This is a genomic window from Lysobacter sp. Soil_C_59 (assembly GCF_057656415.1).
In genome coordinates, this window is sequence record NZ_JBDGKK010000001.1 from 113,730 (window position 1) to 170,656 (window position 56,927).

General features: G+C 67.2%; 50 protein-coding genes (2 of these 50 cut by a window edge). 22 read left to right on the plus strand and 28 right to left on the minus strand.

Annotated features, from left to right (window positions below):
• Nucleotides 1-1,544: the 3' portion of a SulP family inorganic anion transporter gene (locus AC3A3Q_RS00505; RefSeq protein WP_487584403.1), read on the plus strand. It extends 169 nt beyond the left edge of the window; only the last 1,544 of its 1,713 coding nucleotides appear in the window; its start codon lies off the left edge, out of view; it ends in the stop codon at nucleotides 1,542-1,544.
• Between the two features lie 2 nt (nucleotides 1,545-1,546).
• Here AC3A3Q_RS00505 and AC3A3Q_RS00510 read toward each other — a convergent pair whose 3' ends face one another.
• Complete coding sequence (locus tag AC3A3Q_RS00510; protein WP_487584404.1) at nucleotides 1,547-2,656, minus strand: DNA topoisomerase IB; 1,110 nt, start codon at nucleotides 2,654-2,656, stop codon at nucleotides 1,547-1,549.
• Nucleotides 2,657-2,770: 114 nt separating this feature from the next.
• Between AC3A3Q_RS00510 and AC3A3Q_RS00515 the strand changes: the two genes are divergently transcribed.
• The gene (locus tag AC3A3Q_RS00515) at nucleotides 2,771-3,397 is read left to right on the plus strand and encodes a GIY-YIG nuclease family protein (protein WP_487584405.1); all 627 of its coding nucleotides are present in this window, start codon (nucleotides 2,771-2,773) and stop codon (nucleotides 3,395-3,397) included.
• Between the two features lie 64 nt (nucleotides 3,398-3,461).
• Here the strand turns inward: AC3A3Q_RS00515 and AC3A3Q_RS00520 are convergent, their stop codons facing one another.
• Nucleotides 3,462-3,734, minus strand: a complete 273-nt coding sequence (locus AC3A3Q_RS00520) for a GlsB/YeaQ/YmgE family stress response membrane protein (protein WP_158730828.1) — start codon at nucleotides 3,732-3,734, stop codon at nucleotides 3,462-3,464.
• A 117-nt stretch (nucleotides 3,735-3,851) separates the two neighbouring features.
• Here AC3A3Q_RS00520 and AC3A3Q_RS00525 point away from each other — a divergent pair, with 117 nt between their 5' ends.
• Complete coding sequence (locus tag AC3A3Q_RS00525; RefSeq protein ID WP_487584406.1) at nucleotides 3,852-4,322, plus strand: MgtC/SapB family protein; 471 nt, start codon at nucleotides 3,852-3,854, stop codon at nucleotides 4,320-4,322.
• Nucleotides 4,323-4,406: 84 nt separating this feature from the next.
• Here AC3A3Q_RS00525 and AC3A3Q_RS00530 read toward each other — a convergent pair whose 3' ends face one another.
• The 16 genes from AC3A3Q_RS00530 to AC3A3Q_RS00605 all read right to left on the minus strand — a co-directional run bounded on the left by AC3A3Q_RS00530 (nucleotide 4,407) and on the right by AC3A3Q_RS00605 (nucleotide 22,086).
• Entirely contained in the window at nucleotides 4,407-7,484 is a 3,078-nt protein-coding gene (locus tag AC3A3Q_RS00530; RefSeq protein ID WP_487584407.1) for an error-prone DNA polymerase, read from the minus strand.
• Nucleotides 7,481-8,893: a Y-family DNA polymerase gene (locus tag AC3A3Q_RS00535; protein ID WP_487584408.1), complete on the minus strand. Its 1,413-nt coding sequence runs from the start codon at nucleotides 8,891-8,893 to the stop codon at nucleotides 7,481-7,483. The genes AC3A3Q_RS00530 and AC3A3Q_RS00535 overlap by 4 nt, the downstream gene beginning before the upstream one ends.
• Before the next feature lie 12 nt (nucleotides 8,894-8,905).
• Nucleotides 8,906-9,523: a translesion DNA synthesis-associated protein ImuA gene (gene imuA, locus AC3A3Q_RS00540; RefSeq protein WP_487584409.1), complete on the minus strand. Its 618-nt coding sequence runs from the start codon at nucleotides 9,521-9,523 to the stop codon at nucleotides 8,906-8,908.
• Between the two features lie 9 nt (nucleotides 9,524-9,532).
• Entirely contained in the window at nucleotides 9,533-10,141 is a 609-nt protein-coding gene (lexA, locus tag AC3A3Q_RS00545; protein ID WP_487584410.1) for a transcriptional repressor LexA, read from the minus strand.
• 489 nt (nucleotides 10,142-10,630) lie between these two features.
• Nucleotides 10,631-11,371 carry a YiaD family glycine zipper/OmpA-like lipoprotein gene (locus AC3A3Q_RS00550; protein WP_487584411.1) on the minus strand — a complete coding sequence of 247 codons (741 nt, stop codon included), beginning with the start codon at nucleotides 11,369-11,371 and terminating at the stop codon, nucleotides 10,631-10,633.
• A gap of 89 nt (nucleotides 11,372-11,460) precedes the next feature.
• Complete coding sequence (locus tag AC3A3Q_RS00555) at nucleotides 11,461-12,930, minus strand: WS/DGAT/MGAT family O-acyltransferase (RefSeq protein ID WP_487584412.1); 1,470 nt, start codon at nucleotides 12,928-12,930, stop codon at nucleotides 11,461-11,463.
• Nucleotides 12,931-13,058: 128 nt separating this feature from the next.
• Nucleotides 13,059-14,504 carry a cryptochrome/photolyase family protein gene (locus tag AC3A3Q_RS00560; RefSeq protein WP_487584413.1) on the minus strand — a complete coding sequence of 482 codons (1,446 nt, stop codon included), beginning with the start codon at nucleotides 14,502-14,504 and terminating at the stop codon, nucleotides 13,059-13,061.
• 37 nt (nucleotides 14,505-14,541) lie between these two features.
• On the minus strand, nucleotides 14,542-15,684 hold the full coding sequence (gene alr, locus AC3A3Q_RS00565) for an alanine racemase (protein ID WP_487584414.1): 1,143 nt from the start codon (nucleotides 15,682-15,684) through the stop codon (nucleotides 14,542-14,544).
• 71 nt (nucleotides 15,685-15,755) lie between these two features.
• Nucleotides 15,756-16,079: a glycine zipper 2TM domain-containing protein gene (locus AC3A3Q_RS00570; protein WP_487584415.1), complete on the minus strand. Its 324-nt coding sequence runs from the start codon at nucleotides 16,077-16,079 to the stop codon at nucleotides 15,756-15,758.
• An 86-nt stretch (nucleotides 16,080-16,165) separates the two neighbouring features.
• Nucleotides 16,166-17,581: a replicative DNA helicase gene (locus AC3A3Q_RS00575; protein WP_487584416.1), complete on the minus strand. Its 1,416-nt coding sequence runs from the start codon at nucleotides 17,579-17,581 to the stop codon at nucleotides 16,166-16,168.
• A gap of 238 nt (nucleotides 17,582-17,819) precedes the next feature.
• Entirely contained in the window at nucleotides 17,820-18,215 is a 396-nt protein-coding gene (locus AC3A3Q_RS00580; protein WP_487584417.1) for a hypothetical protein, read from the minus strand.
• A gap of 178 nt (nucleotides 18,216-18,393) precedes the next feature.
• Nucleotides 18,394-18,846 (minus strand): 50S ribosomal protein L9, encoded by a 453-nt coding sequence (gene rplI, locus AC3A3Q_RS00585; RefSeq protein ID WP_200605074.1) that lies wholly within the window; start codon nucleotides 18,844-18,846, stop codon nucleotides 18,394-18,396.
• A 126-nt stretch (nucleotides 18,847-18,972) separates the two neighbouring features.
• On the minus strand, nucleotides 18,973-19,203 hold the full coding sequence (gene rpsR, locus AC3A3Q_RS00590) for a 30S ribosomal protein S18 (RefSeq protein WP_055899483.1): 231 nt from the start codon (nucleotides 19,201-19,203) through the stop codon (nucleotides 18,973-18,975).
• A gap of 12 nt (nucleotides 19,204-19,215) precedes the next feature.
• Complete coding sequence (rpsF, locus tag AC3A3Q_RS00595) at nucleotides 19,216-19,641, minus strand: 30S ribosomal protein S6 (protein ID WP_200605073.1); 426 nt, start codon at nucleotides 19,639-19,641, stop codon at nucleotides 19,216-19,218.
• 231 nt (nucleotides 19,642-19,872) lie between these two features.
• Nucleotides 19,873-21,675 carry a DUF885 domain-containing protein gene (locus AC3A3Q_RS00600; protein WP_487584418.1) on the minus strand — a complete coding sequence of 601 codons (1,803 nt, stop codon included), beginning with the start codon at nucleotides 21,673-21,675 and terminating at the stop codon, nucleotides 19,873-19,875.
• Between the two features lie 72 nt (nucleotides 21,676-21,747).
• Nucleotides 21,748-22,086 (minus strand): HesB/IscA family protein, encoded by a 339-nt coding sequence (locus tag AC3A3Q_RS00605; protein WP_200605071.1) that lies wholly within the window; start codon nucleotides 22,084-22,086, stop codon nucleotides 21,748-21,750.
• Nucleotides 22,087-22,246: 160 nt separating this feature from the next.
• On the opposite strand from AC3A3Q_RS00605, the gene asnS reads away from it, so the two are divergent.
• The 9 genes from asnS (at nucleotide 22,247) to AC3A3Q_RS00650 (ending at nucleotide 28,936) form a co-directional block, all read left to right on the plus strand.
• Complete coding sequence (gene asnS, locus AC3A3Q_RS00610; RefSeq protein WP_487584419.1) at nucleotides 22,247-23,647, plus strand: asparagine--tRNA ligase; 1,401 nt, start codon at nucleotides 22,247-22,249, stop codon at nucleotides 23,645-23,647.
• A 103-nt stretch (nucleotides 23,648-23,750) separates the two neighbouring features.
• Nucleotides 23,751-24,056, plus strand: coding sequence for a hypothetical protein (locus tag AC3A3Q_RS00615; RefSeq protein ID WP_200605068.1), 306 nt, complete (start codon nucleotides 23,751-23,753; stop codon nucleotides 24,054-24,056).
• Entirely contained in the window at nucleotides 24,053-24,355 is a 303-nt protein-coding gene (locus AC3A3Q_RS00620; protein WP_487584420.1) for a hypothetical protein, read from the plus strand. Before AC3A3Q_RS00615 ends, AC3A3Q_RS00620 begins: the two co-directional genes overlap by 4 nt.
• Nucleotides 24,356-24,359: 4 nt before the next feature.
• A complete protein-coding gene (locus AC3A3Q_RS00625) occupies nucleotides 24,360-24,992 on the plus strand; it encodes an FMN-binding negative transcriptional regulator (protein WP_487584421.1) in 633 nt (210 codons plus the stop codon).
• Nucleotides 24,993-24,995: 3 nt separating this feature from the next.
• Complete coding sequence (locus AC3A3Q_RS00630; RefSeq protein WP_487584422.1) at nucleotides 24,996-25,781, plus strand: SDR family oxidoreductase; 786 nt, start codon at nucleotides 24,996-24,998, stop codon at nucleotides 25,779-25,781.
• Between the two features lie 62 nt (nucleotides 25,782-25,843).
• On the plus strand, nucleotides 25,844-27,277 hold the full coding sequence (locus AC3A3Q_RS00635; protein ID WP_487584423.1) for an aldehyde dehydrogenase: 1,434 nt from the start codon (nucleotides 25,844-25,846) through the stop codon (nucleotides 27,275-27,277).
• Nucleotides 27,274-27,945, plus strand: a complete 672-nt coding sequence (gene can, locus AC3A3Q_RS00640; protein WP_487584424.1) for a carbonate dehydratase — start codon at nucleotides 27,274-27,276, stop codon at nucleotides 27,943-27,945. Before AC3A3Q_RS00635 ends, can begins: the two co-directional genes overlap by 4 nt.
• On the plus strand, nucleotides 27,942-28,382 hold the full coding sequence (locus AC3A3Q_RS00645) for a RidA family protein (RefSeq protein ID WP_487584425.1): 441 nt from the start codon (nucleotides 27,942-27,944) through the stop codon (nucleotides 28,380-28,382). The genes can and AC3A3Q_RS00645 overlap by 4 nt, the downstream gene beginning before the upstream one ends.
• Nucleotides 28,383-28,390: 8 nt before the next feature.
• Complete coding sequence (locus tag AC3A3Q_RS00650) at nucleotides 28,391-28,936, plus strand: 3-hydroxyanthranilate 3,4-dioxygenase (RefSeq protein WP_487584426.1); 546 nt, start codon at nucleotides 28,391-28,393, stop codon at nucleotides 28,934-28,936.
• Nucleotides 28,937-29,018: 82 nt separating this feature from the next.
• Here the strand turns inward: AC3A3Q_RS00650 and AC3A3Q_RS00655 are convergent, their stop codons facing one another.
• Entirely contained in the window at nucleotides 29,019-30,830 is a 1,812-nt protein-coding gene (locus tag AC3A3Q_RS00655) for a S8 family peptidase (protein WP_487584427.1), read from the minus strand.
• Between the two features lie 52 nt (nucleotides 30,831-30,882).
• A complete protein-coding gene (locus AC3A3Q_RS00660) occupies nucleotides 30,883-33,174 on the minus strand; it encodes a YadA family autotransporter adhesin (RefSeq protein ID WP_487584428.1) in 2,292 nt (763 codons plus the stop codon).
• Nucleotides 33,175-33,595: 421 nt separating this feature from the next.
• Here AC3A3Q_RS00660 and AC3A3Q_RS00665 point away from each other — a divergent pair, with 421 nt between their 5' ends.
• The 6 genes from AC3A3Q_RS00665 (at nucleotide 33,596) to AC3A3Q_RS00690 (ending at nucleotide 40,941) form a co-directional block, all read left to right on the plus strand.
• Entirely contained in the window at nucleotides 33,596-34,606 is a 1,011-nt protein-coding gene (locus AC3A3Q_RS00665; protein ID WP_200605060.1) for an amidohydrolase family protein, read from the plus strand.
• A 136-nt stretch (nucleotides 34,607-34,742) separates the two neighbouring features.
• The gene (gene kynU, locus AC3A3Q_RS00670; protein ID WP_487584429.1) at nucleotides 34,743-36,026 is read left to right on the plus strand and encodes a kynureninase; all 1,284 of its coding nucleotides are present in this window, start codon (nucleotides 34,743-34,745) and stop codon (nucleotides 36,024-36,026) included.
• A gap of 68 nt (nucleotides 36,027-36,094) precedes the next feature.
• Nucleotides 36,095-37,456, plus strand: a complete 1,362-nt coding sequence (locus tag AC3A3Q_RS00675) for an FAD-dependent oxidoreductase (protein WP_487584430.1) — start codon at nucleotides 36,095-36,097, stop codon at nucleotides 37,454-37,456.
• A 2-nt stretch (nucleotides 37,457-37,458) separates the two neighbouring features.
• Nucleotides 37,459-38,937 (plus strand): exodeoxyribonuclease I, encoded by a 1,479-nt coding sequence (gene sbcB / locus AC3A3Q_RS00680; protein ID WP_487584431.1) that lies wholly within the window; start codon nucleotides 37,459-37,461, stop codon nucleotides 38,935-38,937.
• On the plus strand, nucleotides 38,934-39,620 hold the full coding sequence (locus tag AC3A3Q_RS00685; protein WP_487584432.1) for a DUF2461 domain-containing protein: 687 nt from the start codon (nucleotides 38,934-38,936) through the stop codon (nucleotides 39,618-39,620). Before sbcB ends, AC3A3Q_RS00685 begins: the two co-directional genes overlap by 4 nt.
• Before the next feature lie 160 nt (nucleotides 39,621-39,780).
• Nucleotides 39,781-40,941, plus strand: a complete 1,161-nt coding sequence (locus AC3A3Q_RS00690) for an MFS transporter (RefSeq protein ID WP_487584433.1) — start codon at nucleotides 39,781-39,783, stop codon at nucleotides 40,939-40,941.
• 31 nt (nucleotides 40,942-40,972) lie between these two features.
• On the opposite strand, the gene AC3A3Q_RS00695 is transcribed toward AC3A3Q_RS00690, so the two are convergent.
• The 4 genes from AC3A3Q_RS00695 to AC3A3Q_RS00710 all read right to left on the minus strand — a co-directional run bounded on the left by AC3A3Q_RS00695 (nucleotide 40,973) and on the right by AC3A3Q_RS00710 (nucleotide 44,866).
• Complete coding sequence (locus tag AC3A3Q_RS00695; RefSeq protein ID WP_487584434.1) at nucleotides 40,973-41,650, minus strand: VIT1/CCC1 transporter family protein; 678 nt, start codon at nucleotides 41,648-41,650, stop codon at nucleotides 40,973-40,975.
• Between the two features lie 119 nt (nucleotides 41,651-41,769).
• Entirely contained in the window at nucleotides 41,770-43,164 is a 1,395-nt protein-coding gene (locus tag AC3A3Q_RS00700; protein ID WP_487584435.1) for an efflux transporter outer membrane subunit, read from the minus strand.
• Nucleotides 43,165-43,222: 58 nt separating this feature from the next.
• On the minus strand, nucleotides 43,223-44,365 hold the full coding sequence (locus AC3A3Q_RS00705) for an HlyD family secretion protein (protein ID WP_487584436.1): 1,143 nt from the start codon (nucleotides 44,363-44,365) through the stop codon (nucleotides 43,223-43,225).
• Nucleotides 44,366-44,440: 75 nt separating this feature from the next.
• Nucleotides 44,441-44,866 (minus strand): DUF3302 domain-containing protein, encoded by a 426-nt coding sequence (locus AC3A3Q_RS00710; protein ID WP_487584437.1) that lies wholly within the window; start codon nucleotides 44,864-44,866, stop codon nucleotides 44,441-44,443.
• Between the two features lie 320 nt (nucleotides 44,867-45,186).
• On the opposite strand from AC3A3Q_RS00710, the gene AC3A3Q_RS00715 reads away from it, so the two are divergent.
• Complete coding sequence (locus AC3A3Q_RS00715; RefSeq protein ID WP_487584438.1) at nucleotides 45,187-45,888, plus strand: DUF2939 domain-containing protein; 702 nt, start codon at nucleotides 45,187-45,189, stop codon at nucleotides 45,886-45,888.
• A gap of 104 nt (nucleotides 45,889-45,992) precedes the next feature.
• A complete protein-coding gene (locus AC3A3Q_RS00720; RefSeq protein ID WP_487584439.1) occupies nucleotides 45,993-46,514 on the plus strand; it encodes a CHRD domain-containing protein in 522 nt (173 codons plus the stop codon).
• A 34-nt stretch (nucleotides 46,515-46,548) separates the two neighbouring features.
• Here the strand turns inward: AC3A3Q_RS00720 and AC3A3Q_RS00725 are convergent, their stop codons facing one another.
• From AC3A3Q_RS00725 to AC3A3Q_RS00740, 4 genes are all read right to left on the minus strand, one after another.
• Nucleotides 46,549-47,454, minus strand: a complete 906-nt coding sequence (locus AC3A3Q_RS00725) for a 5'-nucleotidase (RefSeq protein WP_487584440.1) — start codon at nucleotides 47,452-47,454, stop codon at nucleotides 46,549-46,551.
• A 79-nt stretch (nucleotides 47,455-47,533) separates the two neighbouring features.
• Nucleotides 47,534-48,307 (minus strand): NAD kinase, encoded by a 774-nt coding sequence (locus tag AC3A3Q_RS00730; RefSeq protein WP_487584441.1) that lies wholly within the window; start codon nucleotides 48,305-48,307, stop codon nucleotides 47,534-47,536.
• Nucleotides 48,308-48,419: 112 nt separating this feature from the next.
• On the minus strand, nucleotides 48,420-53,468 hold the full coding sequence (locus AC3A3Q_RS00735; RefSeq protein WP_487584442.1) for an NAD-glutamate dehydrogenase: 5,049 nt from the start codon (nucleotides 53,466-53,468) through the stop codon (nucleotides 48,420-48,422).
• 321 nt (nucleotides 53,469-53,789) lie between these two features.
• A complete protein-coding gene (locus tag AC3A3Q_RS00740) occupies nucleotides 53,790-54,950 on the minus strand; it encodes an acyl-CoA dehydrogenase family protein (RefSeq protein ID WP_487584443.1) in 1,161 nt (386 codons plus the stop codon).
• A 314-nt stretch (nucleotides 54,951-55,264) separates the two neighbouring features.
• Between AC3A3Q_RS00740 and AC3A3Q_RS00745 the strand changes: the two genes are divergently transcribed.
• Nucleotides 55,265-56,251, plus strand: coding sequence for an ArsR/SmtB family transcription factor (locus AC3A3Q_RS00745; RefSeq protein ID WP_487584444.1), 987 nt, complete (start codon nucleotides 55,265-55,267; stop codon nucleotides 56,249-56,251).
• Nucleotide 56,252: 1 nt separating this feature from the next.
• A protein-coding gene (locus AC3A3Q_RS00750; protein WP_487584445.1) for a homocysteine S-methyltransferase family protein crosses the window boundary here: on the plus strand, nucleotides 56,253-56,927 show its 5' portion. Its footprint extends 453 nt past the window's final position; the window shows 675 of its 1,128 coding nt (coding positions 1-675); its start codon is at nucleotides 56,253-56,255; the stop codon falls past the right edge of the window.

A 56,927-nucleotide genomic window follows, 5' to 3' on the forward strand; every position in this document is an offset into this window, starting at 1 on the left:
CCACCATCGTTCCCCTGCTCGCCTACGCCCTGTTCGGCCCGAGCCGCATCCTTGTGCTGGGTCCGGATTCCTCGCTGGCTGCGGTGATCCTGGCGGTCGTGCTGCCGCTGTCGGCAGGCGACCCGGCGCGCGCCGTGGTCGTGGCCAGCCTGATGGCCGTGGTGTCGGGGCTGGTGTGCATCCTGATCGGCGTGCTTCGCCTCGGATTCGTCACCGAACTGCTGTCCAAGCCGATCCGCTACGGTTACATGAACGGCATTGCGTTCACGGTGCTGGTCAGCCAGTTGCCGAAGCTGTTCGGGTTCTCGATCGACAGCGCCGGGCCTTTGCGCGATCTGTCCAGCACGACGCAGGCGATCCTCGGCGGCCAGGCCAACTGGACCGCGTTCGCCGTCGGCGCCGGCACCCTGGTGCTGATCCTGCTGCTCAAGCCGTACAAGCAGATCCCCGGGCTGCTGATCGCAGTGGTCGCCGCGACATTCGTCGTTGGTGCGCTGGCCCTGGATGAAACCGCCGGGGTCAAGGTGCTCGGCCAGCTCCCGCAGGGCCTGCCGTCGTTCGCCCTGCCGTGGATCGAACCGGCCCACCTCAGCCAGGTGGTGATCGGCGGTTGCGCGGTGGCGATGGTCGCGTTCGCCGACACCAGCGTGTTGTCGCGCACCTATGCGGCCAAGACCGGCACTCACGTCGATCCGAACCAGGAGATGGTCGGCCTGGGCGCGGCCAACCTGGCCGCCGGCCTGTTCCAGGGATTCCCGATCAGCAGCAGTTCCTCGCGCACGCCGGTCGCCGAGGCCGCTGGCGCGAAGACGCAGCTCACTGGCGTGGTCGGGGCAATTGCTGTGGCCCTGCTGCTGGTCTTTGCACCCAATCTGCTCGAGCACCTGCCCAGCAGCGCGCTGGCGGCGGTGGTCATTGCCGCGGCGATCGGCCTGTTCGAGTTCGCAGACCTGCGCCGCATCTACCGCATCCAGCAGTGGGAGTTCTGGCTGTCGGTCGCCTGCTTCGTAGGCGTCGCCGTGCTGGGCGTGATCCACGGCATTGGCATCGCCATCATCATCGCCGTGATCGAGTTCCTGTGGGACGGCTGGCGTCCGCACCACGCCGTCATGGGCCGGGTCGAAGGCATCCGCGGCTTCCACGACATCCGGCGTTATCCGCAGGCGGGGCTGGTGCCTGGCCTGGTGCTGTTCCGTTGGGATGCGCCTCTGTTCTTCGCCAATGCCGAGCTGTTCCACCAGCGCGTGCTCGAAGCTGTCGCGCAATCGCCCACGCCGGCACGGCGGATCATCGTCGCCGCCGAACCGGTCACCAGCATCGACGTGACCTCGGCCGACATGCTCGCCGGACTGGAACGGTCGCTGCGCGAGTCCGGCGTCGAGTTCCGGTTTGCCGAACTGAAGGATCCGGTCAAGGACAAGCTCAGGCGCTTCGAGATCCTCGAGCGCTTCGGAACGATGTATCCGACCATCGGTGCCGCGGTCGACGCATACCTCGAGGAGCATGCGGTGGACTGGCACTGGGAAGACGAAGACAGCGACTGAGTTCAACCGCCGTTGCGGTGCGCGCGCTTCAACAATCGCAGCGCGGCCTGCTCCCATTGCCGTGCGCCGCGCGCATTGGCGGTGGCGCGCTGCAGGCGGCCATCCTCCCAGCACGCGAACACGACCGGGTCGATGTAGGACTTACGGCAGATCGCCGGCGTGTTGCCGAGCAACTGCGCGACCTCCTTGATCACCGCGTTGCGGGTCGCGACGATGCCCTGGGCATCGGGTTGCCCGTCGTCCTTGTGCGGAACTTCGCTGCCGGCGAGGAGGCGGACGGCCGTCAGCGTCCCGCCCCAGGTGCGGAAGTCCTTGGCAGTGAAGTCGCCGCCGGTGGCGTCGCGCAGGTAATCGTTGACCAGGCCCGAGTCGACCGGCTGCACGTTGTCGTCGTCGTCGCGGTACTGGAACAGCATCTGCCCGGGCAACTGCTGGCATCGGTGCATCAGCCGCGACAGGCGGGCGTCGTCCACGACCACGTCGTGCTCGAGGCCGCTCTTGCCACGGAAGCGCAACTTGGCCCGGCCACCGCGCAGGAACTCGACGTGGCGATTGCGCAGGGTGGTCAGTCCGTAGGAACGGTTGCCGCGCGCGTACTCGTCGTTGCCGATGCGCAGCAGCGTGTCGGCCAGGACAGCGACGACTATGGCCGATACCTTCTCGCGCCCCAGGCCACTGCGCGCGAGATCGCTGCGCAGGCGGCGACGCAGGCGCGGCAGCGCCGCGCCGAACGCAACGATGCGATCGAACTTGTTGCTGTCGCGGACCTGGCTCCAGTCCGGGTGATAGCGGTATTGCTTGCGACCGCGGGCATCGCGACCGGTGGCCTGCAGGTGGCCATTGGCGCGGGCGCAGATCCAGACGTCGCGATAAGCAGGTGGAATTGCCAGGGCGCGGATCCGCGCGAGCGTCGTGGCGTCACGAACGGGTCGGCCGTTGGCGTCGATGTATGAGAACCCCTTGCCCGCGCGGTGGCGACGCAGGCCGGGGGCGTCGTCGCTGACGTAGACCAGGCCTCCCGCGGCAGCCGACAGCTCGGCTTCGGCAGCTTTGCTGGAGACCATCTTGCTGGAAGCTGGGGATCGCTCGCGTGCGGCCATGCCGGGCAGCATCCCGGCGCGCGCATCAAGAGGATGTCACTGCCGCATGCATCCGTTCAGCCTGCTGGCCGCATGTCGTGCCGATCAATGCGCGCCCTTGCCTGCTCCGGCGCGATCATTGGATCCATGGCTTTCATCCGCACCGCCGACCCCGACAGCACCCGCGCCAGCAGCGAGGGGGCGAGTTACGTCTACGTCCTGCCTTGCGCCGGCGAGGACCTTCTCAAGCTCGGCTTCTCGCGCCATCCGCTGCAACGCATGCAGGCGCTTCAGACCCGTTACTTCGAGTTCTTCGATCTCGACAGCGCCTTCCTGGTCGAGACCGAAACCGTGCGCGATGCGCGCGACTTGGAGCTGTCACTGGGGCATGCGATTGCCGTGCATGCCGCGCCGGTCCCCCTGGTGGTGCGCGAGGAAGCCGGCGGCCACAGCGAGTGGTATCGCGGCGCCCACGCGTCCCTGGCGGCCGAAATCACCGCCCTCGCCGCGCGCGGATACACCGTCCATCATCCGCTTCGGCCATGGCTGCGCCGCGAACTGCTGCGCAGTCGCGACGACCTGTTTACCTGGGCGAGCACCCTGCTCGATGGCTTGCAGGGCGACGCCGAATGGCTCGACCGGGCGCAGATGGCGCAGCTGCGCCGGCATGCACTCGACACGCTCGACGCGTATGCCGCAGTCGACGTTCCCGTAACCGACGTACTTCCGGACCTGCTCGCCCACTGGTACCGCAGGACTACGGGAAATCGATAAGGCGCGCCCGGTCTCACGCCTTGTCGGCAGTGAGACCGGACGCGTGCATCACTTCAAAACGTGCTCAGCGCGCACGTCCGCGCGTGAACAGATTGACGATGGCCAGCAGGACGATCGCGCCCAGCAGCGACAGCAGCAGGCCGCCAATGCTGAAGTTGCCGTCGTTGATGTCACCGCCGCCGATTCCCAGCACGCCGCCCAGCCAGCCGCCGATGAAGGCACCGATGATGCCGACGATGATGTTGAGCAGGATTCCCTGCTGACCATCGCGACGCATGACCAGACTCGCAAGCCAGCCAATGACACCGCCGACGATCAACCAGATGATGATACCCATGGCATACCCTCCGTTTAGGTGCGACCGATCCTAGGAAGCCATGCGTGACGCGCATGTTATTGGCCGGGCAGCCCGTCGTGACGCCGTCTATACATCGCCTGACCTTAGGGTGGCCGGATGGACTGGACCCTGCAGTTGATCGTGCTCGGCGACGCCGCCATCGCCATGGTGCTGGGCGGTGCGATCGGCTTCGAGCGCGAGCTCAAGAACCGGCCGGCGGGTTTCCGGACCCATATGCTGGTGGCCGGCGCCGCCGCCCTGCTCGTTGGCCTGGGCCAACTGGTGATCACTGACCATCGCCTCGATGGCGAAGGCCTCACGCTCGATCCGTTGCGACTGGTCGAAGCGGTGATCGCCGGCGTGTCGTTCATTGGCGCCGGCACCATCTTCGGCCACCGCGGCTCACAGGTCGTTGCCGGCATCACTACGGCGGCTTCGATCCTGATGGTGGCGGTGATCGGCGTGATGGCCGGGTTCCGCTACCACCTGCTCGCGCTGGCGGCGACGGTGCTGACGCTGCTGGTGCTGGCCGCCGTCGGGACGATCGAGCGGCGGATGATGGCGAAGGTGAAGGACAACGGTAAGTGACCCCGTAGGAGCGAGCTTGCTCGCGATCCTGCGCGTCCGCCGCGGCCACGATCGCGAGCAAGCTCGCTCCTACACACAGGTTTCTCAGCGGAAGTCGCGCGAACTCGTATCCAGCTCGCCGAGCAGCTCAGCGTAATTCTCCAGCCGCTGCGCGATCACGTGCTGCACGCCATCGACGCGTTCCAGGCGCCCTTCCACCGCCAGCAGCTGCGACTCCAGCAGCACCCGCCGCTGGCGTTCGGCCAGGTGCTTCCAGACCACCACATTGATCGTTCCCGATTCGTCTTCCAGCGTCACGAAGATCACGCCGCTGGCGGTCTGCGGTTGCTGGCGGCCGCGCACGAGCCCGGCGGTGCGCACGTTGCGGCCGTGGGCGACCTGGTCGAGTTCGGTCGAGCCCTTGCAGCGGCGCGCGGCCAGCGCCTTGCGCAGGTACGACAACGGGTGGCGTCCGAGCGTGGTGCCGGTCAAGGCGTAGTCGGCGCGCAGGTCCTCGTCGGCGGTCGGCATCGGCAGGCGGATCTGCGATTCCTTGCCGGACACGGTCGCGCCCAGCAATGGCAGCTGGCGTTCGACGCCGGTGATCGCCCAGCGCGCGCGATGGCGATGACCGGCCAGTGACTTCAGCGCACCGGCATCGGCCAGCAGGCCCTGCTGGCGGCGATCGAGCGCGGCGCGTTCGCACAGATCGGCCACGTCGTCGAACGCGCGCCGTGCCCGTGCCGCCTCGATGCGCTCGGCGGCGACGCTGTCGAAGCCCTGGATCATGCGCAGGCCGAGCCGGATCGAAGGCTCCGCCTGCTCACGCAAGCGTTCCAGGCTGCAGTCCCAGTCGCTGAAGCGCACATCCACCGGCAACACGCGCACGCCATGGCGACGCACGTCCTGCAGGATCTGGTCGGGTGTGTAGAAGCCCATCGGCCAGCTGTTGATCAGGCTGCAGGCGAAGGCCGCCGGCTCGTGCCGCTTGAGCCAGCAGGTGACATAGGTGATCAGGGCGAAGCTGGCCGCGTGCGACTCGGGGAAACCGTAACTGCCGAAGCCCTTGATCTGCTCGAAGATGCGCTCGGCGAATTCGAGCGGGTAGCCGTTGTCGAGCATGCGCGTGGTCAGCCGTTCGCGATGGTGCTCCAGCCCGCCATGGCGCTTCCATGCCGCCATCGAGCGACGCAGCTCGTCGGCTTCGCCGGGCGTGTAGTCGGCGGCCTGGATCGCCAGCTGCATCACCTGTTCCTGGAACAGCGGCACGCCCAGGGTGCGTTCGAACACCTCGCGCAGGCGCGGCGGGTACTCGACCGGCTCCTGGCCGTTGCGACGGCGCAGGTAGGGATGGACCATGTCGCCCTGGATCGGCCCCGGCCGCACGATCGCCACCTCGATCACCAGGTCGTAGAAGTTCTTCGGCCGCAGCCGCGGCAGCATCGCCATCTGCGCGCGCGATTCGATCTGGAACACGCCGACGGTATCGGCGCGGCCGATCATTTCGTAAGTGTCGGGGTCGTCGGCCGGGATGTCGGCCATGGTCATGTCGCGACGCCCGTGCCGGCGCAGCTGGTCGAGCGTCTTGCGCACCGCGGTCAGCATGCCCAGCGCGAGGCAGTCGACCTTGGACACCTGCATCACGTCGAGGTCGTCCTTGTCCCACTGGATCACCGTGCGGCCGTCCATCGCCGCGTTCTCCACCGGCACCAGGTTGTGCAGCGGCTGCTCGCTGATGACGAAGCCGCCCGGGTGCTGCGACAGGTGGCGCGGGAAGCCGATCAGCTCGCCGGTGAGCTGCAGCACCCGGCGCAGGATCGGCGCCTCCGGGTCGAAGCCGCGCTCGCGCAGGTACTCGGGCATCGGCAGTTCGCCGCTCCAGCGTTCCATGGTCGCGGCCAGTTCGTTGACCTGGTCCGGTGGCAACCCCAGTGCCTTGGCGACGTCGCGGATCGCGCTCTTGCCGCGATAGCTGATCGCCACCGTCACCAGCGCCGCGCGTTCGCGGCCGTAGCGTTCGAACACGTACTGCAGCACCTCCTCGCGGCGCTCGTGCTCGAAGTCGATGTCGATGTCCGGCGGCTCGTTGCGCTCGCGCGAGAGGAAGCGCTCGAACAGCATGTTCATCGCCCCGGGGTCGAGCTCGGTCACGCCCAGCGCGTAGCACACCGCCGAATTGGCGGCCGAGCCGCGGCCCTGGCACAGGATCGCGCGGCTGCGGGCGAAGCGGACGATGTCGTGCACGGTCAGGAAGTACGACTCGTAGCGCAGCTCGGAGATCAGCGCCAGCTCATGCTCGATCTGGTCGCGGGCCTTGTCGGGCGCACCCTTCGGCCAGCGCCAGCGCGCGCCCTCCTCGGTCAGTTGCCGCAACCAGCTCGCGGCTGTGTGGCCTTGCGGCACCAGTTCGCGCGGGTATTCATATTTCAGCTGTTCGAGGGTGAAGCGGCAGCGCTGCGCGACGCGCACGGTCTCGGCCAGCAGGTCGGCCGGGTAGATCGCCGACAACGCGCGGCGCGTGCGCAGGTGGCGCTCGCCATTGGGAAACAGCAACGCCCCGGCCTCGACCACCGTGGTGCGGTGGCGGATCGCGGTCAGCGTGTCCTGCAGCACGCGGCGCGAACGCACGTGCATGTGCGCATCGCCAGCGGCGACCAGCGGCAGGCCATGGCGATCGCCGAGCTCGCGCAGGGCCTGCAGGCGGTCGTCATCGTCCGGGCCGCGGTGGAGTTCGACGGCGATCCACAGGCGCTCGGGGAATATCGACTTCAGCCAGTCGACTTCGCCATCGCCGTCGTCGACCGGCAGCCACAGCGCCAGCAGGCCGTCGGGAAGTCCGTCGAAGTCCTCGCGCAGCAGGCGGTAGCGGCCCTTCTCGGCGCGACGCCGGGCCACGGTGATCATCCGGCACAGCGCGGCGTAACCGTCCAGGTCCGCCACCAGCAGCACCACGGCCGGGCCGCCTTCGATCCGCATTTCGCTGCCGACGATCAGTGGCAGGCCGCTTTTCCGCGACGCCTCCAGCGCGCGCACGATGCCGGCCAGCGAGCATTCGTCGGTGATCGCCAGGGCCTGGTAGCCCTGCTCTTTGGCGCGGTCGAACAGTTCCTGCGCGACCGAAGCGCCGCGCTGGAAGCTGAAGGCCGACAGGCAGTGCAGCTCGACATAGTCGGGCAGGCTCATGCGAACCACCCATGCAGCATGTACGGCCCGCGCTCGCCGGCGACGCAATAGGCCCAGGCGCGCTGACCGCTGGAGGTCTCGACCAGGTAGTAATCGCGGCGCACCTCGAAGCCGTCCCACCAGCCCGATTCGATGCGCTCGGGCCCGGCCAGCACGGTCAATGCGTGATCGCGCAGCGGGATCGGCTGATGCAGCAGCCAGCCCGGGCGCGGCAACGACGGCGGTGCAGTCTCGCGTTGTACAGGTGCTTCCACGCCCCAAGCGCGCTCGGGCCGATGGTCGCCACGGATGGCCAAGCCATGCACGGCATCGTCGCCCAGACGCGCGCGCAACCGTTCGCGCAACTGCGGCCACGGCATCGCCTGCTGCGAACGGGCATCGAACAGGTCGCGGCTGGCCGGCACGAACGGTGGGAGTTCGCTCGCGATCAGGCGCAGGCCGCGCACCGGCGCCGGCACCCTCGCCTGCTCGAGGCGGCCGCGGGTGAGTTCGAACAAGGTCGCCGCCGCGCGCTCGGGCGCGAGCAGGCCAACCGTGACTTCGCTGTCCTCGCAGCGCTCGTGCTCGAGCACCAGCACGAAGCGCTGCACGCCGCCGTCGCGGCCGGCGAGGAAGGTGGCCAGGTCGGCAGTGAGACGGCGCAGCGGGAACAACAACGCCTGGCTGGATTCGATCTCGTGGTCGAACTCCATGCGCTGGTCGAACACGTCCGGCGGCCGGTACAGGGTCAGCGGCTGCGTCATCTCACCGCGCAGGGCATCGAGGTACGGCAGCACCGTCTTCGGAAAGCGCCGGGTGATGCTGTCGCGCGGCAACTCGAAGACCTGGCTCAGGCGACGCAGGCCCATGCGCGACAGCGACACCGCGGTCTCGCGATCGAGCCCCGCCCGCTCCACCGGGATCTGCCCCAGGCCGGTGAGCAGGCTTTCGTCGGTCAGCCCGATGCCATCGTGGACATTGGCCAGCACCCGCGCGGCATGCGGATTGGGCGCGGCGACCAGGCGATGGCGGAAGCCCATCTCGCGCAGTTCCTCGCGCATCTGCGCTTCCAGCCGCGGCCACGGCCCGAACAGCTTCAGGCTGCGGCCGATCTCCAGCACGATCGCATGCGAGAACTGCGTGCTGACCTGTGAACTGAAACGGTAGGCCCAGGCCGCGACCAGGTCACGCCAGTGCGCCGCATCCTTCGCGTCATAGGCGACGCTGGTGAAACCGGCATGGATCGCCTGTGCCGCCGCCAGCGATTGCCCCGCCCGCAGCCCGAGCGCGCGCGCGGCCGGATTGACCGAATGCAGCACGCGCCGCTGCACCGGCCCATCGATCAATGCCAATGGCTGATCGGGCATCGGCTGGCGACGCAGGACACCGTCCAACGCCAGTTGCGGCAACAGCAGGCAGACCCAGCGCATGACGGTCCTGCCTCACTGCCAGTCGAAGGCAATGGGCCGCGTCGGCGCCAGCCCGCCACGGCACTTGAGCACGCGCAGCTGCTGCGGATCGGTGTCGATGGCGATGCGCAGTGCCGCCGGCGAAGGATTGCGCGCGGCCCTGGCCGGACGGATCGCGAAGCCCAGGCAACGCCCGCTCTCGGCCGCCACCTGCAACCGCCGCAGCGCGCGATCGTCGGCGTGCAGCGGCCAGCACAGCACCGCTGCGCACGCACCCGAACGCAGGCACTGCTCGGCCGCCCACAGCGCATCGCGCGGTGGCGTATCGATGACCTGCAATTGCGATAGGCGTACACCGGCGCGCTGCCACGCCGGCGCGAACGGCACGTACGGCGGCGCGACCAGGACAATCGTTCCTTCCTGCTGCGACAGCCGCGCCAGCGCCGGCCACAGCAGGCGCAACTCACCGACGCCGTCGGCCGGGATCAGCAGCTCGGTCAATGCACCATCGGGCCAGCCGCCCGACGGCAGCGCCGCATCGAGCAGGGCGTGCCCGCTCGGCTGCGGACTGGCGGGCAGCACATGGCGCTGCTGGCCTTTCCAGAGCCGGCGCTGGTCCAGCAGGCTGTCGATGGCGACGACCGCGCCCATGCCCTGCCCTCAGCCCTGCCGGATCAGACCGCAGAAAATGCCTTCAATGGCGAAGTCCTGGCCCGGTTCGACCACGATGGGCGAATGCGCCGGATTGCGCGGCAACAGGCGGATGCCATCGCCCTCGTGCTCCAGCCGCTTGATGGTGATCTCGCCATCGACCCGCGCCACGACCACCTGGCCATCGCGCGCCGCGTTGCTGCGATGCACCCCGACCAGATCGCCGTCGAGGATGCCGTCATCGATCATCGAATCGCCCTGCACCCGGAGCAGGTAATCGGGCGCACGCGAGAACAGGCGGCGATCCAGGCGCAGGCGCGGAGCGTCCTCGACGATGTCGGCGCCAATGGGCACACCCGCCGCGACCCGCCCCAATACCGGCAGGCTGACCAGCTCACCCGGCGCATCGCGACCGAGCAGTCGGATGCCACGACGCTGGTTCGGCACCAGCTCGATCTGCCCCGCATCGGCCAGCGCCATCACATGCTTTTTGGCCGCGGTAACCGAAGCGAAACCGAAGGCCAGCGCGATCTCCGCCAGACTCGGCGGCTGCCCCTCCTCGATCCGTTCGCGGATGAAGGCCAGGACGGCGGTGCGTTTCGGGGAAGGGCTGGCCATGGTGCATATATTTACACCTTGACGCTCCGGTTGAACAGATCTGTCTGTCGTATTTGCAGAAGCTGTGATTCGTATCGCGCGGCTTTACCCAAGCCATGACATCAATCAGTTCAATCGTTTACAGATTATTGTTGAAGTAGGTACGAGCACAGGCAACGGCAAATCAAAATGGATCCCGGCGTTCGCCGGGATGACGAACTCTCATTACCCGTCATCCCGGCGAAAGCCGGGATCCACTGACCGGCCGAAGACCACGCAATGACGTGCCGGAGCGACGGCCGCCGGCCCGGGGATTGCGGAGCAGTGGGCCATGGATGGCCCACGCCCCGCCTCCGGACAGGATGTCCGGCGAAGGGGCGGAGCAATCCCCGGGTCGGCGGACGGCGCCCTCCCGAAGACAGCAACGCCCCGACGACGACACAACACGAAAGACACAAAAGAAAAGAGCCACCCGAAGGCGGCTCTTTCCAAATCACAAAACGCTGAAGATCAGGACTCGATCGGCACGAGCGTGATCTCGACACGACGGTTCTGCGCACGACCGGATTCCGAATCGTTGCTCGCCACCGGATGCGTCTCACCCGCGCCCACGACGATGAAACGATCGCGATTGAGGCCACGGCTGGTCAGATAACCCGACACCGCATTGGCCCGCTGCTCCGACAGCCTCTGGTTGTAGGCATCGCTACCGACGCTGTCGGTATGACCGGCCACCTCGACGATGGTCTGGTTGTACTCCTGCAGCGTGCGCGCGACGTTGTCGAGCACCGGGTAGAACTCCGGCTTCAGATTGGACTTGTCGAAATCGAAGGTGATGCCGCTGGGCATGTTGAGCGTGATGTTGTTGCCATCGCGCACCACGTCCACACCGGTGCCGGCCATCTGGTCGCGCAGCGCACGCTCCTGGCGGTCTTGGTAGTTGCCGATCGCGGCACCGGCGAGGCCGCCGACACCGGCACCGACCAGCGCACGCTGGCGACGCTCGGTGGCATCGTCACCGCTGAGCAGGCCCGCGGCGACACCGGCCAGCGCACCGATCAGCGCGCCCTTGCCGGTCTTGCTCATGCCCTGCTGCTGCGCCGGCGGCTGCCCCTGCTGCGGCTGGCCCTGGGGATACTGCTGCCCCTGCTGCGGGTACTGCTGGCCGTAATACGGCTGGCTCGTGGCGCAACCGGCGAGCACGGCGGTCATCGCCAGCGCGGCGAATGCGATCTTGATCTGGGTCTTCATCGGGGCGGTCCTTCTGGGAAGATCGGTTGAACAGTGGCGCAAGCTAATCACGTCCGCGTGCAGCGGATGCGACCAGCGGTCACACCTATTCAGTTTCCGGCAGGGAACATGGCTTCAGCCGCAACGGCATCCAGCGTGTGCTCCCAGCTTCCCATCAAGGACAGATACAGCAGCTTCTCGAACTCGGCACCGAAGCGGCTGATCACCGCGTCCGGATCCGGAATCAGCCGGCCATCGGCGATCAGGCCGAAATGCACGCGGCCGTTGTAGCTCAGGATCGAAATGCCGATGCCGATCGACCCGGTCTGCGGCACCCAGAACATCATTTCCCGCAGCATGCAGCCGGCCAGGTACAGCGGCTGCTGCGGCCCCGGCACATTGGTCGCCACCGCGGTCGCCTTGCGGCTGAAGAGCTCCAGCGCCAGCCCCTGCATGGCCGCCGGCGCCATGCCAAGCGCGGCCAACAGGCCATACGCAACAATGGCTTGCCTTGAATTCTTGAGGTTTCGCATGCACTCGGCCACGCGCTCCAGCCGCCGGATCGGATTGCCCTCGCCGACCGGCAGGTCGAGGAAGACCAGGCCGAAGTGGTTGCCCAGCTTGCGCGCGTGTTCGAGCGGACGCAGGTTGACCGGTACGGTCGCACGCAGCGTCATGCCATCCACGCGCTCGCCGCGCTCGATCATGTAGCTGCGCAGCGCGCCGGCAGCGGTTGCCATGAGCACGTCGTTGACGGTGCAGTCGCAGGCGCGGCCGACCGCCTTTACCTCTTCCAGGTCCAGCGGCTCGGCCCAGGCCACGCGCTTGCTCACGCCCAGGCGTCCACGCAGCAGCGACGGCGGATCGTCGGACAAGGCCAGCGCATGCAACAGCTCGCGGGCGATCTCGCCACCCTCCTTCGCCAGCACCGCGGCCAGGCCCGGGTCGCGATAGAAATCCATGCCCTTCTCGACGACCTTGCTGCCCAGCTGCATGTAGCGGTCGACGGCACCGACGCGACGGGCGACGTCGGCATGGTCCTGCTTGAGCCAGGTGCGCGGCAGCTCGCTGTCGTTGCCGGCGTCGGGCTGGGTATCGGTCAGCGACAGCAGCACCTGCACCAGCGCGATGCCATCGGCGTAGCTGTGGTGGATGCGCGCGATCAGCGCCGAGCCACCGTTGTAGTTCTCGACCAGGTGGAACTGCCACAGCGGCCGGTCATGGCTCAATGGCGATGACGCCAGCTGGCTGACGAAACGCTCCAGCGCGCGCTTGTCGGCACGGCCCGGCAGCGCCGCGGGCTGCACGTGCCAGTCGAGATTGAAATTTGGGTCGGTCCGCCAGGACGCACCGGCGGGCGTGTCCACGGCCTTCTGGCGGAAACGGCGATAGGCGAGGAAACGCTGCTTGACCACGCGCTTGAGCCGTTCCAGCGACATCGTCTCGGCGAACATCAGCACGCCGGTGATCATCATCGGATTGGTCGGCCGCTCCATGCGCAACCAGGCCGTGTCCACGCGCGACATCGCCTCACGGCGCGCGCGCTTGCGCGAAGTTGCCCGCTCTCCTGTCGTCGCCATGCGCCCTCCCAAGCCTTGCCGCGAGTGAATCACGCGGCCAAGAGCAGCGTCAACGCAGCATCCCGCCGGTAGGAGCGAGCTTGCTCGCGATCGGGCGGCCGAAAGGGCGATCGCGAGCAAGCTCGCTCCTACCCGACGCGCAGTTGGCGGTAGGCCTTCAAGGCGCTGTCACGTCCCGCATACAGATCCACCAGCGGCTGTAGCGGATAGTCCGGCGCCAGCCGTTGCGAAGTCGCCGGATCCTGCCAGGGCGCGAACCGCAACGGCAGCGGCAGCGCTGCCAGTTCGGGAAGCCAGCGGGCGATGTAGCGCCCTTCGGGGTCGAACTTCTGCGCCTGCGTGACCGGGTTGAAAATGCGGAAGTACGGCGCGGCATCGGCGCCGGTGCCGGCCACCCACTGCCAGCCGAGCGTGTTGCTGGCCAGGTCGGCATCGACCAGCGTGTCCCAGAACCAGCGCGCCCCGTGCCGCCAGTGGTAGCGCAAATGCTTGGTCAGGTAGCTGGCCACGACCATGCGCACGCGGTTGTGCATCCAGCCGGTGCTCCACAGCTCGCGCATGCCGGCGTCGACGATGGGCACGCCGGTGCGTCCGTGTTGCCAGGCCTGCAGGTGCGACGGCGATACCTGTGCCCACTCGAATGCATTGAACTTCGGGTCGAAGTTCAGATCCGGCGTTTGCGGGAAGTGGTGCAGCAGGTGATAGCCGAACTCGCGCCAGCCCAGCTCGCGCCGGGCCGCGTCGAGGTCGGCATCGGCGGCCGAGCCGCGCAGGCGATCAAGCGTCGCGACCACGCGCCAAGGCGCGATCTCGCCGAAGTGCAGGTGCGGCGACAGCCGCGAGGTGCCAATGCGGTCGGGGCGGTCACGCTGCTGGGCGTAGCCACGCAGCGCGCCATCGGTGAATGCTTCCAAGGCCTGCAATGCGCCCTCTTCGCCGGGCGTCCAACTCTCCCAGAAGGCGCTGTCCCAGCCGCGCGCCGGCGCCAGCCGCAACGCCTGCAACGGCACGCCTTCCGGCCCCTCGCCGCTGTCGGGCAATCGCGCCGGAGCATCGACGCATGGTTCCAGGCGCCAGTTCGCCAATGCAGAACGCCAGAACGGCGTGAACACACGGAACGGCTTGCCCTGCTGGGTCTTCAGCGTCCACGGTTCGAACAGCAGCGCGCTGTTGAAACTCTCGGCATGTACACCCTGCCCGCGCAGCACCTGCTTGATGCGCGCATCGCGCTGCTCGAAGGCAGGTTCGTAGCGGCGATTCCAGAACACCGCCTCGGCACCGGTGGTGGCGACCAGCGACTGCAGCGTCGCCAGGCTGGGGCCGAAGAAGCGGCGCAGGTGCGAACCGCGCTGGCGCAGGCTGCTGTCGAGCGCATCGAGCGAGCGATGCCGCCAGGCATCGGACGCCGCACCCGGCCGCCAGTCGCCGGCTTCGTCCGGGGCATGGATGTAGACCGGGATCGGGGTGTAACCGCCATCGAGCGCGGCCCGCAACGCAGGGTTGTCGGCCAGCCGCAGATCGTTGCGGAACCAGACCAGCGCATGTGGCCCCTGACTCGAAACGGTTGCAGGCATCGCCCCTCCAGGTATCTCGACGGGCGAAGTATGCCGGCTACGGCCCGCCGCGGTACTCGCGAAGGCTGTACTCGCGCGGGATGCGGTCATTGAGGCCGACCAGGATCTCGTAGGGGATCACGCCGGCCCGCTGCGCCAGTGCTTCGACGCTGATCGCGTTGTCGCCCTGCGCACCGACCAGCACCACTTCGTCTTCGTTGAAGGCGCTGTCCTGGCCTATGTCGACCATGAACTGGTCCATGCACACCCGACCCACGATCGGGTAACGCTGGCCGCGGATCAGCACCTCGCCGCGCGACGACAACGCCCGCGGGAAGCCGTCGCCGTAACCGATGGGAACCGTCACCACGCGCGTGTCGCGTTCCGGCGCCCAGGTCGCACCGTAGCTGACCGGGTTGCCGGCCTTGACCACCTTGAAGTAGACGACCCGCGAGGCCAGCGACATCACCGGCTTGAGGTCGACGGAATGGCGCGAGGCAGGATCGGGCTGGACCCCGTAAAGCATGATTCCCGGACGGACCATGTCGAGCCATGTCTCGGGGAAGTGCAGCACGCCGCCGGAATTGGCCAGGTGCCGGATCGGCATCGGCGCGCCGATGCGCTCGATGTGCGCGCACGCCTCGAGGAAGCGCTCCAGTTGCTGCGCACTCATCGGCGAGAACGGGTCATCCGAGCACGCCAGGTGCGAATAGATGCCCTTGAGCACGCACCACGGCGAGGCCACCGCGGCCTCGATGAAAGGGCGCGCGGAGTAGCTGTGCACCCCGATGCGCTCCATGCCAGTGTCGATCTTGAGGTGGATGACCGCCTTGCGCCCCAGCGCCTGCGCCGCCGCCTCGACCAGGCGCAGCTTGTCCAGGGAGGAAACGGTGATCTCGAGGTCGTGGCTGATGAACTGCGTCACCTGGCGGCCGAAGATGCCACCCATCACCAGCACCGGCGCGGTCACGCCGGCCTGGCGCAGGGCGATGCCCTCTTCCAGGAACGCCACGCCCAGCTGTTCGACTCCTTGCGCCTGCAGGTGCTGTGCGACGCGGACCAGGCCATGGCCATAGGCATTGGCCTTGACGATGCCCATCACCGGCACGCCGACGTGCGCGCGGATGCTGCGCAGGTTGAACGCCAGATGGTCGAGATCGACCACGATACGGGTGGGCCGTTCGCTGACGGCCGGGGGCATGCCTGCTGACTGGTGCACTAGGTTCCCGGAGGGTGGTCACGCGCCGGGCATTGTAATGCCGAGATGCCGAATCAGTCGCAGCGGCGCTCGGTCACCGTCTCGGTCTTGTTCTGCTGGTTCTCCTGGACCTTGCGCCCGGCATAGCCGCCGCCGACAGCGCCGGCAACGGTGGCGATCTTCTTGCCGCTACCGCCGCCGATCTGGTTGCCCAGCAGGCCACCGGCGACCGCACCGATCGCAGTGCCGGCGATCTTGTGCTCGTCCTTTACTTCCTTGGGCTTCTCGACCTGGACGTCATAGCAATGCGGCGTCTTGGACGACGACTTGGTCTGCGCCGTCGCCAGCGGCGCCGCGGCCATCAGTGCAGCGGCCAGAAGGATCGATGAATTGCGCATGGCACACCTCCGACGGGATGGCTGCCACGCTGCACCGATGGGCGTTAGGGGCACGTCAATCCGTGCCGGCCGTGTTGTGCCCGCGTTTATTCGAAGCTGCCGACCGAGTCGTGCGACAGGTTGTCGAAGCGGGTGTACTCGCCGAAGAACTTGAGCTTCATCGATCCGGTAGGACCGGAACGCTGCTTGCCGATGATGATCTCGGCCAGGCCCTTGTCCGGCGAGTTTTCCTTGTTGTAGTAGTCGTCGCGGTAGATGAATACGATCATGTCCGCGTCCTGCTCGATAGCGCCGGACTCGCGGAGGTCGGCCATCACCGGGCGCTTGTCGGTTCGCGTTTCCAGCGATCGGTTGAGCTGCGACAGGGCGATGATGGGCACCTGCAGTTCCTTCGCCAGGCCCTTGAGCGAGCGCGAGATCTCCGAGATTTCGGTCGCGCGGTTCTCGCTGTTGCCGGGCACCGACATCAGCTGCAGGTAGTCGATGACGATCAGGCCCAGGCCGCCGTGCTCGCGCTTGAGGCGGCGCGCCTTGGCGGCGAGCTTGACCGGCGACAGGCCGGGCTCGTCGTCGATGAAGATCTTGACCTCGCGCAGCTGGCGGATCGCGCTGGTGACGCGGCTCCAGTCCTCGTCTTCCAGCTGGCCGGTACGCAGGCGCTGGGCGTTGACGCGGCCGACCGAGGAGATCAGGCGCATCGCCAGCTGCGAGGCCGACATTTCCATCGAGAACACCGCCACCGGCTGCTTGCTGCGGAAGGCGGCGTACTCGGCCATGTTCAGCGCCAGCGTCGTCTTGCCCATCGCCGGACGCGCCGCCAGGATGATCAGGTCGGTCTTCTGCAGGCCGGCGGTCATCATGTCGAACTCGGTGTAGCCGGTCGCAAGGCCAGTGACGCCGCTGCCGTTGGTGTAGCGCGTCTGCAGCAGGTCGAAGGCTTCCGACAACGCCTTGGTCACCGCGGTGAAATCGGTCTTGCCGGTCGTGTTGGCCTGGGCGATGGCCAGGACCTGGCGCTCGGCCTCTTCCAGGATCTCGCTGCTCTCGCGGCCGTCGGGCTGGAAGCCGTCGTTGACGATGCCGGTACCGACGTCGATCAGCTGGCGCAGGATCGCCTTGTCGCGGACGATTTCCGCATACGCGGTGATGTTGGCGGCCGAGGGGGTGGTGCTGGCCAGTTCGATCAGGTAGGCGCCACCGGCGACCGTCTCCGACAGGCCCATCGATTCGAACCACTCACCCAGGGTGACCGCGTCGAACGGACGGTTCTTCCCGGCCAGCTCGCGGATCGCGCGATAGATCAGCTGGTGGTCGCGCCGGTAAAAGTCGCTGTCGTTGAGCTGGTCGGCGATGCGGTCGTAGGAATCAGGAACCAGCATGAGGCCGCCGAGCACCGCCTGCTCGGCTTCGATCGACTGCGGAGGCACACGCAGCTGGTCAAGGCGCTGCTCTGTGCGCGTCTCGAACCGCTTCTCGCCGCGAAACCCTGGACGTGCGCTCATGCCGTTTTGTTGCCCCTTCCGTGCGCCGTCTGTTGCGGCTGTGTTTGTGTGACGGGTCGGGCATCGTAGTCGCCGATGCCGTCGAGGGGTTGCAGATAACTCTGTGGATATCAGGTGGATAGAATCCGGCCCACAGATGACATGGCACCGTCTCATCCCCTGAGACAGCAACCATTGACCGCCCGTCGCCGGCACTCGCAGGCGACGCCCCGTCGGCAGTATCGCGTGTTTGGCAGGCTCAGTGATGCGGCGGCGTTGATCTGGTCGCAGCGGCGCCCTGCCTGGCGAGGTGGGCGTGCAGTTCAACCAGCAGCGGCCGCGACAGCATCCCCATGAGCGCGTCGATCGCCTCCCCTGCCCACCTGCCCGTGCCGGGCGACAGCGTGCCGGCCAGATGCAGGTCGACGATCCTGGCCATCAGCCAGAACGCGCGATCGCTGTCGCGCTCGTCCTGGCAGACCGCGCGCAGGCTGGCGGCGATCAGGTCAACCAGCGCGGGCGGCGCCGCTTCGTTGCCGGTGGCGCTGCGAACGGGCGCCATGCACAGGGAACGGGACGGACCGCCACAGTGGGAGTCGACCAGCGGTTCGACCAGCTCGTTATCTCTGACAGCAGGGAGCGTCTGGGTGTCCATGGGATGGCTGCTGCCTCGAGGGAAAGCGCCATCTACCGCGATGGCGGAGCAACTTTGTCATCCCAACTGCCGGACCCAAATAGGAAACGTCTGAGATCTGGCAAATCGCAAACCGTCTTCCGCAAAAACAAAGGGCGCCTTGCGGCGCCCTTCGTTCGAAACCCGGTGGATCCCCGGATCAGGCGACTTCGCCGACCACGATGACCTTGACGGTGGCTTCGATGTCGGCGTGCAGGTGCACGACGATCTCGTACTCGCCGGTGCGACGCAGCGGGCCTTCGCCCAGCACGACTTCCGACTTCTCGACCTTGTGGCCAGCCTTGGTGAGGGCTTCGGCGATATCACGCGGGGTGATCGAGCCGTACAGCTTGCCTTCGGTCGAAGCGTTGGCCGACAGGGTGACTTCCACGCCGTCGAGCGCGGCCTTGCGGCCTTCGGCGCCGTCGAGGGCGGCCTTGGCCTTGGCTTCGTACTCGGCGCGACGCGCTTCGAACTCGGCCAGGTTGGTCGCGGTCGCCGGCACGGCCTTGCCGTACGGGATCAGGAAGTTGCGGCCGAAGCCCGGCTTGACGTTGACCTTGTCGCCGAGCTTGCCGAGGTTCTGCACGTTCTGCAGGAGGATCAGTTGCATGGTGTTGCTCCTATTTCGTTAGCGAGGCGATGCCCCGCAGCGGTGTTTCGCTGTCCGAAACCCTCCCCCGCCGCGGACGGCGGCAGGGAGAGGAACGTCCGCTCCCGGGGGAGCGGACCAATTTCATTAGGCGTTGTGGTTGTCGGTGTACGGGATCAGGGCCAGGAAACGGGCGCGCTTGACGGCCGTGGACAGCTGGCGCTGGTACTTCGACTTGGTACCGGTCACGCGGCTCGGCACGATCTTGCCGGTCTCGGTGAGGTACTGGCGCAGGGTGTTGAGATCCTTGTAGTCGATCTCCTTCACACCCTCGGCGGTGAACTTGCAGAACTTGCGGCGACGGAAGAACTTGGACATGTTGGCGATCCCTTAGGCGGCTTCGTTATCGTCGGCGACGTCGGCGGTGCCGACCACGGTCTCGCCTTCTTCGTCACGGCGGCGGCGCTCGCCGCGCTCCGGCTTGTCGCCCTTCTCATCCTTGAACTTCATGATGAGGGACTGCTCGGTGTCGGCTTCGTCACGCTTGATGACAAGGTGGCGCAGCACGGCATCGTTGAAACGGAAACCGTCGACCAGCTCGTTGAGCACGTTCTGGGTAACTTCGATGTTGAGCAGGACGTAGTGGGCCTTGACCAGGTTCTCGATCGGGTAGGCCAGCTGACGGCGGCCCCAATCCTCGAGACGGTGGATCTTGCCTTCGCCGCCTTCGATGAGCGACTTGTAGCGCTCGATCATGGCAGGCACCTGCTCGCTCTGGTCCGGATGGACCAGGAACACGACTTCGTAATGACGCATGGTGTGATTCCTTGTGGATGATGATCCGCGCAGCTTCAGCGCGGACCGGATCAGCCCCCCGGCCTCCCGGAATGGAGGCGGTGGAGCAAGGTCTCCACGAGCCGGGGCCCGCGGAGCCGGAAATTATGGCTGATTCAAGGGCTTGGGGCAAATCCAAGGGCCCGGCACCCGATAGTCTCCCTCCCCTTCAAGGGGAGGGCCGGGGTGGGGATGGGTCTCCCCTCAGCCCAATCACCCCTTCTTAAGCGCAATCCACGCGTCGATCCGCGCCTCCAGTGCCTGCAGCGGCACCGAACCGGTCTCCAGCACGGCGTCATTGAACTCGCGAAGATCGAACCGGTCGCCCAGCTGCGTTGACGCCTTCTCACGCAACTCTGAGATCTTGAGCTGGCCGATCTTGTACGCCAGCGCCTGCCCCGGCCAGCCGATATAGCGGTCGATCTCGTTGACCACGTCCTGGCGGGTCTTGGGCGAGTTGTCCATGAAATAGGCGATCGCCTTGTCCCGGCTCCAGCCCTTGCTGTGCATGCCGGTGTCGACCACCAGCCGCACCGCCCGCCACATGTCATAGGCCAGCTGGCCCATGCGGTCGTACGGGTCGTCGTACAGGCCCATGTCGTAGCCCAGCCGCTCGGCGTACAGGCCCCAGCCTTCACCGTAGGCAACGAAATAGGCGGTGCGGCGGAACATCGGCGCGTCCGGCAGTTCCATGCCGCGGGCGAACTGGAAGTGATGTCCTGGCACCGCCTCGTGCAGCGACAGCGCCATCATTTCCCACTTCGGCCGCACTTCCGGCTTGTAGAGGTTGACGTAATAGAAGCCGGCACGGGTGCCGTCGACGGCACCGGGCTGGTAGTAGGCGGTGGTCGTGTCCGGAGCGATGTTGTCGGGGATCGCACGCACGCCGTAAGGCAGGCGCGGGATCGTCCTGAACACCTTCACCAGCTGCGGATCGATCCGCTTGGCGATCGCCTCGTAGCCGGTGAACAGTTCCTGCGGGGTCTTGTAGAAGAACTTCGGATCGGTACGCAGGTACTGGAAGAACCCGGCGAGATTGCCGTTGAAGCCGACCTCGGTCCGGATCTTCTCCATCTCGGCACGGATGCGCGCCACTTCCTTCAGGCCGATCTGGTGGATCTGATCGGCGCTGAGGTCGGTGGTGGTGAAGTAGCCGGCGACGAAGTCGTAATAGGCCTTGCCGTCAGGCAGTTCGGTGGCGGCGATCGAGGTACGCGTCTTCGGCAGGTACTCGTTGGCGAAGAACGTGGCAAAGCCACGGTAGGCCGGGACGATGGTGTCGGTAATGACCTGCTTCGCCTCGGCCTGCAGCGCGGCGCGATCGGCCTCGGGCACGGTGTCGGCAAAGCGGGCGAACGGCTTGTAGAACGGGCTTTTGGTCGGGTCGTCAACGATCTGCGCCTGGATCTGTCCGGTCACCCGCTCCATCAGCACGCGCGGCGGTGTGTTGCCGCTGGCGACGCCTTCGCGCATCAGCGCTTCATTCTGTTCGATCACCACCGGCAACGCGCGCATGCGCGCCAGCCAGTCGCGGTAGTCCCTGGTCGTCGCGAACGGCAGCACCTCGGAGATGCCTTCGGCGGTCTGCACGCCACCGCTGTGACCGACCGGGCTCAAGTATTCGCGGTACTTCTGCCGCTCGACCGCCTTTTCCAGATCCCAGGCGAACACGTCGTAATTGAGCTGGTCGCTGGCCGACAGCGCCTTGCGGTCGATCGCACGCAGCCGTTGCAGCGCCTTGCGGTCGCCGTCCATGCGCGCCTGGATCGCCGCCATGCTCATGTCGGTCCAGCGGTCGTTGAAACGCTTGTCGCCGTTGTAGCTCGCCTCTTCCGGGTTCTCGCGCAGTCCGCGCTCCCATTCTTCGTCGAACAGCGCGTAGAGGGCCTGGGTGGCGGCGTTGCGTGTTGGCGTGGCGACGGCTGGAGTGGTGGCGTCAGCCTGGGCGGCGGTTGCGGCCACAGGCATGGACAGGCAGGCGGCGATGGCCGCGGCAAGCAGAACAGGACGGAGCATGCTGGGAGTCCCCGGGAACCAGGGGACGAGTCTAGCGGGCGCAGCGGCTGCCAGTGGCGGCAGCCCGGTGACTCAGGCCGCGTCGGCCTTCGTCGTGAACGACTCGCCGCAACCGCACTCGGCGGTGACGTTGGGGTTGCGGAACAGGAACTGCTCACCCAGTCGCTGCTTGACCAGGTCGATCTGCGTGCCGTCAACCAGTGCCAGGCTCAGCGCATCGACGTAGATGCGCACGCCCTCCTGCTCGAACACCGTGTCGCCCTCGTGCGTCTCGCGGGCCAGGTCGGCCTTGTACTGCCAGCCCGAGCAGCCGGTGCGAGACACGCCAAAGCGCAGGCCGATCGCATCGGGCGATTCGACCAGGTAGCGCTGTACGCGTTCGAGGGCGGCGGGGGCAAGGGTGACAGCCATTGAGGCGCTCCGGGGTGGCGGGACGTGCTGCGGATCGAGGTCCGCGGATTGAGGACTTTCGGTAAAGTCGGACTTCCGGCGAATTATAGCGACGCTATGCGGACGCTTCGGTAAACTGCCGCATTCCCCATATCGGCCCGAACAGGCAAGGATTCAAGGCATGACGGTGGTCAGCGTCGAACACGCGCTCGCGGGCAGGATCCCGGCGGGTGGTGAAGTCACGGTCCGTGGCTGGGTGCGCACCCGCCGCGATTCCAAGGCCGGGCTCAGCTTCGTCAACGTCAGCGACGGTTCCTGCTTCGCGCCGATCCAGGTGGTCGCCCCGGCCGACCTGGCCAATTACGAATCCGAGGTCAAGCGCCTCACCGCCGGCTGCGCCGTGATCGCCACGGGCACCCTGGTGGCCTCGCAGGGCCAGGGCCAGAGCTTCGAGATCCAGGCGACCTCGCTGGAAGTGGTCGGCTGGGTCGAGGATCCGGAGACCTACCCGATCCAGCCCAAGGCGCACTCGCTGGAGTTCCTGCGCGAGGTCGCCCACCTGCGTCCGCGCACCAACCTGTTCGGTGCGGTCACCCGCATCCGCGACTGCCTGGCCAAGGCCGTCCACCGTTACTTCCACGAGAACGGTTTTTACTGGATCAGCACCCCGATCGTGACCACGTCCGACGCCGAAGGCGCCGGGCAGATGTTCCGCGTCTCCACGCTGGACATGGCCAACCTGCCCCGCGACGACAAGGGCGAGGTCGACTTCAGCCGTGACTTCTTCGGCAAGGAAACCTTCCTGACCGTGTCCGGCCAGCTCAATGTCGAGGCCTACTGCCTGGCGCTGAGCAAGGTCTACACCTTCGGTCCGACCTTCCGCGCCGAGAACAGCAACACCACGCGCCACCTGGCCGAGTTCTGGATGGTCGAGCCGGAGATCGCCTTCGCCGACCTGGCCGAAGACGCGCGCGTGGCCGAGGAGTTCCTCAAGTACCTGTTCCGCGCGGTGCTCAACGAGCGCGGCGACGACCTGGCCTTCATCGCCGAGCGCGTGCAGGCCGACGCGATCACGCGCCTGGAAGCCTTCGTCAACGCACCGTTCGAGCGCATCGAGTACACCGATGCGATCACGCTGCTGCAGAAGTCCGGCAAGAAGTTCGAGTTCCCGGTCGAATGGGGCCTGGACCTGCAGACCGAGCACGAGCGCTGGCTCACCGAGGAACACGTCGGCCGCCCGGTGGTGGTGACCAACTACCCCGAGCACATCAAGGCCTTCTACATGCGCCTCAACGACGACGGCAGGACCGTTGCGGCGATGGACGTGCTGGCCCCGGGCATCGGCGAGATCATCGGTGGCAGCCAGCGCGAGGAGCGCCTGGACCTGCTCGACGCGCGCATGGCGCAGTTCGGCCTGGATTCGTCGCATTACGGCTGGTACCGCGACTTCCGCCGCTACGGCACGGTGCCGCATGCCGGCTTCGGCCTGGGCTTCGAGCGCCTGGTGGTCTACGTCTGCGGCCTGAGCAACATCCGCGATGCGATCCCCTACCCGCGCGCGCCGGGGCACGCCGAGTTTTGATGAAGCTGTCATTCCCGCGAAGGCGGGAATCCAGGGACGTTGTGTTGCACACGGCTACGTCCATGGATTCCCGCCTGCGCGGGAATGACGAACTGGGAATGACATGATCCTGTTCTTCGCCCTGCTTTTCGTCGCCGTTGCCATCGCCGGCTTCTGCGCGTTCGTGATCTTCTGGCCGCTGTCGCTGGTGCACATCCGCGACCGCCATCCGCAGTTGCAGGCGCAGCTTGGCGAAGGCGCGTTCGCCCGTCCCTCGGCTTGGGGCTGGCTGCTGCGTCGCGGCTACCTGTCGGTCGCCGACGGCAATCTCAATGGACTGGCCAACCCGGCGCGGATCTCGTTGCTGACGATCATCGCCGGCCTGGTCTGCGCCGCCCTCCTCTGGCTGCTTTCAGTGGTGATCGGATGAGCTACAACGACCAATGGTGGCTGGCCACGATCGGCCGCACGCTGATCTGGGCGCGGCTTCGCGTGCTCGATGCCGGCACGGCCGAAGTGCTCGACAGCGACGGCGTCAGCCAGCCTTACGACAGCGAGGACACTGCCCGCGCCGCGCTGATGGATGCGGAGTTCGTCGCCCTCGACGGCCTCGATGAAGACGACGCCAACGCGCGCGGCTTCGCCCTCGACGAGCTGGCACCGCCCGGCGGCGGTGACGACGACCTGCTGCGCGCGCAGATGGTGCGGCAGCTGCCACCGCAGCGCTGACCGCATGTACCTGCCGCGCGCCTTCGCTGAAACCGACCTGCAGGCGCTCGACTGGCTTGCCGGGCGCGACCGCTTCATCACCCTTGTCACCGTGCACGACGGTGAACCAACCGTCAGCCACCTGCCGGTGCTCTATCGCCGCGAAGGCGATCGCGTCGAACTGATCGGCCACTGGGCCAGGCCCAACCCGCAGGCGCGCCACGGCGGTCCTGCACTGGCGATCTTCCACGGACCCCACGCCTACGTCTCGCCGTCGTGGTACCCGGACAAGGAAGAGCAGGCGCGCGTTCCGACCTGGAACTACGCCGTGGCCCACCTGCGCGGCCAGCTGGCCACGTTCAACGACGAGGCCTCGCTGGCCGGTGTCGTCGACGGGCTCAGCCGCGAGCACGAGGCCAGCGTCGGTCGGGACTGGCGCTTCGAATTCGAACGCGACGACCACCGCAGCCAGCTGCGCGGGATCATCGGCTTCCGCTTCGTCGCCGAGCAGGTCACGCTGAAGTTCAAGCTCAGCCAGAACCACCCGCTCGCCAATCGCGAATCGGTCATCGCCCAGCTCGATGCGAGCCCGCGCGAAGGCGGACGCGAAATCGCGATGCTGATGCGCGAGCGCATGAACGAACCCAACGGAGACTGAGACATGGATCTGGACCTGAGCGGCAAGCATGCCCTCGTCTGCGGCGCCAGCCAGGGCATCGGCCTGTCGACGGCCAAGGCACTGGCCGAACTGGGCGCCAACGTCACCCTGCTCGCCCGGCGCGAGGAACGGCTGCGCGAAGCGGCCGAGCAGTTGCCGGTGAAGCCCGGGCAGGCGCACGGCTGGATCGCCGTCGACAGCGCCGACACCGACTCCCTGCGCGCCAAGGTCGAGGCGCTCGTGGCCGCGCGGCCGGTGCACATCCTGGTCAACAACAGCGGCGGCCCACCGCCGGGACCGGTGCATGGCGCAGAGATCGCGGCGTTCGAGGCCGCCTACCGGCAGCACCTGATCGCCAACCACGTACTCGCAGGCGCAGTGATCCCGGGCATGGAGCGCGATGGCTACGGCCGCATCGTCAACGTGATCTCGACCTCGGTGAAGGAGCCGCTGCAGGGCCTGGGTGTCTCCAACACCACGCGTTGGGCGGTGGCGTCATGGGCCAAGACCCTGGCGACGGAAGTGGCGGCCAAGGGCATCACCGTCAACAACGTCCTGCCCGGCTCGACCGAGACGCCGCGCATCGAGCAGATCATCGACAACACCGCCAGCAAGACCGGGCGCAGCCGCGAGGAAGTGTTCGAGAAGATGGTGTCGGAGATCCCGATGCGCCGCTTCGCGCGGCCTCAGGAGACGGCAGCGGCCATCGCATTCCTGTGCTCGCCGGCGGCGTCTTACATCACCGGGGTGAACCTGCCGGTGGACGGCGGGCGGACGCGGTCGCTGTAGGGGCCCGGGCGCGGCGGAACATACGCGCAGGCACGGCGAAGCTGCACTGTTAAGCTAGGCCCATGCGACTTTGTCACTTCATCGCCGGCCAATCCCGCGAGCCCGCATCGGGCCGCTGGCTCGAAGTCATCGACCCGTCCAACGGCAAACCCTTCGCTGAAGTCGCCCAGGGCGACGCAGCGGACGTGGAGGCCGCGATCACCGCGGCCGAAGCCGCCTTCCCCGCCTGGTCGGCCCTGCCCAACAGCGAGCGCGCGCGCTGGCTCGAAAAGCTCGCCGATGCGCTGGAGGCGAAGCTCGACGATTTCGCCCACGCCGAATCGCGCGACGGCGGCAAACCCATCGGACTGGCGCGCGAAGCGGAGATCCCGCGCGCGATCAGCAACCTGCGCTTCTTCGCCCACGCCGCGACCCAGTTCGCCAGCGAATCGCACCACGGCCAGGCCGGGCTGAACTACACGCTGCGCCAACCGCTCGGCGTGGTCGCCACCATCTCGCCGTGGAACCTGCCGCTGTATCTGTTCACCTGGAAGATCGCGCCGGCACTCGCGGCCGGCAACACGGTCGTCGCCAAGCCGTCGGAGGTGACGCCGCTGACGGCGACGATGCTCGGCGAACTGGCCGCGCAGATCGGCTTCCCCAAGGGCGTGCTCAACATCGTGCACGGCCTGGGCCCGGAGGTCGGCGAACCCCTCGTGGTGGACCCGCGCATCAAGGCGGTGTCGTTCACCGGCAGCACCGCGGTCGGTCGCCGCATCGCCGGCATGGCCGGTCCACTGCTGAAGAAGGTCTCGCTGGAACTCGGCGGCAAGAACCCTACCCTGGTCTTCGCCGACAGCGACTGGCGCGACCATCTCGACACACTGGTGCGCTCGGCCTTCCAGAATTCCGGGCAGATCTGCCTGTGCGGTTCGCGCATCCTGGTCGAGCGAAGCATCTATCGCGAGTTTCGCGACACGCTGGTTGAACGCGCCATCGGCCTGCGCGTCGGCGATCCGATGGACGGCGACAACCAGCTGGGTCCGCTGGTGTCGCAGGCGCACTTCGACAAGGTCATGGCGGCGCTGCAGCGCGCTCGCGACGAAGGCGGCCAGGTGCTGTGCGGCGGCAATGCGCTGGAACGTCCGGGCTGGTTCGTCGCACCGACCGTCATCGATGGCCTCGGGCCGGATTGCGCCAGCAACCGCGACGAGATCTTCGGACCGGTCGTGACCCTCCAGCCCTTCGACAACGATTCCGAAGCCCTGACCCTGGCCAACGCCGGCGACTACGGCCTGGCCGCGTCGGTCTGGACCCGCGACCTCAACCGCGCCCACCATTTCGCCGCGCACCTGCGCGCCGGCATGGTCTGGGTCAACACCTGGCTGCAACGCGACCTGCGCACACCGTTCGGCGGCAGTGGCGCCTCCGGCATGGGCCGTGAGGGCGGGTTCGAGGCCATGCGTTTTTTCACCGACGCCAAGAACGTCGGACTGAACCTGGGATGGAAGCAATGAGCACAAGCCCCCTCGCCGACCTGCTGGAAAAGAACCGCGAGTGGTCCGAGCGGATCAACCGCGAAGACCCGGAGTTCTTCAAGCGCCTGTCCAAGCAGCAGGCGCCCGAATACTTGTGGATCGGCTGTTCCGATTCGCGCGTGCCCGCCAACCAGATCATCGACATGGCACCGGGCGAAGTCTTCGTCCACCGCAACATCGCCAATGTCGTGGTGCACACCGACCTCAACTGCCTGTCGGTGATCCAGTTCGCGGTCGACGTGCTCAAGGTCAAGCGCATCCTGGTGGTCGGCCACTACGGCTGCGGCGGCGTGCACGCGGCGCTGCACGGCCAGCGCGTCGGCCTGGCCGACAACTGGCTTCGCCATGTCACCGACGTCGCCGACAAGCACGGCGAATGCATCGAACACGCCGCACAGGGCGAGCGCCACGATCGCCTGTGCGAGCTCAACGTGATCGAGCAGGTGCAGAACGTCTGCCTGACCACCATCGTCCGCGATGCCTGGGCGCGGGGCCAGGACTTGTCGGTGCACGGCTGGGTCTACAGCCTGCGCAACGGCCTGGTCCACGACATGGCCATGAACGTCGACAGCTTCGAAGCACTCGATGGCCTGTACAAGGCCGCGGTCGCCCGGGTCAATTCGTTCAAGGGAGACTCGCCGCGATGAGTGACGTCATCCGCGCCGGCGCTGCGCCGCGACCGGTCGGCTCGTACCCGCATGCACGTCGCGTCGGCGACCTGCTGTTCCTGTCCGGCATCGGTCCGCGTGATCCGGCCAGCAATGCGATCGTCGGCAACGTGCACGACGCCGCCGGCCACCTGATCAGCTACGACATCGATGCGCAGACGCGTGCAGTGTTCGCCAACGTGCACACCGTGCTTGAAGCCAGTGGCGCGCGCTGGGAGGACCTGGTCGACGTCACCGTCTACCTCACCGACATGGCACACGACTTCAAGGCCTACAACGCAGTCTGGGCCGAGTACTTCCCGGACATCGACACGGCGCCGTGCCGGACCACGCTCGGCATCACCGCCCTGCCGACGCCGATCGCGATCGAGCTCAAGTGCGTCGCCGCCTTCCCCGCCAAGCCAGCGGGAGAGTGAGAGAACCCATGCTGCCCAACCCCATCAACCTGCAGGCCTGGATCGAGGAACACCGCCACCTGCTGAAGCCGCCGGTCGGCAACAAGGTCGTCTTCCTCGGCGACTTCATCGTGATGATCGTCGGCGGGCCGAACCAGCGCACCGACTATCACTTCGAGGAAGGCGCGGAGTGGTTCTACCAGTTGGAAGGCGAGATGGTGCTGCGCATCCAGGAACAAACTGATGAAGGCGGCGGCGCGGTACGCGACATCCCGATCCGCGCCGGCGAGACTTTCCTGTTGCCGCCGCGCGTGCCGCATTCGCCGCAGCGCATGCCCGACTCGGTCGGCCTGGTGATCGAGCGTCGCCGCCTGCCGCACGAACTCGACGGCCTGATGTGGTTCTGCGAACAGTGCAACACCAAGCTGTACGAAGAGTTCTTCACTCTGAAGAACATCGAAACCGACTTCCCGCCGGTGTTCGACCACTTCTATTCCTCGCGCGAGCACCGCACCTGCAAGCAGTGCGGACATCTGAACCCGGCTCCGGCCAAGTACGTGATGCCCGACACCTGAGTGCCCGTGGGGTGCCTGGAACGGGAAAGGCGGGCTTGCGCCCGCCTCCCCTTGATGCGCGGCATTGGTGCAACGCGGACTGTTATTGGTACACGCCCAGCACCGACACGCCGGAGAACGCCTGCTCGCCCTGGACGCGCACATAGTAGGTGCCCGCCAGCGGATAGGTGTAGGCGATCGTCTCGGAGTTGCCGAACTTCGCCGCCTTGCGCTCGAACGCGGTGGGGGTCGGGGCGACGCCGCGTGACACGTACAGCGTCACGTCGCCGCTGCCGCCGAGGGTACGCAGGTTCAAGGTCTTCATACCCGCCGGCACGACGATCTCGTACATGAGGCCTTCGCCCGCGGACCCGACCTGGTTGCCCACCGCGACGCGATTGACCAGCAACGTGGTCAGATCGACCGGCACCGGCAGCGAACTGGCGGCAACGGCGGCGGTTGCATCGATGATGCCGGCGCCCATGAGCGTGTTGCTAGGCGGTGTCACCGGGAACGTGCGCGCGGTCTTGCGCAATACGTAGCGCACCTGCGCCGGATTCAGTGCCGGCTGGCCGCTGCCAACCGCGGCGGCCTGCATCAGTGCGACCACGGCGGCAACGTGCGGCGATGCCATCGACGTGCCAACCATGCCGACCAGCACTTCACCGTCGGTACCTGCGATTGGCGTCGTGGCACCCTTGTTGCCGAGCGACCAGATCACGCCATAGTCCGGAGCCACACCGTTGCTCTCGCCACCAGGCGCCGACACGGTCACGGTGGGACCGTAATTGGAGTACGACGTGCGGGCGCCGGTCTTGCCAGTGGCGCCCACCGTAATCACACCCGCGCAGCTGGCCGGGGAGTAGTAGGCGGCATCATCGTTGCTGTTGCCGGCGGCGACGACCACGGCCACGCCACGCGAGATCGCGCCGTCGATGGCCGATTGTTCGACCTGCGAGCAAGCGCCTGAACCGCCCAGGCTGAGGTTGAGCACTTCGGCCGGATCGTCGTTGATCGCCATGCCATCCACTGCGCCGCCGGAGGCCCAGGTGATCGCGTCGGCGATATCGGAAGTCCAGCCGCCACCCTTGCCAAGGACACGGATCGGCTGAACCTTGGCGTCGAATGCAACGCCGGCCAGGCCGAAGCCGTTGTTGGTGACGGCCGCTATGGTGCCGGCCACGTGCGTGCCGTGCCACGAGCTCGTCGGCCGGTTCGGCAGAATGAAATCGCCCGGATCATGCGCGTCGGCATCGCGGCCGTCGCCGTCGCCGGCCGTTTCCAGATCATCGATGAAGTCATAACCCGGCACGAGGTTGGCGTTGAGATCGCGGTGATCGAGGTAGCCGGTGTCGAGCACCGCCACCTTGATGCCAGCGCCACGCGAGCTGTCCCACGCCTTCGGCGCGCGGATGCCGCCGGCATTGTCGAGGTAATGCCATTGCAGGCTGTAGTTGCTGTCGTCCGGCGTGAAATCGAGCGCCTGCTTCCGGTAGTCCGGTTGGGCGAACGCCACCGCCGGATCGGCACGCAACTGTGCCAGCAGCGTGTCCGCCTCGACACGATCGAGCACGCGTGCCAGTTTGATCACGTCTGCGCCACCGGACATCCTGCGCAGATGCTTGATGCCCATCGCGGCACCATTGGCGCCGCGGACACCGGCGCGCGAAACCGCGCTGGTTATCGCATTCATCGCGGCCAGCTGACCGCGCGGTGCAGCGACGCCGTCCTTGTATTTGATGATGAAACGGTCATAGCCGGTTTCGACCACCGCAGCGGCCGGCAGCTTGGCGATGATGCGGCTGGCGCTCGCGCCCGTGGTGGCAGCGGTGGCGCCGCCGATGCTGGCGGCCATCGCGGCCATGATGGCGGTGCCAAGGACGCTGGCACCGATGATGCGGACTTGCTTGCTCATGGAATGTTTCCAGTGAATGAAATGCGAGGGGGATGCCGTGTCGATGCCTTGCTTACAGATCGATACCGAAGCCGACGCCCGCCGACTGGTCATCGCTGCTGAAGGCACCGCCCACCGAGAACGAGGCGCGCTCGCCGACGGATTTCGCGTAGCCCACTGACAGCGCGCTTTCGCCGTTCTGCCAACCGGCGCCGACCGCGACGCGGCCACGCGGACTGCGGCTGTTGGCCGCGTTGATGGCCATGTTCATCATGGCGCTGCCCATCGCACCCTGGCGATCGATACGCTCGTCCTGCTTGCCCAGGCGCAGGCCGATCTCGTCGCGCAGGCCGCTGAACTGGTCATCAAGTGCCTGCAGGCGGCCGTCGGTGTAGGCGTTGGCACGCGTCAACGTCTGCGTCGCGGTGATGTCGGTGTGGGCATTGGCAGAAGCCAGCGTGGCTTCGTCAGCTGCCTGCATCTGCTGCACGTTGGCAGCATCGGTCGCGGCAGTACCTGCGGCGACATTGACCACGCGACGCTCGTTGCCGGCGCTGCCGACCGAAACCGTGCCGGCCTGATCCGCCACCGAGCCGCGTCCCAGTGCAATGGAGTTCCCCGCCGTTACCGACGCGCCCTGGCCCAGCGCCGTGCCCGACGCGGCCGTGACGCTGCTGTCTGCACCGACCGCGACCGAGTTGGTCGCTGACGCGTCGATGATGCTGTTGCTGCCAACCGCGGTGCTGCCGTCGGCATTGACCACGGCGCCGTTGCCGAAGGCGGAGTCGCTGACGGCGGCTGCATGGCTGTCTTCGCCAATCGCAACGCCGTCACCGGTGCCGGCCGGCAGGCCCAGGCCAGGCGTCTGCTCGAGACCAGTCACGCGGCTGGTCAGGCGGGTCAGCGCGCCGTCTACGGCGGCGAACGCGTCGCCGACATTGCCGAAGTGGCTGCCACCGATGAAATACGATGGCGTCCCGAACGTACCGTTGCCGCCACCCAGCATCGCGGCGACCGTCGACAGCTGCTCATAGTTGACCGCATCCATCGCGGCCGTTCCGGCCTTGACGTTGCCGATGACCGTGCCTTCGCTGCCACCGAGGGTGATCGCATCCTTGCTGGCGGCATCGTCGTACTTCACCGCGCCAGCGCCAAGCTGGGCAACATCACCGCCGACGCCCGCAATCGCGGCACCGAGCTGGCCGACGTTGACTGCATCGGTGGCTTCGGTGCCGGCGGCGACGCCGGTGATCTGACGGGTCAGTCCGGTGGTCGAATTGCCGATCGCGACGCTGCCCAGACGATTGGTCTGCGAGCCCGCGCCCAGTGCCACCGAACCTTCGTGGGCGCTACGCGCACCGGCGCCCAGCGCAACCGAGTTCTTGTACTGGCCGAAGGCCTTGGTTCCCATCGCGAGGGCATTCTCGCCCCACACGGTCGACGCACCGATCGCGACGGCATTCTTGGCGTCCGGACTGGTGTACGCGCCCGCGCCGAATGCGGCGGAATTCTGGCCCCAGGCCTGGGTCAAACGAGGTTGGCCAAACAGGCTGGGGTGCGCCGTGCCGCCGATGGCGACCGAGCTGACGCCCGCGGCGTTGCTCGACTCGCCAATGGCCACGGCCATGGTGCCTGACGCCAGGCTGGTCGAACCGATGGCGATGGCGCGGCCGCCGGACGACTTCGCCATGTGCCCGAGCGCCATGCTGCCGTACCCGCCCGACGCGATGCTGCCGGGCCCCATCGCCATGTCGTAGTCGCCGGTGCTGGTGGACAGCGGGCCAACCGCGGTGCTCAGGTAGCCGCTGGAAACCGAATCGGCGCCAAGGGCGACGCTGCCGTAGTTGTTGGCCTGGGAGCCGCCGCCAATCGCCGTTGCAGCGGTGTCCAGCGCCTGGCTCTGGAAGCCGAGCGCGGTGCTGAAGTCGCCCAGCGCGCTGGTGCTGGTGCCCACTGACGTCGAGCCTGTTCCGAGCGCGAAGCTGCTGCCGCCGAAGGCGCTGGCGTGATCGCCCAACGCGGCGCTCTGGAAACCGAATGCGCTGGACTCGATGCCCGTCGCCGCGGCGAATGCGCCAGCGGCGATCGCGTTCTCGGCGGTCGCAATGGCCATGTCGCTGCCGTCGCCCACGCCCGCGGCCGCGAAGTAGTCGTTGGAATCGGCAAGGCTGCTGGCGGCCGCATCGGGCTGCGCCACACCGCAGGCGGTTGCGTCGGCAGCAGTGGCCGAACCAACCGGGTTGGCCCCGGCATCGTCACAGGACGTCTGGGCACCGGCGAACGCCGGAGTCAGTCCCAGTGCGAGCACAACGGCACTGGCCAGACGCGCTCCACGCGGGCGTCCAGCATTGGAATACAGGCTCATCTTCATTATCTCCAACGGCGCAAGGGCACTGTGGCCGCGCCGGATCTGCGGGTGCGAAAGGTGGTTGAGTGGGCGTGCGGCCCGGCTCCCCCCGGAGACGCACGATTGCAGCCTATGGCGCGCAATCCGGCATGGATTTGATTGCCGGTTCCATCGTTTGCCGATCCGTCTCCGGCGCGCGAATGCCCGGAATGGATCAAGGCCGATACCCGGGATTCGCCTGGCTTGACTGCTCCGCAGGGAAAATGCTTGAACAGGCGCGTGAACGCACGCGGGCCGACAAAGGCGTGCTGGAACGCAATCTTTGCGGCGAGCCAGTCGCCGCTGGCGCTACGCCGCTGCATACCCATACGGCTTGTCGGGTATTGTATGGAGGTACCTGCAGCGCCGGGCAAACTGCCAGCAAAGGCCTCTACAGTTCATGCTGAAGATCGATACGCACGCCCACTACCTGCCGCGCGACTGGCCCAACCTGGCGCGCAAGTACGGCGACGACCGCTTCCCGGTGATCCACCACACCGAGGACGGGCGTCATCGCATCTACAAGGACGGCAAGTTCTTCCGCGAGATCTGGTCCAAGACCTGGGACCCGCAGGAGCGCATCGACGACTACGCCCGTTTCGGCGTGCAGGTGCAGGTGATCAGCACCGTGCCGGTGATGTTCAGCTACTGGGCCAAGCCGCACCACGCGCTGGAACTGCACCAGGCGCTCAACGAGCACATGGCCCAGGCATGCCGCGATTATCCGCGACACTACGCCGGCATCGGCACGGTACCGCTGCAGTCCCCGCGCCTGGCGATACAGGAGCTGGAACGCTGCATGGACCAGCTCGGCCTGCAGGGCGTGCAGATCGGCAGCCACATCAACGACTGGAACCTGGACGCGCCGGAGCTGTTCGACTTCTTCCAGGCCGCCGGCGAACTCGGCGCGGCCATCCTCGTGCACCCGTGGGACATGATGGGCGCGGCGACGATGCCCAAATACTGGCTGCCCTGGCTGGTCGGCATGCCGGCCGAGCAGTCGCGCGCGGCCTGCTGCCTGGTGTTCGGCGGCGTGCTCGAGCGCATCCCCAACCTCAAGGTCTGCATGGCCCATGGCGGCGGCAGCTTCCCGTACACGATCGGCCGCATCGAGCACGGTTTCAACATGCGCCCGGACCTGGTCGCGACCGACAACCCGCGCAATCCTCGCGAATACCTCAGCCAGCTGTTCTTCGATTCCTGGGTCGCCGATCCGCGTGCGCTGCAGTACCTGCTCGACACCTGCGGCGTCGACCGGGTGATGCTCGGCACCGACTACCCGTTCCCGCTCGGCGAGCAGGAACCCGGTGCGGGCATCGCCGCGCTCACACTGACGGAAGCCGAACAGGCGCGGCTCTACCACGGCACGGCGCTGGAATGGCTGGGGCTGTCGAAGGCGCGGTTCGTGTGAGCAGCTTCAGCCCCACGCCCCCCACACCTCGTCATTCCCGCGAAGGCGGGAACCCGGTGTCGTAACTAACTTCAACGTCGCTGGGTCCCCGCCTGCGCGGGGATGACGGCGATGGATTACTTCAAGGTTCTTCCAAGTGACCACTCCGCAAGACCTCTACACCGACGCATACGCCCAGGCCCTCGACGCCGCCGACCCGCTGCGCGAGATGCGCGCGCAGTTCCTGATCCCGCAGCACGACGGCGCCGACCAGGCCTATTTCGTCGGCAACTCGCTGGGCCTGCAGCCACGCGGTGCGCGCCGTCATGTCGAGGAAGTCCTCGACAAGTGGGCGGCCGAAGCCGTCGAGGGCCACTTCACCGGCGATGCGCAGTGGATGGCCTACCACCAGCTGGTGCGCGAATCGCTGGCGCGCCTGGTCGGCGCCAAGCCCATCGAAGTGGTCGCGATGAACACGCTGACCGTCAACCTGCACCTGATGATGGTCAGCTTCTACCGGCCCACGCGCGAGCGTCCGGCGATCCTGATCGAGGCCGGTGCGTTTCCGTCCGACCGGCATGCCGTCGCCTCGCAGATCGGTTTCCACGGCTTCGATCCGGCCACCGATCTGATCGAGCTGGAAGCCGACGAAGCCGACGGCACCATTTCGATGGCCGCGATCGAACGCGCCATCGCCGAGCACGGCCCGCGCCTGGCGCTGGTGCTGTGGCCGGGCGTGCAGTACCGCACGGGTCAGGCGTTCGACCTGGCCGCGATCGCGCGCCTGGCGCATGCGCAGGGTGCGGTGTGCGGCTTCGACCTGGCCCATGGCGTCGGCAACCTCGAACTGGCGCTGCACGACAGCGGCGTCGATTTCGCCGTGTGGTGCCACTACAAGTACCTCAACAGCGGTCCCGGCGCGGTCGCTGGCTGCTTCGTCCACGAGCGCCACGCCAGCAGCGATCGTCCGCGCTTCGCCGGCTGGTGGGGTCACGAAGCCGATACGCGCTTCCGCATGGGCCCGCAGTTCGTACCCACGCCGGGCGCCGAAGGCTGGCAGCTCAGCAATCCGCCGATCCTCGGCCTGGCACCGCTGCGCGCATCGCTGGAGCTGTACGACCAGGCTGGCATGCATGCACTTCGCGCAAAATCGCTGCAGATCACCGGCTACCTCGAGGCGCTGATCCGCTTGCGCCTGGCCGACACCCTGCAGGTGGTCACGCCGTCGCAGCCCGAGCGCCGCGGCTGCCAGCTGTCGCTGCGCGTGGTCGGTGGCCGCGAGCGCGGCCGCGCGCTGTTCGAGTACCTGGCCAGCAACGGCGTGCTCGGCGACTGGCGCGAGCCCGACGTGATCCGCATTTCGCCCGCCCCGCTCTACAACCGCTACGCCGACGTGCTGCGCTTCGTACGCACCACCGAAGCCTGGCGCGACCTGGGCTGAGCCACCCACTTCATCGAGTCCTCTTCCGCGATTGGAAGGGGCAATCGCAGTACCCAAAGGTGACCCGTTTGAGCAACGACACTTCCAAGCACATCACCCTGATCGGAGCCGGCCTGGCCGGTGCCGTGCTCGCCACGCTGCTGGTGCAGCGCGGCTGGAGCGTGGACGTGTACGAAAAGCGCGGCGATCCGCGCCTCAAGGGCTACCTGGGTGGCCGCTCGATCAACCTCGCACTGGCCGAGCGTGGCCGCCACGCCTTGCGCCTGGCCGGCGCCGATGACGCGGTGATGCAGCACGCGGTGATGATGCGCGGGCGCATGGTCCACTTCCTCGATGGCCGCACCGACCTGCAGCGTTACGGTCGCGACGACAGCGAGGTGATCTGGTCGGTGCACCGTGGCGAGCTCAACGTGATCCTGCTCGACATCGCCGAGCGCGCCGGCGCCCGACTGCATTTCGACCGCGGCCTGGCGTCGGTCGATTTCGACGCCCGCATCGCCCGCTTCGCCGATCCGCGCGACGGCAGCACGCACGAAGTTCCGTTCGTCTCCCTGGTGGGCGCCGACGGCGCCGGCTCGGCGCTGCGCACCGCCATGGCGACGCAGGCCGAGCTGGGCGAGCGCACCGAGTTCCTTGGCCATTCCTACAAGGAACTGGAGATTCCGCCCTCGGCCGACGGCGGCTTCAGCATCGAACCCAATGCCCTGCACATCTGGCCGCGCGGCCGTTACATGTGCATCGCACTGCCCAACGACGAGCGCACCTTCACGGTGACGCTGTTCCTGCCCAACGAAGGTGATCCCAGCTTTGCCACGGTGCGCAATGGCGCCGAGGCACGCGCCTTGTTCGAGCGCGACTTCGCCGACGCGCTTGTGCTGATCCCGAACCTGGAACAGGACTTCGAGCGCAACCCGGCCGGCCTGCTGGCCACGCTCTACCTCGACCGCTGGCACCTGGACGACCGTGCCGTCCTGGTCGGCGACGCCGCGCATGCGATGGTACCGTTCCACGGCCAGGGCATGAACTGCGCGTTCGAGGACTGCGTTGCCCTTGCCGAACACCTGGACGCCAATTCCGATCGCGCCGCCGCATTCGCCGCCTTCCAGGCCGAACGCTTGCCCAACGCCCGCGCGATCCAGGCGATGGCGCTTGAGAATTACCTGGAGATGCGCGACCGCGTCGACAACGATGATTACCTGCTGCAGCGCGCCCTAGAGCGCGCGCTGGCCGAGCGCCATCCCGAGCGTTTCATGCCGCGCTATTCGATGGTCACCTTCCAGCGCATGCCGTACGCCACCGCATTTGAGCGCGGGCAGCTGCAACGCGAATTGCTTGTCGAACTGACACGCGGCCACCACTCGCTCGACACGCTGGACTGGGACCTCGTCGATGCGACGGTGCGTGAGCGGCTCGAAGTGCTCCCGGCCTGACCATGCCTGCCAGCTTCCTCTTCTACGACCTGGAAACCTTCGGCGCCGATCCGCGCACGTCGCGAATCGCCCAGTTCGCGGCGATCCGTACCGATGCCGATCTCAACCAGATCGACGAGCCGATCAGCTTCTTCGTCAAGCCAGCCGACGACCTGCTGCCCTCGCCGGGCGCGACGATGGTCACCGGCATCACGCCGCAGCACGCCATGCGCGAGGGCGTCAACGAGGCCGCCGCGTTCGCCCAGATCTTCGAGGAGATGGCGCGGCCGGAAACCTGCAGCCTGGGTTACAACTCGCTGCGTTTCGACGACGAGTTCGTCCGCTACGGCTTCTTCCGCAACTTCTTCGACGCCTACGAGCGTGAGTGGCGCGGCGGCAATTCGCGCTGGGACCTGCTCGACGTGTTGCGCCTCGCCCACGCCCTGCGTCCGGAAGGCCTGGTGTGGCCCAAACGCGAGGACGGCGCGACGTCGTTCCGCCTCGAGCACCTGGCCGAGGCCAACGGCGTGCGTGAAGGCGACGCGCACGAGGCGCTCTCCGACGTGCGCGCACTGATCGGCCTTGCCCGCAAGCTCAAGGCCGCGCAGCCGCGCCTGTGGGACTACGCGCTGAAGCTGCGCGACAAACGCTACGCGGCGAGCCTGATGGACGTGGTCGCGATGAATCCGCTGCTCAATGTATCCCAGCGATTCCCCGCCAGCCGTCTGTGCTCGGCAGCAGTGCTGCCCATCGCGCGACACCCGCACATCGACAGCCGCGTGATCGTGTTCGACCTGGCGCAGGATCCCGAACCGCTGCTGCAGCTCGATGCCGAGGCCATCGCCGCGCGTCTGTACACGCGCACGGCCGACCTGGCCGAAGGCGAAGAGCGGATCGCGCTGAAGGAAGTACACAGCAATCGCAGCCCGGCCCTGGTCGCCTGGGATCACCTGCGCGCACCGGACTTCGAACGCCTGCAGATCGACGCCGCCGAAGTGGAGCGACGCGCGGCGCGGATACGCGAAGCCGGCCCAGCGCTGGTGGAGAAGGTTCGCCAGGTGTTCGCGCGCGAGCGTGAGCGGGTAGCACCCGACCTGGATGCCTCGCTCTACGACGGCTTCATCGGCGACGGCGACAAGCGTCTGTTCGCACAGGTGCGCACGACTCCGCCCGAGGCTTTGGGCGAACGCGAGTTCGCATTCCGCGATGCGCGCCTGCCGGGCATCCTGTTCCGTTATCGCGCGCGCAACTGGCCGCAGACCCTGTCGGCCGAAGAGCGTGCGCGCTGGGACGAGTACCGACGCCAGCGTCTCTACACCGACACCGGACTGGCCGAGTACGGCTTTGACCGCTTTGGTGCCGAGATCGCCGAGCTGCGCACCGTCCACGCCGCCGCCCCCGACAAGCTGGCCCTGCTCGACCGCCTTGAAGCCTGGGGCGGTGACATCGCGGCCAGCCTGAACCCAGTCTCTGCGCCCCCCGTGTTCGAACACTTGCCATGAGCCTCTACTTCAGCGACGCCAGCTTCAAGTTCCTGCGCGGCCTTGCGCGCAACAACGACCGCGAATGGTTCCATGCGCACAAGGCCGACTACGACAGCCACGTGCGTGAGCCGTTCCAGCACTTGCTGAGCGACCTGCAGCCGGTCCTGGCCGGCGTCAGTACGCATTACCGGTCCGAGCCCAAGGGCGTGGGCGGGTCGCTGTTCCGCATCCACCGCGACACCCGGTTCGCCAACGACAAGACGCCGTACAAGAACTGGCAGGGCGCGCGCCTGTTCCACGAGCGCGGGCGCCAGGTGGAAGCGCCGTCGTTCTACCTGCACCTGCAACCCGGCAACTGCTTCATCGCATCGGGCATCTGGCATCCGCAGCCGGACAGCCTGCGCCGGGTGCGCCACTTCATCCTCGACAATCCGGGCAGCTGGAAGGCCGCCGCACACGCGACGAATTTCCGTCGCCGCTTCGACCTCGACGACAGCGAAGTGCTGACCCGCATGCCACGCGGGTTCCCCGACGACTTCGAATTCGCCGACGACCTCAAGCGCAAGAACTTCGTCGCACTGCGCGCCATCGAGGACGCCACGATGACCGGGCCGCGCCTGCTCAAGACGCTGGAGACCGACTTGCAGGGCCTGGCGCCCTTCACCGACTACCTGTGCGCGGCGCTGGACCTGGAGTTCTGAGCGAACACCGTCGTCCCGGCGAACGCCGGGACCCAGGCCGGGAGCCTGTCCGTGGCGCACCAGTCGCGAATCTGATGCGTTGACGGCCTGGGTCCCGGCGTTCGCCGGGACGACGGTGCGGTGCTTCATAATTCGCGATCGCCTCCGCAGGTCCGCCCCCTTGTCCCCCGCCGATTTCCGCCGCTACGCGCTGTTCTACCTGGGTTACTACGGCGCACTGGGCGCGTACACGCCCTACATCGGCCGCTGGGTGGTCGCCAATGGCCACGGCGGCTACGCAGTCGGCGCGATGCTGGCGCTGTGGTACGGCGGACGCATCATCGCGCCGCCCACCTGGGCGCGGATGAGTGCACGCAGCCCCAGCCCGGGGCACTGGCTGGTCGCCGGTTGCGTGCTGTCGCTGCTCGGCTTCGCCGCCTTTGCCGGATTCACGACCGGCGTGATGCTGTTCGCGACCATGGCCTGGTTCGGCCTGTTCTTCAACGCGGTGATGCCGCAGTTCGAAGCGATGACGCTGTCGGCGCTGGGCCAGCGCAATCACGACTACGGCCGCATCCGCATGTGGGGTTCGATCGGCTTCCTCATCGTCGCCGGCACTTACGGCTGGTTGCTCGACCGGCTCGGCAACGACGCCTTCGTCTGGCTGACCCTGCCCTGGTTGTTGTTGACCGTCGGCGCCTCCTGGCTGCACCGCGGCGACCGTCCCCTTCCAGCACTCGCCTCCGATGTTCCCCGGCAGGCGATATGGCGCCGCCCGGGCGTGCGCCGCCTGCTGCTGGTGGCGATGCTCATGCAGCTGGGCTTTGGTCCGTTCTACGTGTTCTTTACCCTGCACCTGCAGGCTCAGGGCCACGACGGCTTCGCCGTCGGCGTGCTCTGGGCCATTGGCGTGCTGTGCGAGATCCTGATGTTCTGGCAGGCGCCGCGGCTGGTGCAGCGATTCGGTGCGCAACGCCTGATGACAGCCTGCCTGGTCGCCACCGCGCTGCGCTGGGTCATGGTCGCCCTGCTCGGCGGTTCCTTCGCGTGGATGGCGCTGGCGCAGACCGGGCACGCGCTCAGTTTCGCCGCCTTCCATGCCGGCTGCATGCGGCGCATGGCCGAACTGTTCCCCGAGCGACGCGACATGGCCGCGGCACAGGGCATGCTCTATGGCTTCAGTGGCGGCATCGGCGGCGTCACCGGTGCCGGCATCGCCGCCGTGGGCTGGCAGCACGGCGGTGGTCACCTCGCCTTCCTGCTCGGCGCCGGTGTCGCGGTGATGGCCTTGCTGATGCACCTGGTGCCGGTGCGTGCCTTGCGCCCGCAAGCCGCAACCTGACCGTTCGGTTCCCGGCCCTGGCCGCCCAACCCTAGCCGCCCAGCGCGATCGCCAGCGCCACCAGCGCCGCGCCCCCGACCAGGAAGCACAGCCCGACCAGCCACGGCTTGCCGAGGGTGTAGCGCGACCAGGCATGGCCGGTGGCGAACAACAGCACCAGAAGGACCGCGTTGGAAGTGCGCAAGGCCAGGCGCGCATCGTCGATCAGCAGGAAGGGCACCGCGGCCGGCACGCTGCTCAGTACCACGAGCCAGAAGCTGGTGAAGGCCCCCAGATAGTCGGATCGGTGCAACGCCACGGATGCTTCCTGCCGGCTGCGCAGGCGGGCGGCAATTCGCGCGTACAGCGTCTGCCTGTCGCCTTCCGCCATCACCTCGCCAAGCAGCTCATCGAGCTCGCCTGCCACGACCGAACTGGCGGCGCGATCGTCGGGCGAGGCGCGAACCGCCCGACCCAGCCGCCGCTTCCTGCCCCGATCGAACAGCACGCCGACCAGGTACATCGCCGCATCGATGATGCCCCAGGCCAGGTTGCAGCCGATCAGCGCGATCAGCAGCTCGCGCGCGCCTTCGCGTCCTTCGTCCTCGATGATGATGCCGGCGCCCAGAGTGAAGGTCAGCGTCATGATCAGGCCGAACAACACTTCGGCCAGGCTCGTCGCCGGGTCGAGGTATCGGTGCATGAGCGAAGAATGGCGCTTGCTGCTCATTGCATGCATCCACGGCTGATGGTGGTGGTCGAGCTTGCAGAGCGAGAACTGCGGCGCGGCCCCTACGGACCGCACGCCCTTATACCAAGATCCGGATCAGCGTGATTTCACCATCGCGATCACCGCCCGGAGACCCCGGCGCCGGCGGCCGGCTGCAGCGGGATGCCAAAGTCGCCGCCCAGCGCAAGGTGCAGGTTTGCGCGCTGCGTGCGCCGTTCGGTGGCAACACGCATCAGGCCGATCCTGGCCGCATCCAGTGCCAGTTCGCGATCGAGTACGTCATGGCGGTCGGCCTTGCCGACACGTAATTGCGTGTGGGCGGCATCGAGCGCCTGCTGCAGGGCCTCGGCCTGGCGTGACAGCGAGCGCTCGCGCTGCTGCAGCAGGTTGTCTGCCGCGAGCGCGCTTTCGACCTCGGTGAAGGCAGTCAGGATGGTTCGCGCGTACTCCGCCGCCGCTTCGCGCTGCTGCTCGTCGCGGATCTCGACCTGGGTCTTGAGCCGACCGGCATCGAACAGCGGCCACAGCAGCTTTCCTCCCACCGGATAGACGGTGGAACCCAGGCCGTCCTTGAGCTGCAGGAACTCGGAGGTCAGGCGGCCGGCGCCGAGATTCAGCGCGACCCGCGGCAAGCGTGCCGCCTGCGCTTCCTCGCGACTGAAGAATGCCTGCTCGTAGCGCTTTCGAGCGGCAATCAGGTCCGGGCGTCGCTCCACCAGGTCCGAGGGCACGCCGGCGGGGACCGGTTCCAGTTCACCGGGCAGCGCCGACGGAACGGCAATCGATGCGGACGGATAACGTCCCACCAGCAACTCCAGCGCACGCAGCGCCTGCTGCCTGCCCTGCTCCGCCTGCAGTGCGGCATCTTCGCTGGTCTGTGCCTGCGCGCGGGCGACGGCAACGTCCTGCGCCGAGATCTTGCCGACCTGTTCGCGCCGCTCCATCAGCACGGTCTGCGCGCGTGCCGCATCGCGGAGCTGCATGGACAGTTCCGTCTGCCTTGTCGCCTCTATCGCAAGCAACCATGCGCGCGCGGTCATGGCCGCCAGCGACTGGCGGGCGTAGGCATAGTCGGCTTCGGCCGAGCGGTAGGCCGCTTCGCCCGCCTTCTTCTCCGCGCGTGCCCGACCCCACAGGTCGAGCTCCCAGTTGAGCACCACGCCATAGCCGTTGATGTCCAGGCCGTTGGCCGGCTGCAGCGAATCGGAGTACTTGCCGCCCAGGGTGACAGTGGGCTGCAGGTCCGCGCCGGCCAGGCTCATCTGCAGGCGAGCCTGTTCAAGGCGGCTACCTGCCGCGCGCAGGTCCGGGTTGTGCGCGAGCGCTTCCTCGATGAGCTGCTTGAGCTGCCCGTCGTCGGCGAAGCCGATCCATTGCGGGCGAAACGCGCTGGCCTGGGCCGCCGTGCTCCATGCCTTCGGCACGACCACGCCGCCCATGGCCTGCTCGTAGATGGTGTCCGCGTCGGGCGCGGTCAGATTGGCGCAACCGGTCGCGGCCGCTGCGAGTGCCACCAGCCATGCCGCACGGGTTCGAAAACGTTGACGATGCGTGGTCACGGCGATGGCCACGTCAATGCAACTTCAGGATCAGGTAGTTCGTCACCGAGTTCACCCGGAGGATCACCTTCCTGATCAGGTGGATGGGCTTGCCATGCGTCGTATAGATCGCGCCGATACCACGCGCGCCCATGGCCAGGAAGTTGCGCTCGGGATCGGTGATGCGCACCTTCACCGCATACTTCTGCGGCGGCGCCGCCGGCCCCGATTCGGCAGGCAGGTTGGGCAAGGTGCCGGAGGCCTGGAACTGGCCCTGCCCGGTCGCCCACACGATCGAATCGACTTCACCCTTGATGACCTTGCCCGGGAGCGTCGGCAAGGCGATCTCCACTTCGTCGCCGCGCTTCACGCGGGTCAGCTCGTTCTGGTTGTAGAACGCCACGACCTGCTGTTCGACTTCGACGAAGGTCATCACCGGACGCAGCGGCAGCGCGGCGGCGTACGAACCAGCGCGTACCTGCAGGTTGATTGCATAGCCATCAGCCGGCGCATAGACGATCGTCTGGGACAGCTCCCACTTGGCCTGCTCCAGCTGCGCGCGCGTGCTGGCCACCGACGACTGTTCGCCGCCGACGACCGCATCGAGCTCGGCCTGCACCTTCGCTTCGGCCGCCATGGCGGCACGGTGCGCCGGTTCAAGGCGGCGGACGTCGGCCTCGTAGGATTCAACGTCGTAGTGGGCTCCGGCGCCCTCTGCGGACAGCTGCTGCGACTGACGCAACCGCGTCCGCGCCAGATTGAGCTGCGCCAGCGCTGCCTGCGTGTTGTTGCGCGCCGCCAGCAGGTCCTGGTCGAGCTGGGCGACCGACGCCTCGGCCCCGACCAGCCTGGCCTCGAGCTCCTTCACGCGCAGCTGGAACGGCTCCGGGTCCAGCTTCAGGATCGGCGTGCCCTTCCGGTACAGGCGATTGCCTTCGATCGGAACCTCGATCACGCGCCCGGTTACGCGCGGCACGACTTCGATCGAGTAGTTCAGAACACGCACGTCGCTCGATGACGGCGCGACCACGTTGAGCGTCAGGATCGTGCCTGCCATGCCCGCCATCGCGATCACAACGACCGCGACCTGCGAATAGATATTCCACGGCAACCACTTGAACTTGATGAAGACCAGCCAGACCAGCAGGCTGTACAGCGCGAGTATCAGGATTTCCAAGGCGTTACCAGCTTCTGTGCGTGTGGAAGGGGCTGTGCGTCGCCTGGCATGGCAGGTGCCGGCCGGGCGTGGCAATCAGCCATGCAGCGTCGACGAATCGCGCTCGACCAGGACATCCAGGCGGCCTTGCAGCGCTTCGATCCGATGGCGCAGGAAGACGATTTCCTCCTCAACGGGCGTGTGCGTCAGGACGTTCGCTTCGACATGCGCGGACGGCTCCGGCATCGCAGGCGGCGCCGCGGGTTCGACGGCGGCAGTCGATGGCTCCAGACGGAAACGCAGTGGTTTCATGTAGGCCCACAGCATCGCCAGCGGCCACAACATGCCGCCGAACACCAGCGACATCAGGCACAACGCCTGGATCGCGTCCTTCTGTGGGTGATCGCGCGCCAGCGCGACGCGTTCGGGCCAGACATGCAGGATCCAGAACACGGTCAGCCCCAGGATCGGTGCCACCACGATGACGACCCAGACCATCACGTCCGCGATCTTGTCTTCCATCGATCCGGACGCGAGCGCCTGCCCCGAGTGCACCAGCAAGGCAGGCAGGACCAGCCGCAGCAACGTGGCTGGGCGCAATCGTGACCTGGCGTCACAAGGCATTTCGGGTCGTGTTTCCTTCACGCGGAATCCTCCAGGGCTGGCGACTGGCTGGCAGTCATGGAGACGGTCGCAGCGGCCCGCCAAGGGGGCTTTGCGGTGTCTCGTGTTGCTCGCTCGTCCCGTGTTCACTTCACGCGTACTTGCTTCATGCGTGCCTGCTTCACGGGTCCGCGCCGGACCTGTCGCTGCAGAAGCGGACGGTGCACGGCGCGCACAAGGTGACAGCCAAGACCTGTCGGCACAATGAGAAACGTCTCATTCGCCCTGCTTTCGCAGGCTTGAATGCCTTGTCGCGACATGTTTTGTCGTCGATCAAGGCATCGTTATGCTGTGACATCCGCATCGGAGATCGTCGCATGAAGAAATGGATCGCCTTGCCGCTACTGGCGCTGCTGCTCCTGCTGGCCTGGATCGCGGCAGGCCCTTTCATGACGATCAAGGCCATTCGCGAGGCGATCCAGGCACAGGACAGTGCCGCGTTGTCGCGCCATGTCGATTTCCCGCTGTTGCGCCAGAGCCTGCGCGCCCAGGTCGAAGACGCACTGGCACGACGCGCCGGCGCGCAGGTGCTGGACAGCCCGCTGGGCGGCCTTGCGCTGGGCCTGGCCAACCAGGCCGCCGGCGGCATGGTCGACGCCATCGCCACGCCCGCCGGCATCGGCGCGATCCTCGAAGGCCGCGGACTGCTGCACCGCATCAGCGGCGGCGGCATCAGCAAGGACGACGCCTACGCGCATCAGCCGCCGCCCGATCCGCTGCGCGAGGCTCGCTACCGCTTCGAATCACCCTCCCGATTCACCGCCACGGTGCTGACCGCCGATGGCGCGCCGGTCGTGTTCGTCCTGTTACGTCAGGGATTGGACTGGAAACTCGCCGATATCCGGCTGCCGCCAGCGACGTCGGCGCAACGATCCGACTAACGGTCGCGCCCCCCCACGTGATTCACTCTGCCCTAACCTGCATCGGCTCACCGTCCCGCTCGGACGCAGCACGCGTCCGCCACCCCTTCGCGCGAGGTGAGGACATGACACGATTAACCGTGCTCGCCATGATCGCCCTGCTTCCGGCAGTGGGCGTCCATGCAGAGAACAAGCAGATCAAGGCAGTGCTGGCAGGCACGCAGGAAGTGCCGGCGATCTCCACGGATGGCCGTGGCAGCTTCCGCGCCCGCATCAGCAACGACGGCGACGCGATCCATTACGAGCTTGCCTACGACCGGCTCGAAGGCGCAGTGACGCAGGCGCACATCCATATCGGCCAGAAGAGCGTCAATGGAGGCATCGCCGCATTCCTGTGCTCGAACCTCGGCAACGGCCCCGCAGGCACCCAGGCCTGTCCGGCACCGCCGGCACGGATCACCGGCGTGATCACCGCGGCGAACGTCATCGGTCCGGGTGCGCAGGGCGTGGCTGCCGGTGAACTGGATGAAGTGATCGAAGCGCTGCGCGATGGCGTTGCCTACGCCAACGTGCACAGCACCTTATGGCCCGGCGGCGAGATACGCAGCCAGCTCGGGCACGATCACGACCACGACCACGACGACTGAACGCTTCGACCTGCCCGGGGCGGGTCGGGTCGGCTTAGCGATTTGCGATGCCATGGGGCACATGCCCCGCGGCCACGTGATCGCGCGCCGAGACGATGTTGTGCTCGGAGTCGTCGAAGAAGATGTCGGCCCCGAACGCTTCCAGGAACGGCCCCTTCGCGCGCCCGCCCAGGAACAGCGCCTCGTCCAGGCGGATACCCCAGTCGCGCAGCGTGCGGATAACCCGTTCATGCGCGGGCACCGAGCGCGCGGTGACCAGGGCGGTCCGGATCGGCGCGTTCTGGCCGGTCGGAAAGGCTTCCTGCAGCCGGTGCAGGGCATCCAGGAAGCCACGGAAGGGCCCACCCGACAACGGTTCGCCCGCATGGCTGCGCTCGTGCTCGGCGAATGCGGCCAAGCCGCCCTCGCGCGAGACCCGCTCGCCCTCGTCGTCGAAGATCACCGCGTCGCCGTCGAACGCGATGCGCAGCTGGTCATGACGTTGTTGCGGCGCGCGTGACGGCAGCAGGGTCGCGGCGGCGACGCCGGCCACCAGCGCGTTGCGCACGTCCTCGGCGTTGGCCGACAGGAACAGGTCGGCACCAAACGGACGGATATACGGGAACGGCGGCGCGCCATTGCTGAAGGCCGCGCGCTTGATCGAAAGCCCGTGGTGGGCGATCGAGTTGAAGATGCGCAGGCCGCTGTCGGCCGAATTGCGCGAGATCAGGATCACCTCGACCCGCGGCGCCTCCGGCGGCGCACCCTCGTTGAGCGCGAGCAGCTTGCGCACCAGCGGGAAGGCCACGCCCGGGGCGAGCAGATCGTCCTCGTGGGCACGCTGGAAGTCGGCATAGGCGTCGATGCCTTCGCGCTCGAACAGCGCGTGGCTGTCTTCCATGTCGAACAGGGTGCGCGAGGAAATCGCGACTATCAGGGGATCGGCGTCACGGTCGGGCATGGCGCCATTATGCCGCAGGCCAGTCTCGCCCACTGCGACGGCAACTGGCAGTCCCGCGGCAAGGGCTGGGCCGCTCCGGTCAGCCGCTGGTGAACTGCTCGGCCAGCATCCGTTCTTCCAGGTTGTGCTCCGGGTCGAACAGCAGGGTCACGGTGCGATCGTGCGACTCGCGGATGGTGACCTCGACCACGTCGCGCACCTCGTGCGAGTCGGCGGTGGCGCTGACCGGGCGCTTGTACGGGTCCAGGACGCGGAAGCGGACCTCGGTGTCGGCCTTGAGCACCGCGCCGCGCCAGCGGCGCGGGCGGAATGCTGCGATCGGGGTCAGTGCCACGACATTCGCACCCAACGGCAGGATCGGCCCGTGCGCGGAAAAATTGTATGCGGTGCTGCCGGCCGAGGTCGCCACCAGCACGCCGTCGCAGATCAGCTCGTCCAGGCGGGTTTCGCCGTTGAGGTCGATGCGCAGGTGCGCGGCCTGGCGGGTCTGGCGCAGCAACGACACTTCGTTGTAGGCCAGCGAACCGACGGTCGCGCCGGATTCAGTCTGCGCGACCATTTCCAGCGGACGCAACACCGCCGGCTCTGCCGCGTGCAGCCGCCCGAGCAGGCCATCGCCGCCATGGTGGTTCATCAGGAAGCCCACGGTGCCCAGCTTCATCCCGTAGACGGGCCGGCCAAGGCTGCCGTGGCGGTGCAGCGTCGACAGCATGAAGCCGTCGCCACCGAGCGCCACGATGACGTCGGCGTCGGCAGGTTCGTGCTGGCCGTGTCGTGCAACCAGCTCGGCCAGTGCGCGCTGTGCCTCTTCGGCGGTACTGGCGAGGAAGGCGATGCGTTGCGTCGCGGTCATCGGCTGCTCCGGTGGATGGGATCAGCATAACCCGGTGCAGATTGAAACCGGTGGATCAGAAAGAAAAAGCCCCGGGCATGCCGGGGCTCCTTCCTGCTTTTGCCGGGGCTTGTTACGCCCCCGATGCAGCCACCTGCGCCAGGCGACGCACCGCCACCGACAGCGTCGGGTAGTCGAGCGCCTTCTGGTTGAGCAGGTCGGCGAACATCGCCTGGGTGAAGCGCAGCGATGCATCGTCACGCTTGAGCCAGGCTTCGACCTTGGCTTCAGCCGGTTTCTTTCCGCCGTCGGCGAGGATCTGCGAGACCAGCGTGCGTGCCTGCGTCGCCAGCTCGTCACGCAACGCGCCACGGGCCAGCGCCTGCCAGCGACCGTCGACCGGCAGCTGTTCGACCTGCTCGTACAGCCACGGCAGGTGCAGCGCCGCACCCAGCGAGAAGTAGGCACGCGCCACTTCCACCGCCGGCATCTTGCGCGCCAGCGATATCTCGACGATGTCGCAACCGAACTCGAGCAGCGGCAGCACGGCCAGCTGTTCGGCCAGTGCCGCCGGCAGGCCCTTGCCCTGCCACTCGGCCACGCGCGCGGCGTAGGTCTCGCGACGGACATCCGAGAGCACGCCCGGCACCGCGTTGCGCACGGCGTTGATGCCGTCGCCGTAACGCGCCATCGCAGCCGCGATCTCCGGCATCTTGCCCGGACGCGACAGCAGCCAGCGCGACATCGAGCGCAGCAGGTGCCAGATCACCTGCAGGGCGTCGACCTGCACGCTCTCGGGGACCTTGCCGTCGAGCGCGTCGATCTGCGCCCACAGGCCACGTGCATCGACCGCTTCGCGGGCGATGGTGTAGGCCTCGGCGACTTCGGCCGGGCTGCGCCCGGTGTCCTCGGTCATGCGCAGGGTGAACGTCGCGCCCATGCGGTTGACCATCGAGTTGGTCACCGCGGTGGCGATGATCTCGCGCTTCAGGCGGTGGTTCTCCATGGCCTTGGCGTACTTGGCCTGCAGCGGCTGCGGGAAGTAGCGCACCAGCTCCTTGGACAGGTACGTGTCTTCCGGCACGTCGGACTCGAGCAATTGCTGGAACAGCACGATCTTCGAGTACGACAGCAGCACCGCCAGTTCCGGACGGGTCAGGCCCTGGCCGCGCGCCTTGCGCTCGGCGATCTCGGCGTCGGAGGGCAGGAACTCGATCTGGCGATCGAGCAGGCCCTGCGACTCCAGCGTGTGGATGAAGTGCTGCTTGGATCCCAGGCGATGCACGCTCATCCGCTCCATCAGGCTCAGCGCCTGGTTCTGGCGGTAGTTGTCGTTGAGCACCAGCTGGCCGACTTCGTCGGTCATCTGCGCCAGCAACTTGTTGCGATCCGGCACCGTCAGCTTCTTCTTCTGCACTTCGCCGTTGAGCAGGATCTTGATGTTCACCTCATGGTCGGAGGTGTCCACGCCGGCGGAGTTGTCGATGAAGTCGGTGTTGAGCAGCACGTTGTGCTGCGCTGCCTCGATGCGGCCGAGCTGGGTCATGCCCAGGTTGCCGCCCTCGCCCACCACCTTGCAGCGCAGGTCGCGACCGTTCACGCGCAGGGCGTTGTTGGCGCGGTCGCCGACGTCGGCGTTGCTCTCGCTGCTGGCCTTGACGTAAGTGCCGATGCCGCCGTTCCACAGCAGGTCGACCGGCGCCTTGAGGATGGCGCTGAGCAGTTCCACCGGGCTCATCGCGGTCACGCCGTTGTCGATGCCCAGCACGGCCTTGATCTCCGGCGACAGCGGGATCGACTTGGCCGAGCGCGGGAACACGCCGCCGCCCTTGCTGATCAGCGACTTGTCGTAGTCGTCCCAGCTCGAACGCGGCAGCTTGAACATGCGCTGGCGTTCCTTGAACGTCACCGCCGCATCGGGGTTCGGGTCGAGGAAGATGTGGCGGTGGTCGAATGCGGCCAGCAGGCGGATGTGCTTGCTCAGCAGCATGCCGTTGCCGAACACGTCGCCGGACATGTCGCCGACGCCGACGACGGTGAAGTCCGCCTTCTGGCTGTCGCGGCCCATGGCGCGGAAGTGGCGCTTGACCGACTCCCATGCACCGCGGGCGGTGATGCCCATGCCCTTGTGGTCGTAACCGACCGAGCCGCCCGAGGCGAACGCATCGTCAAGCCAGAAACCGTGCGCGCGGGCGATGGCGTTGGCGATGTCGGAGAAAGTCGCGGTGCCCTTGTCGGCGGCCACGACCAGGTACGGATCATCGCCGTCATGACGCACCACGTTCGACGGCGGCACGACCTTGCCCTCGACCAGGTTGTCGGTGATGTCGAGCAGGCCGTTGATGAAGCGCTGGTAGCAGGCCACGCCCTCGTTGAACCAGGCATCGCGGTCGACAGCGGGATCAGGCAGCTGCTTGGCGAAGAAGCCGCCCTTGGAGCCGACCGGCACGATCACCGTGTTCTTCACCATCTGCGCCTTGACCAGGCCCAGCACCTCGGTGCGGAAGTCCTCGCGACGATCCGACCAGCGCAGGCCGCCACGGGCGACCGGGCCGAAGCGCAGGTGCACACCTTCCACGCGCGGGCCGTAGACGAAGATCTCGCGGTACGGACGCGGCTTGGGCAGGTCCGGCACCTTGCTGGAGTCGAACTTGAAACTGATGTAGTCGGTCGGGCCGCCGTCGGCACGCAGGCCGTTCTTGTACTGGATGTAGTAGCTGGTGCGCAGGGTCGCGTCGATCACGCCGATGAAGCTGCGCAGGATGCGGTCTTCGTCGAGGCTGGCGACGCGGTCGAGCAGGCCCTTGATCGCGCTGCGGGTCGCTTCGACCTGTGCCTCACGCTTGCCGGCGCGAGCATCGATGGCCGGCTTGAGCACGGCCAGCGCGGCCTCGTCGCCATTGGCCAGGGTCTTGAGCTGGGCGGCGAACTTCTCCATGCCGGCCTTGATCTCGGCCTTGCTCTCGTTGCCGGTGATCGGATCGAACTTGGCTTCGAACAGCTCCACCAGCAGGCGTGCCAGCAGCGGATAGCGGTTGAGCGTGGCTTCGACATACGGCTGCGAGAACGGCACGCCGACCTGCATCAGGTACTTGGTGTAGCCGCGCAGCATCGACACCTGGCGCCAGGACAGGTTGGCGGTGAGGATCAGGCGGTTGAAGCCATCGTTCTCGGCGTTGCCGCGCCAGATCTGGCCGAAGGCATCTTCGAAGTTGGCGTCCAGGTTGGAGATGTCGAGGTTGGCGTCGGCGATCTCGACCTCGAAGTCCTGGATGAACATGGTCTTGGTGCCGGTGACCAGGCGGTACGGGTGCTCGGAGATCACCCGCAGGCCCATGTTCTCCATCATCGGCAGCGCATCCGACAGCGGGATGTCGTCGTGCTCGCGGTAGAACTTGAAGCGCAGGCCACCGACACCGCGGTGGGCGCGGTACAGGCTCAGGCGCAGGTCGTCCGGACCGCTCAGCGCAGCGAGGTGATCGACGTCGTCGGCGGCAACTGCGGCGCTGACTTCCTCGATGTAGCCGGTCGGAAGCGCACGGCCGATGCTGTTGGTCAGCGCCAGGCCGCGCTCTTCACCGTGGCGATCGATCAGCTGTTCGCGCAGGTCGTCCTGCCAGTTGCGCACGATCTTCGACAGCTCGGCGTCGATGTGCGCCGCCTCGGCCGCGGAAATGTCCTCACGTGCGGTTTCGCCGCTCTTCGGGCGCACGATCAGGTGCACCTGCGCCAGCGGCGACTCGCCGCCCAGCGTGACCGAGGAATCGACGTGCTCGCCGTGCAGCTCGCGCTTGAGCATCGCCTCGATGCGCAGGCGCATGTCGGTGTTGAAGCGGTCGCGCGGGATGTAGACCAGCACCGAGAAATAACGACCGTAGCGGTCGCGGCGCAGGAACAGCTTGCTGCGCACGCGCTCCTGCAGGCCGAGGATGCCGGTCGCGGTGCGCAGCAGCTCTTCCTCGTTGGACTGGAACAGCTCGTCGCGCGGCAGGCTCTCGAGGATGTGGCGCAGCGCCTTGCCGCTGTGGCTGTCGGGCGCCAGGCCGGACTTTTCCATCACGTAGTTGTGGCGCTGGCGCACCAGCGGGATGTCCCACGGGCGGCGGTTGTAAGCGCTGGAGGTGTACAGGCCGAGGAAGCGCTCCTCGCGCACCGGCTGGCCCTTGGCGTCGAAGCTGAGGATGCCGATGTAGTCCATGTAGCCCGGGCGATGGACGGTGGCGCGGGCATTGGTCTTGGTCAGGATCAGCGCATCGACCGAGCCGGACTGCGGCATGTAATGCGCCGCCAGCGAGGTCAGCAGGCGCGGCTTGCCGACATCCTGGCCGCGCAGCAGGCCCATGCCGCTGGCCTTGTCGGCCGCGAGCACCTGCTGGCCGCCCTTGTCGACCACGTCGTACTCGCGGAAGCCGAGGAAGGTGAAGTGGTTGTCGGCGGCCCAGCGCAGGAACTCCTGCGCTTCGTGCTTGCCGGCATCGCTGACCGGCAGCTTGCGCGAGCCCAGGTCCTCGGCGATCTCGACCATCTTCTGCTTCATCTGCGGCCAGTCGCGCACCGAGGCGCGGACGTCGGCCAGCACCGCTTCCAGCGCCTGCCTGATCTTCGGCATCGCCTCCTGCGGCTGGCGGTCGATCTCCAGGTGCATCAGCGATTCGGACACGCCTTCGCCGACGGCAACCAGCTTGCCGGCCTTGTCGCGGCGGAAGGTCACCACCGGGTGCCCCAGCACGTGCACGCCGATGCCCTGCTCGGCCAGCGCCATGGTCACCGAGTCGACCAGGAACGGCATGTCGTCATTGGCGATCTGGACGACGGTGTGGGTCGATTCCCAGCCTTCGTTCTTGATGGTCGGGTTGAACAATTGCACCAGCGCCGAGCCCGGCTTGCGCGCACGCGCGAAGTCGAGGAAGTCGGTGGCCAGCTCGGCCCAGCCTTCGGCGCTGTGCTGCGGCAGCTCATCGCTGCTCATGCGCTTGTAGAAGGCGTTGATGAACGCCTCTGTCTCGGCATGGCGCGCCTTCGGCAGGCGCTTGCGCATGGCGGCGAGGATGGGTTCGAGCGAGACGGTGTCGTTCTTCTCGATCGCCGTGGCGTCCTTCGATGACGCCTTGGACGGCGCCTTCGATTTCGTCGACGGGGCCTTGGCGGCGGGCTTGGCAGCAACGTTGCGTTTGATGCTCATGGGAACTGAAGGTCCAATGGAAAGAGGCCCACGCTATTCGCGCGGGCCAGGGGATACGGTTCAGTACGGACTGTTTGCGGACGCGACTTGGCGCGGCGCGAGCAGTGGGCGCGATGCGTCCGGGACGGCGTCGCGTGCGCCGCCTCCGGGCTTGCGGAGGCGGGCAATTGTCAGCAGGCCGCCACCGCGGTCTACAGGACAGGCGGTAGGGCGTGACGATCCGAAACGTTTCATGACGTGGCTCGCTACTGCTTTTGGATCACTACAACTCGCGCGACACATACAGGATGCATCGCTCGTGGCCGATTGCTACGGCCGGCCTCAGCGCAGGCCGGTCTCGTTGCGGGCGATCACCAGGCGCTGGATCTCGCTGGTGCCTTCGTAGATCTCGGTGATCTTGGCATCGCGGAAGTACCGCTCCAGCGGCATCTCCTTGGAATAGCCCATGCCGCCGTGGATCTGCACGGCCTGGTGGGTGATCCACATCGCCGCTTCCGAAGCGGTGAGCTTGGCGATCGCCGCCTCGTTGCTGAAGCGTGCGCCGCCCTGCTCGTGCTGGCCCTTCTGCCATGCCGCGCGCAGCGTCAGCAGCGTGGCCGCGTCGAGCTTGCACTTCATGTCGGCGATCTTGGCCTGGGTCATCTGGAAGGTGCCGATCGGGGCGCCGAACGCCTTGCGCTCGCGCACATACTCCAGGGTCTTCTCGTAGGCGGCACGGGCGATGCCGATGGCCTGGCTGGCAATGCCGATGCGACCGGCGTCGAGCACGCTCATGGCGATCTTGAAGCCATGGCCTTCGTCACCGAGCACGTCTTCGGCCTGTGCGACGTAGTTTTCGAACTCGATCTCGCACGTGGCCGAAGCGCGGATGCCCAGCTTGGGCTCGGTCTTGCCGCGCAGGAAGCCGGGCTTGGCGGTGTCGATCATGAAGGCGGTGATGCCACGCGCTCCCTTGTCCGGCTCGGTCATCGCGAACAGCACGATGTACTTGGCGACCGGACCGGAGGTGATCCAGCTCTTCTTGCCGTTGATGACGAAGGTGCCGTCGGCCTGCTTGGTGGCCTTGCAGCGCATCGCGGTGGCATCGGAACCCGACTGCGGCTCGGTCAGCGCGAAGGCGCCGATCTCGCGGCCTTCGGCAATGGCGCGCACGTACAGCTGCTTCTGCTCTTCGGTACCGAACTTGAGGATGCCGTTGCAGAACAGCGAGTTGTTGACGGAGACAATCGTCGAGTGGGCCGCGTCGCCGGCAGCGATCTCGATCATCGCCAGCACGTAGCTGATCGGGTCCATTCCGGCGCCGCCGTACTCGGCCGGCACCTCGATGCCCATCAGGCCGTTTTCGCCGAGGGTGCGGATGTTGGCCAGCGGGAACTCGCCGGTCTGGTCGTGGTGCTCTGCGCTGGGAGCAATCTTTTCCTGGGCGATGCGGCGGGCCACATCCTGGATCATCAACTGCTCTTCAGTGAAGCGAAAATCCACGTCGGATACCTCGGGGCGTCAAGTATGGGGATGTTTCATTGCTACAGGCGGAGAATTGTAGCTGTCTCGTGCAGGAAACGCAGGCCCCGAGGTTGTTGCGCAGCGCCATACCCGCCCTTTTCCGCCTGCGGCGGAAACCGCCCCGCGCCGTCATCCCGGCTAACGCCGGGATCCAGAGGCCGAAGCATCAAGCGCGATCCGATGGGTTACCGGCCTGGGTCCCGGCATTCGCCGGGATGACGACCATTGGCGTGCTTGACCCTTGGGGCCTTGCGGGCGACACTTATCGCTATATCGCGATAGGTTGATACATCATGGATCTTGAAGGCTGGTCGCTGCGACTGAAGGTGTTCGCCGATGCCACCCGCGTGCGTCTGCTGGCACTGCTGGAGCGCGAGGAGCTGACGGTCGCCGAGTTGTCGGCCATTACCCGCCTCGCCCAGCCACGCGTTTCAACCCACCTGGCCAAGCTCAAGGAGGCCGGGCTGGTGCGCGATCGCCGCTCCGGCGTGTCGGCCTACTACCGCTTCGACGACGCCTCGCTGGATTCGGCGCAGAAGTCACTGTGGCAAACGCTGCGTGAAGGCAGCGACGATCCGCTGCTGCGCCAGGATGCCGAACGCGTGGGCAATGTGTTGGCCGCGCGAGCGACCGAACAGAACTGGGCCGACTCGGTGGCCGGCGACATGGAGCGCCATTACTCGCCCGGCCGCACCTGGGAGGCGCTCGCCCGCTCCGCCCTGCCGCTGCTCGAACCCGGCGACGTGCTCGATATCGCCTCTGGCGACGGCGTGCTGGCCGAACTGCTGGCGCCGCACTCGCACCGCTACGTGTGCCTGGATTCCAGCACCAAGGTCGTGCTGGCAGCGTCCGAGCGCTTGCGCAAGCTGAAGAACGTGGAAGTCCGTGAAGGCGACATGCACGCCCTGCCCTTCGCCGACGCCCATTTCGACCTGGTCGTGCTGATGCACGCGCTGACCTATGCCGAGCATCCGGCGCAGGCGGTGGCCGAGGCCGCGCGCGTGCTGCGTCCGGGCGGCCGGTTGCTGCTCACCAGCCTGGCACGGCATGAACACCGTGGCGTGGTCGGCGCCTATGGCCACGTCAATCTCGGCTTCAGCGAGAAAGACCTGTCGAAGTTCGTGGGCAAGGCCGGCTTCGAGATCAGCAGCTGCGAAACCGTTACCCGTGAACGGCGCCCACCCCATTTCGAGGTGATCGCCCTGATCGCGCGCAAGCCGGCCGGCGCCGCCGCACCAGAACCCAAATCCGCAGCAAGAAAGGCAAGCAGGAAATCCTGAAATGAGCACGCTCCCCTGGCTCAACCCCACCCGCGCGCAGGCGCTGCAGCAGCGGCTGGCAGAACGCATCCTCATCATCGACGGCGCCATGGGCACGATGATCCAGCGCCATGAACTGGACGAAGCGGCCTATCGTGGCGAGCGCTTCGCCCACGGCTACGACCGCGCATACGCCCTGTCGGAGCACGTGCACGGCGATGGTTGCGGCTGCGCGCGCGACCAGCGTGGCAACAACGACCTGCTCACGCTCACCCAGCCGGACATCATCCGCAGCATCCATTCGCAGTACCTGGATGCCGGTGCCGACCTGATCGAGACCAACACCTTCAACTCCACCACCGTGTCGCTGGCCGACTACGGGCTGGAACACCTGGCGCGCGAACTCAACGAAGCCGGCGCGCGCCTGGCCCGTGCCGCCTGCGATGCGGCCGAAGCTGCCAACCCCGATCACCCGCGCTTCGTCATCGGCGTGCTCGGGCCGACCAGCCGCACCGCCTCGCTCAGCCCCGATGTGAACCGTCCCGGCTTCCGCGCGATCACCTTCGACGAACTGCGCGTGGCGTACCGCGAAGCCGCCGACGGTCTCATCGACGGTGGCGCCGACGTGCTGATGGTCGAGACGGTGTTCGACACGCTCAATGCCAAGGCCGCGCTGTTCGCGATCGAGGAAGCCTTC

What these genes read in the sequence shown, in the direction of transcription:
- AC3A3Q_RS00510 (WP_487584404.1), bottom strand. Translation starts at nt 2,656, where the DNA reads ATGCTGCCCGGCATGGCCGCACGCGAGCGATCCCCAGCTTCCAGCAAG.
- AC3A3Q_RS00515 (WP_487584405.1), top strand. Translation starts at nt 2,771, where the DNA reads ATGGCTTTCATCCGCACCGCCGACCCCGACAGCACCCGCGCCAGCAGC.
- AC3A3Q_RS00520 (WP_158730828.1), bottom strand. Translation starts at nt 3,734, where the DNA reads ATGGGTATCATCATCTGGTTGATCGTCGGCGGTGTCATTGGCTGGCTT.
- AC3A3Q_RS00525 (WP_487584406.1), top strand. Translation starts at nt 3,852, where the DNA reads ATGGACTGGACCCTGCAGTTGATCGTGCTCGGCGACGCCGCCATCGCC.
- AC3A3Q_RS00530 (WP_487584407.1), bottom strand. Translation starts at nt 7,484, where the DNA reads ATGAGCCTGCCCGACTATGTCGAGCTGCACTGCCTGTCGGCCTTCAGC.
- AC3A3Q_RS00535 (WP_487584408.1), bottom strand. Translation starts at nt 8,893, where the DNA reads ATGCGCTGGGTCTGCCTGCTGTTGCCGCAACTGGCGTTGGACGGTGTC.
- imuA (WP_487584409.1), bottom strand. Translation starts at nt 9,523, where the DNA reads ATGGGCGCGGTCGTCGCCATCGACAGCCTGCTGGACCAGCGCCGGCTC.
- lexA (WP_487584410.1), bottom strand. Translation starts at nt 10,141, where the DNA reads ATGGCCAGCCCTTCCCCGAAACGCACCGCCGTCCTGGCCTTCATCCGC.
- AC3A3Q_RS00550 (WP_487584411.1), bottom strand. Translation starts at nt 11,371, where the DNA reads ATGAAGACCCAGATCAAGATCGCATTCGCCGCGCTGGCGATGACCGCC.
- AC3A3Q_RS00555 (WP_487584412.1), bottom strand. Translation starts at nt 12,930, where the DNA reads ATGGCGACGACAGGAGAGCGGGCAACTTCGCGCAAGCGCGCGCGCCGT.
- AC3A3Q_RS00560 (WP_487584413.1), bottom strand. Translation starts at nt 14,504, where the DNA reads ATGCCTGCAACCGTTTCGAGTCAGGGGCCACATGCGCTGGTCTGGTTC.
- alr (WP_487584414.1), bottom strand. Translation starts at nt 15,684, where the DNA reads ATGCCCCCGGCCGTCAGCGAACGGCCCACCCGTATCGTGGTCGATCTC.
- AC3A3Q_RS00570 (WP_487584415.1), bottom strand. Translation starts at nt 16,079, where the DNA reads ATGCGCAATTCATCGATCCTTCTGGCCGCTGCACTGATGGCCGCGGCG.
- AC3A3Q_RS00575 (WP_487584416.1), bottom strand. Translation starts at nt 17,581, where the DNA reads ATGAGCGCACGTCCAGGGTTTCGCGGCGAGAAGCGGTTCGAGACGCGC.
- AC3A3Q_RS00580 (WP_487584417.1), bottom strand. Translation starts at nt 18,215, where the DNA reads ATGGACACCCAGACGCTCCCTGCTGTCAGAGATAACGAGCTGGTCGAA.
- rplI (WP_200605074.1), bottom strand. Translation starts at nt 18,846, where the DNA reads ATGCAACTGATCCTCCTGCAGAACGTGCAGAACCTCGGCAAGCTCGGC.
- rpsR (WP_055899483.1), bottom strand. Translation starts at nt 19,203, where the DNA reads ATGTCCAAGTTCTTCCGTCGCCGCAAGTTCTGCAAGTTCACCGCCGAG.
- rpsF (WP_200605073.1), bottom strand. Translation starts at nt 19,641, where the DNA reads ATGCGTCATTACGAAGTCGTGTTCCTGGTCCATCCGGACCAGAGCGAG.
- AC3A3Q_RS00600 (WP_487584418.1), bottom strand. Translation starts at nt 21,675, where the DNA reads ATGCTCCGTCCTGTTCTGCTTGCCGCGGCCATCGCCGCCTGCCTGTCC.
- AC3A3Q_RS00605 (WP_200605071.1), bottom strand. Translation starts at nt 22,086, where the DNA reads ATGGCTGTCACCCTTGCCCCCGCCGCCCTCGAACGCGTACAGCGCTAC.
- asnS (WP_487584419.1), top strand. Translation starts at nt 22,247, where the DNA reads ATGACGGTGGTCAGCGTCGAACACGCGCTCGCGGGCAGGATCCCGGCG.
- AC3A3Q_RS00615 (WP_200605068.1), top strand. Translation starts at nt 23,751, where the DNA reads ATGATCCTGTTCTTCGCCCTGCTTTTCGTCGCCGTTGCCATCGCCGGC.
- AC3A3Q_RS00620 (WP_487584420.1), top strand. Translation starts at nt 24,053, where the DNA reads ATGAGCTACAACGACCAATGGTGGCTGGCCACGATCGGCCGCACGCTG.
- AC3A3Q_RS00625 (WP_487584421.1), top strand. Translation starts at nt 24,360, where the DNA reads ATGTACCTGCCGCGCGCCTTCGCTGAAACCGACCTGCAGGCGCTCGAC.
- AC3A3Q_RS00630 (WP_487584422.1), top strand. Translation starts at nt 24,996, where the DNA reads ATGGATCTGGACCTGAGCGGCAAGCATGCCCTCGTCTGCGGCGCCAGC.
- AC3A3Q_RS00635 (WP_487584423.1), top strand. Translation starts at nt 25,844, where the DNA reads ATGCGACTTTGTCACTTCATCGCCGGCCAATCCCGCGAGCCCGCATCG.
- can (WP_487584424.1), top strand. Translation starts at nt 27,274, where the DNA reads ATGAGCACAAGCCCCCTCGCCGACCTGCTGGAAAAGAACCGCGAGTGG.
- AC3A3Q_RS00645 (WP_487584425.1), top strand. Translation starts at nt 27,942, where the DNA reads ATGAGTGACGTCATCCGCGCCGGCGCTGCGCCGCGACCGGTCGGCTCG.
- AC3A3Q_RS00650 (WP_487584426.1), top strand. Translation starts at nt 28,391, where the DNA reads ATGCTGCCCAACCCCATCAACCTGCAGGCCTGGATCGAGGAACACCGC.
- AC3A3Q_RS00655 (WP_487584427.1), bottom strand. Translation starts at nt 30,830, where the DNA reads ATGAGCAAGCAAGTCCGCATCATCGGTGCCAGCGTCCTTGGCACCGCC.
- AC3A3Q_RS00660 (WP_487584428.1), bottom strand. Translation starts at nt 33,174, where the DNA reads ATGAGCCTGTATTCCAATGCTGGACGCCCGCGTGGAGCGCGTCTGGCC.
- AC3A3Q_RS00665 (WP_200605060.1), top strand. Translation starts at nt 33,596, where the DNA reads ATGCTGAAGATCGATACGCACGCCCACTACCTGCCGCGCGACTGGCCC.
- sbcB (WP_487584431.1), top strand. Translation starts at nt 37,459, where the DNA reads ATGCCTGCCAGCTTCCTCTTCTACGACCTGGAAACCTTCGGCGCCGAT.
- AC3A3Q_RS00685 (WP_487584432.1), top strand. Translation starts at nt 38,934, where the DNA reads ATGAGCCTCTACTTCAGCGACGCCAGCTTCAAGTTCCTGCGCGGCCTT.
- AC3A3Q_RS00695 (WP_487584434.1), bottom strand. Translation starts at nt 41,650, where the DNA reads ATGAGCAGCAAGCGCCATTCTTCGCTCATGCACCGATACCTCGACCCG.
- AC3A3Q_RS00710 (WP_487584437.1), bottom strand. Translation starts at nt 44,866, where the DNA reads ATGGAAGACAAGATCGCGGACGTGATGGTCTGGGTCGTCATCGTGGTG.
- AC3A3Q_RS00720 (WP_487584439.1), top strand. Translation starts at nt 45,993, where the DNA reads ATGACACGATTAACCGTGCTCGCCATGATCGCCCTGCTTCCGGCAGTG.
- AC3A3Q_RS00725 (WP_487584440.1), bottom strand. Translation starts at nt 47,454, where the DNA reads ATGCCCGACCGTGACGCCGATCCCCTGATAGTCGCGATTTCCTCGCGC.
- AC3A3Q_RS00730 (WP_487584441.1), bottom strand. Translation starts at nt 48,307, where the DNA reads ATGACCGCGACGCAACGCATCGCCTTCCTCGCCAGTACCGCCGAAGAG.
- AC3A3Q_RS00735 (WP_487584442.1), bottom strand. Translation starts at nt 53,468, where the DNA reads ATGAGCATCAAACGCAACGTTGCTGCCAAGCCCGCCGCCAAGGCCCCG.
- AC3A3Q_RS00745 (WP_487584444.1), top strand. Translation starts at nt 55,265, where the DNA reads ATGGATCTTGAAGGCTGGTCGCTGCGACTGAAGGTGTTCGCCGATGCC.